This window comes from Aeribacillus sp. FSL K6-1305, from assembly GCF_038050115.1.
GTDB classification, from domain to species: domain Bacteria; phylum Bacillota; class Bacilli; order Bacillales; family Aeribacillaceae; genus Aeribacillus; species Aeribacillus composti.
Map to the genome: position 1 here is coordinate 230,685 of NZ_JBBOQV010000002.1, position 57,671 is coordinate 288,355.

Below are 57,671 nucleotides of genomic sequence, written 5' to 3' on the forward strand. Positions count from 1 at the left end.
ACGTTTCAGTGGATGATCCCATCGCAAACTCATCCATGTTTAATTTGCCGATCGTAATCGCTTCAGCTTCTTCCAGCTTGCGCATAACCGTTGCATCATAAATTGGGTCAAAGTTTTCAAGAATTTTGCTTGCACAGGTTGTGCGTAAATCCTTTGTCACAATGTTATCTTTAATCCCTATCGGCATGCCAAACAATAAACCGTATGTATCTTTTTTTCCTATTTCATTATCCAGTTGTTTTGCTTTTTCCCGGGCTCGTTCTTCATCGAGGGTTAAGAAAGCTTCTACCTTTCCGTCGACTTCTTGAATGCGCTTGTAAGACTCGTCGACAAGATCGGAGACGGAAATTTCTTTTCGGTGCAGCATTTGTTTTAATTCAGATATTTTATGATCAAACAGAGCCATGTTCGCTTCGTCCTCCTTACTCAAGAATGGCTGGTACGCGGAATTGTCCGTCTTTTTGGTCAGGAGCATTTTTCAACGCAACTTCCCGTGGAAGACCCGGCTCAGGTTGATCTTCGCGCATGACATTTTTCATATCCAAAACGTGGGAAGTTGGTTGAACGTTCTCCGTATCCAATTCATTTAACTGCTCAGCAAACGTTATAATCGCGTCAAGCTGATTGGTAAACATCTCTGCTTCCTCTTCCGTAATTGCCAAGCGGGCAAGATGCGCAACATGTTTTACTTGTTCTTTCGAAATGCGTGACATTCCAATTCACCTCCACTTTTTCGAACACACTGCAATACTCTGATAATATCAAATTTTAGCCAGATAAAGCAACACCCCCGAAATGTTGAAACAATATTGCACGAAGGCAGGCTGAAAAAAGCCCCTCTTACAGATGATTTTCTTTTCATATGTAATTTTCAAAACGTCGAAGGACTTCAACCAAAAATTCAAATATAGGTACATTCGTCCAAACGTTTTATTCATTCGTGAATATAAAAATATTGTACGGTACATTATTCGGAGGTGAAAAACATGAGTTTTGGATTCGGTTCTTGTCAAGGCTACGGTTACGGAGGATATGACGGCGGATTCGGGTACGGTGGTGGATTCGGACACGGCGGCGGATTTGCCCTTATAGTAGTATTGTTCATTTTGTTGATCATTGTCGGTACTGCTTTTGTAAAGTGGTAAACACCGTTTAACCAAATGCCCGCCAAAAAACGATCAATATAAAGGTGATTTCAAAATCCCCCCTTTTTGAAATCACCTGTTTTTTTTATTGAAAAACATGAACTGTTGGTTTTTCCTGTCCTGGCTCTCTAACGATGAGCGCTTCCGGGCCTCTTGAAGAGTTGATGGTCACTTCCAGAGAAATATAATCTTTGTAATATTCCACAACTTTCCCAGTTAAAAATTGTGTAAAGGCGATGACTTCTGTTTTACCGTAAAACTGAACCGGTATTTCTATTTTCATTTGCTTCATTTCACCGTCTTGATAAAAAGCTTTCCCAATGATACCTGTGTAGTTAGGGAAAAAGTCTTCAATATCACCTTTCAAACGTTTAAATGTGTTGGCATCGTCCGGTTTTTTCTTTGTTCCCTCTTCAGATGGGAAAAAGTAATACTCTTCGTTAATATTTTCCCACTTTCCGATATTTTCGCTTCCGCCATCAACGATTGTTCTTGCAAAAAAGTGCCCTGGAACAATCGAAGATTTAGGCGCTTGTTCGTAAAGGGAAACGACAATCGGCACTTTTTCTAATCCTTCTATATCTCGAAGCCTCTTCACAACCACTTGTGCGATTTCCTTCCCTTTCTTTTCAATGGTGGCCTTGTCTATTTTATTTTCTTTTTGGATGCCGTCTTCCGTGCGGTAATAATAAACAGAATTCAAGGCCAAACCGATTGACACTCCGCCAAGCTCAAGTGTTTTTTCATCTTTTTTTACAAGGTAATTATGTTCAAGTATATGCGTTACATAAATGGGGCTTTTTTCGGAGCTTTCTGGCGGATTTAAACCTTCATTTTTGAAAGATTTATCCTTTTTTTTCGCTTCTTCTAAATCTTTTCCTTCCAGCTTGCGGCTAAGCCAGTTTTGGACAGTTTTTTTGTCTAAATATTGTCCTTCTTGAAACACATATTTATCCGTTGGAAACTTGTCGCTGGCCATCCGCATAAGACCAGTTTCAAATTCATCAACATCAAATCTTGTATTGAGATTGCTTGCCACAAGCCCTCGCGCTTCACTCGTTTTAAAAGGCACGAGCATCTTATAATAATCTTCCGAAATTCTGTATTTCGGTATAATTGCTTTTTCTTCCGTTGATTCTTCCGTCTCTTGTACAATTTGCTCCGGTTCTCCAATGTCCTGCGAGCATGCACTGAGCACAGCCATGCACGCTGCCGCTATGATCAAAAGTTTTTTCAAGGTACCTTCCCTCTCCTATTTCCTTAGTTCTTCAAGCAAACGAGACTCATCCCAAACCTCTATGTTTAATTCGCGAGCTTTTGCAAGCTTGCTGCCGGCATCTTCACCAGCGATTACAAGATCTGTTTTTTTGCTCACACTGCCAGTAACTTTTCCGCCTCTTGCTTCAATTTGTTCTTTTGCTTCATTGCGGGACATTTCAGCAAGCTTCCCTGTTAAAACGATTGTCTTACCGGCAAAATACGAATCCCCTTCATCTGAAATTGTCCGTTTCGGACCTTTATACGTCATATTGACGCCGAACGACTTTAATTCTTCAATCAATTCTTTTACTTCAGGCTGTTCAAAAAAAGTAGCGATGGAATCAGCCATTTTTTCTCCGATTTCCGGTATGTTGATTAATTGTTCTCTTGTCGCGCTTTGCAGCCGCTCCATTGTTTCAAAATGCTCTGCTAAAATCTTGGCGGCTTTTTCGCCGACATAGCGAATGCCTAAACCGAATAAAAGGCGCTCCAGCGAATTTTCCTTCGACCGTTCAATCGCGTGCAACAAATTATCCGTTGATTTTTCACCCATCCGTTCAAGCTGAAGCAATTGGGGTTTTGTTAATTTGTATAAATCCGCTACATCTTGAATCAAGCCTTCTTTAAACAATTGGGTGATGACGCGCTCCCCTAGTCCTTCAATATTCATCGCATTTCGGGAAACAAAATGGATGAGACCTTCGCGAATTTGCGCCGGACATTTTGGATTAATGCATCTAAGCGCAACTTCTCCTTCCAACCGGACCAGCTCGCTATTGCATTCAGGACAGTGCGAAGGCATCCGAAAATCCTGTTCATTGCCTGTTCTTCTGTCAACAAGAACATTTACAATTTCAGGAATGATGTCCCCGGCTTTTTTCACGACGACGAAGTCCCCAAGCTTAATATCTTTTTCCCGAATCAAATCTTCATTATGAAGGGAAGCTCGTTTGACGGTTGTCCCGGCAACCTTTACAGGCTCTAAGATCGCTGTTGGGGTAATGACGCCGGTGCGTCCGACAGCGAGTTCAATATCCAGCAGCTTCGTCACCACCTCTTCTGCCGGAAACTTATAGGCAATCGCCCATCTCGGGCTTTTCGCAGTTGCCCCGAGCGCTTCCTGCTGACGCAAACTATCAACCTTAATTACAACTCCGTCAATATCATACGGAAGCTGAGAGCGCTTTTCCAACAATTGATCAAGCAGCTCGATCACTTCGTCGATGTTTTTGCATTTTCTGCGTTCACGATTTGTTTTAAAGCCGAGTTCATCAAGCAAGTCCAATGCTTCACTATGAGAAGACACTCCGGTATCGCCAAGCTCTGCTATGTTATAGACGAAAATATCTAAATTTCGTTTCGCGGCAATTTTTGGGTCTAGCTGGCGCAAGGAACCAGCCGCAGCGTTTCTCGGATTGGCAAACGGAACTTCCCCTTTTGCAATGCGCTCCTCATTTAATTTCTCAAATGATGCTTTCGGCATAAATGCTTCCCCGCGCACTTCCATCGATAAATTTTTCTTTAGTCTCAAAGGGATCGAGCGGATCGTTTTTAAATTTTCCGTGATATCTTCCCCCGTCGTGCCGTCTCCTCGTGTTGATCCTTGTACAAACAGGCCGTTTTCATATCGAAGGGAAACCGCAAGCCCGTCAATTTTCAGCTCCACTACATATTCGACATCCCCAACTGCTTGGCGGACTCGCCTGTCAAAGTCACGCAAGTCCTGCTCATTAAAAGCGTTTGCCAAACTTAGCATCGGCACGCGGTGCGCCACTTTTCGGAAAGCATCTAAAACAGCGCCCCCCACCCGCTGGGAGGGAGAATCAGGGGTTTTCAGCTCTGGATATTTTTCTTCAAGTTCTATTAGTTCTCTCATGAGGCGGTCATACTCTGCGTCAGGAACAGACGGATTGTCAAGAACGTGATATTCATAATTATATTGATTCAAAAGCTTGTGCAATTCTTTTACACGGTTTTCTGCCGTACGTTTGTCCATATGTGTCAATTCCTTCCTTCAAATAGTTACTGTACTTTTTCAATTGGTGCAAATTTAGCAAGCAACCGTTTTATGCCGACAGGACTTGGAAATGCCACGTCAAGTTCTTGATCCTCCCCATCGCCTTTCACTCGGACGACAACACCGACACCCCATTTTCCGTGCACGGCTTTATCACCTACTGACCAAGCCTTTACATCTCCTCCCGTTGATTTCGCTCCGATTGTTCTATTTAGTTTCGGCTTTGGAGATTTCTTTTCATTTAAGTCTTCTAAAACCTCTTTCGGCATCTCTTCAATAAAACGAGATTCCGGGTTCATGTTTGTTCTTCCAAAAAGGGTCCTCATTTTCGCATTTGTTACATACAATTCTTCCTCTGCCCGCGTTATCCCGACGTATGCCAGCCGGCGCTCTTCCTCCATTTCCGCCTCTTCCATCAAGGCTCGGCTGTGGGGAAATACACCTTCTTCCATCCCGATCATAAATACAACCGGAAACTCTAAACCTTTTGCCGAATGGATCGTCATCAATAACACGGAATCTTTCTGCTCCGATTGCTCTTCATCAATGCGGTCAATGTCCGCAATCAAGGCCAAATCCGTTAAAAAGGCGACGAGGCTTTTGTCCTCATTTTGTTTTTCAAAGTTTTGAGTTACAGATAAAAATTCATCAATGTTCTCTAAACGACCTTGGGCTTCCAATGTTTTTTCCTGCTTAAGCATCTCCCTGTAGCCGGTTCTGTCAAGAATCTCTTCCACAAGCTCAGTAACGGACACATAGTCTTGCATTTGTGACAGCTGCTGGATCAATTCACGGAATTCCGTCAACACTTTCATAGCACGAGTGCTGACCCCGATATGTTCCATTTCTTCTAAAGCAGCAAACATCGAGATGCCTTGCTGGGCTGCATAATTCATTATTTTTTCAACGGTTGATGCACCGATGCCCCGTTTCGGAACATTGATGATTCGCACCAAACTAATATCATCATTCTGGTTTGCCACTAGACGCATGTATGCAAGAATATCCTTGATTTCTTTCCGGTCATAGAACTTTATGCCGCCGACAATTTTATAATCAATATTCGATTTTAACAGCACTTCCTCTATGACACGGGACTGTGCATTTGTACGGTACAATACAGCAATATCGGAAAGTTTTCTTTTGCCTGATTGGACGAGCTCTTGAATTTGCTTGGCGACAAACTGGGCCTCCCCAATTTCGTGATCAGCCCGGTAGTAAATAATTTTTTTCCCCTCAGGGTTTTCCGTCCATAAATTTTTCGGCTTTCTGTTCATATTATTTTTAATGACTTCATTGGCCGCATGCAAAATACGCTTGGTAGAACGATAATTTTGTTCAAGCAAAATCACTTTAGCGTTCGGATAATCTTTTTCAAACGATAAAATGTTTCCGATGTCCGCTCCTCGCCAGCGATAAATCGATTGATCCGAATCGCCGACAACACAAATATTTTGAAAACGGGATGCCAGCATCTTTACAAGCGTGTATTGTGCGCGGTTTGTATCTTGATATTCATCAACATGAATGTATTGAAATTTCCGCTGATAATATTCGAGTACTTCTGGAACACGCTGAAAAAGCAGTATCGTTGACATAATGAGGTCATCAAAATCAAGAGCTTGGTTTTTCAACAATTTTTTTTGGTAGTCGATATAGATATCGCTGACAATTTGCTCCCACACATCTCCTGCTTGACGAGCAAATTCCTCCGGGGAAATGAGATCGTTTTTCGCGCTGCTGATAGTGCCGAGAATAGCTCGAGGATCATATTTTTTAGGATCAATGTTTCGTTCTTTTAAAATCCCTTTGATGACAGACAATTGGTCTGATGTATCCAATATCGTAAAATTGCGATTGACGCCGATCCGGTCAATATCTCGGCGAAGGATTCGCACGCACATCGAGTGAAAAGTGGAAATCCATATTTCCTCAGCGCCAGGGCCAAGCAGTTGTTCAATCCGGTCTTTCATTTCCCTCGCTGCTTTATTTGTGAAGGTAATAGCAAGAATATTCCAAGGTGCTACCCCTTTTTCTGCCATTAAATAAGCGATCCGGTGGGTGAGAACCCTTGTCTTGCCGCTGCCTGCACCCGCCATGATTAAAAGAGGACCTTCCGTATGCTTCGTCGCTTTTTGCTGCTGTTCATTCAAACCTGAGAGGAGCTGCTCAGTCAAAAAATGCATTCAACACTCACCTCATTTTCACTTTCTTTACCCTTTGACAGCGCGGACAGTTTCAAGCGCTGATTGTAAATTTTCATAAATGGCATTCCCGACAACGATGATGTCAGCGTGCTCGGCCATTTCTTTTGCTTGCGCAGCATTTTGAATGCCGCCCCCATAAATAAGCCTAGTATTCGTTAAAACCGATTTCGCTGCTTTTACTGCTTCAACATTGCCGTACGTTCCGCTATATTCTAAATAAAAGAGCGGAAGATGAAACATGTTCTCCGCCATTCTCGCATACGCTTTAATATCATCCAAATTAAGCTCCGTCTTTGCTTCGGTCAATTTTGCCGCTTTGCACTCTCCATTTAAAATGCAATAACCTTCCATTAAAATATCATTCCAGTTCATAATGTCACCAAACTCTTTCATTGCTTGGTGATGCAGCTCCGTAATCCATGTAGTATTACGGCTGTTTAAAACCGTCGGAATAAAATACAAATCAAATCCTGGAACAATCGATTCTAAATTCGATACTTCCAGCACGCATGGAACGAGAAAACGCCGCACCCGCGAAAGCAAAGAAAGAACATTATCTTCCGTTACATTGTCGCTTCCTCCAATGATAACAGCGTCCGTTTTCGATTCGCAAATTTTTTCAAGCTGTTCATCGGAAATGGCTTTATCCGGATCGAGCTTAAACACATGTCTCCACTCGTTCACATCATACATACATAATCCTCCATTTCATATACCATTTCATTATTATATCAAATTATAATAGGACAAAAAAATGGTGAATCAATGAAAGTCTGTAGATGTATTAGAAAGAGTTTTTTTAATATGAGAGGGGGTTTTTTTTAAGCTATGTTGAAGAAGCCTTTCAGAGTTTTAAAAGTTCTAAACTAAAAAAGAGCTGCTGATTTCATCCAGCAGCCCAATTTATGACGAAGCCTTGTCATCTTTAATTCTTTCAAGCGCCATTGCATAAGCATCATTTCCGTAATTCAAGCACCGTTTTACCCGGGAGATAGTCGCTGTCGATGCACCTGTTTCTGTTTCAATTTTATGATACGTATAGCCTTCCTGTAGCATTCTTGCAACTTCAAACCGTTGGGCAAGCGATTGGATTTCATTGACGGTGCAAAGATCATCAAAAAAACGGTAGCATTCTTCCAAATCTCTTAAAGAAAGGATGGCCCGGAACAATTGGTCTAACTCTCTCCCCCGCAGCTTGTCAATTTGCATGCATCATTCTCCTTTCTCAGCTGAATTTTGAAAAGCCTTATCCAAATCTGGCACGATATTGATCCAAGTATGGCCGGGAACAAATTTTACTTGTTCTCCATTTTCATAAGGAAGGATGCGTCCGTTCACATTTTTCCAATCGACCCTTTTCATCATACCTTTTTGCAAAAGAATCCCTTCGCCCCCAGAGTTTAAATCAATTGTTCTGCGGCCGTAATCATCAAGGAAACGATGATCCATTTGGACAATAAAAATGTTGTCTAAAAGAACAGGTTCTTCCGTTTCCCGATCGACTGTCAGTTCGTCCCCGGAATACCGCTTATAGCGGCCTAGCTGCTGATCGAAAGCATATTTAATGCGCCATTCCGGTTTAGAACCATAAGAAACAACGGCTTCTAACATTTCTTCTCCAGAAATGCCGCTTATTTCTTCATCTGAAAGAAAAGGCAGCGGGGCAACTTCCTTTGTCATTGAATACCCGTTTTCTTTTGCTCCTTTTACGACATTTTCAAAAGAAATATACGAGTTATGAGGAGCTTTCCGGGTGGAATCCCGCCAAAACAGCGTACCATCATAAAACAGACCGTTTAAATAGTCTAGGTGCTCTGACTCCAGCATTTCTTTAGCAGTGGGACTCCAGCCGTGGCTGATATAAATTGCTTCATACCCTTTACTCAAATCGACAAAATATTCCCGCGCACTTCTCACTGGACCGATAATTTCCGGCTTCTCGCTTTGATAAATGGCTAAAAAGCGCGTGATCGTGCCTTCAGCTAAAGCCTCGTAAACAATATCCGCTTTATTTAATCCTGATTGAGGCCTCGCTTTCGGATGGTTGTTAATCGTGACAGCAATTGGGCGGCTGTCAATGCTTTCGGTCGCAGCATTTCCTGTCAAAGGGCTTACGGCTGCTTCTTTTTCAATTGGCTGATTTTCAGATGATGACGGTTCGTCATTTGTTTTCTCTTTTTCTTTTTCATTCGTGCAAGCTGTTATAAAGACAAAGAAAAGCATCGTAAATAAAATCAATGTCCTTTTCATTCATTCACAACCTTAACTAATTTATCCCTTTTATATTTTAACGTATTATTGTCGGAAAGAGTATTGTTTTTTTCATAACATCATAAATTCCTTCCTGTGTAATCCGAATATATGGTAAATGTGTGGAAGATAAAAAGAGCAGGCTGTGAATCGGGTCTAAAAATTTATAGCCCTTTTCTCTCATAATCTGGACCAAACCATTTTCTTCCTTAATGACCTCTTTAAAATCTTTCGATGACGCAGCGCCGTTAATGTTAAGAGGCATTTCATAAATCACTTGGCCATTTTCCGTTAATACTATTCCACCGCCGATTTCTTTCAATCTGGAAAATGCGTGCATCATATCTTGTTTATCTTTTCCAATCAATACGACGTCTCCAGTCGTTGAATAAGTGCTTGCAAAGCCTTTTATCCCCTTTGCGAAGCCTTTTAACATTGTGTTGATCCGCCATTTCCCTTTTTTATCGATGACAGCGAGGAAGCTTTCATCATGATCTAGCGGAAGTTCATCAACAAAGTTGTCAATGGTGATGGAATACGGCTCAATGATAACCGTGTTCCTCATTTTTAATCCCATCGGCATAGAAAATTGAAGATCATCCATTGTCAAATCCCAATCAATTTCAAGCGGCGCAACTTCGTATTTGTTCCAGTCTGCTTGAGGAAAATGATCAAACACCTGACCTTCTTTTTGAATCCATTTCCCTTTCGCCAAAACAGCCACTGGGTTCGGGTTATTTTTCGCTTCCAGGAAATTGATGGAGGCTAACCTGCCAGGTCCGATTACTCCCAATTTTGAATCAAGCATATAATATCTAGCAACATTGTACGTTGCCATTTTATAAGCCTCAAACTCTGGAATTCCGGCCTCCAGCGCTATTTGAATGGTCTGATTAATCATTCCATTTTCATAAAAAGCAGGCGTTGAACCATCCGTTGTAAAAAACATTTCGTCAAAACGATTAACTCCAAATGCAAGCAGCTCTTCCAACAATTTCGGCAAATCCGGCCGTATTGAAGAATAGCGGAGCGGCACGCTGTATCCGCATAACAATCGATTATATACTTCTTCTCCGCTAATAGATTCGTGATCGGAATCGACACCAAATAATTTCATTTTTGTCAATGTTTTTCGAGAAGCCCCTGGAAAATGGCCTTCTACACGCTTCCCGACCTTTTTTGTCTCATGAATCCAGTGTAAAAACAAGTCATCCCCTAAAAGAAGCTTTGGCCAGCCTGTCAATTCTCCTCCTTGAATAACGGCTGGATGCTCGATCCATTGTTTCACGACATCTGGCGGAATGAGTTGATCTTCTTCTCTGCATTCCGTTTGCAAGTCATAGCGGGCCCACCAAAAAAACTGAACTGGAGAAGATTGCATATCTTCAACAAAAGAAAACGCTTTCTTTTTTGGGAATTGTAATAGCAAAAATAGGTTATCGCATATTAGTGTTGTAGTTCCCGTTTGCGATACATGTTGTGCAAGCGAATGAGGATTATATAATTGAAACGGATGGGCGTGCGGTTCAATATAGCCAGGAACTAAATAAAGTCCTTTGCAATCAAATATTTCCGTATTTGCTGTTTTTTCCGGCTCTTCATTGCCGACATAAATAATGCGGTCTTTATAAATCCAAATATTTGACTTCACCCACTGGTTTAAATATGGATGTAAAAATACTGCATTTTTCAACCACAAGGTTGGTGCTAATCTATTTGAAACGACATCTATATGTTCACGAATTTCATGGGCTTTCCAAAAAGCACCAGATCGCATGATCTGCTCAGTCCTCCTCAATTAAAAGTAATTACTCAAAATAGTGACTCTGTTACTTTATATATTAACATATGAAAAATATTAAAGCACTAAAGTTTCTTACAAAATTTTGAACTTGGGATAACGGTGCAGAGGCTTTCTTGATTGATCGTTTCCTAATAGAAGAAACGCTGGTTTATTTTTAATAATGAGCGGTCAAAATAGGAAGTTGTTTAAGAAGAAGCTATGTCAAAAATGCCGATTACATTCCTTTATAAAATGAAAAGGACAGGAACATCCTCCTGTCCCATTGGAAAGGTTTATAAAATATGTGGTAGATATGTCTTTTATTTATTAGTATTCATCGGTTCGGAATATTGAAAGCCAAATTCGTTATAATGCGCGATAGCCGATGTCTTTACGATAAAACAAACCTTCCGTCTCAAGCTCTTTTAATTGCTTGTACACTTTTTCTTGCGCATTTTTTAAATTATCTCCAAATGACGCCACAAGGTATACACGACCCCCGTCTGTTACAAATTGGCCGCCTTCCTCTTTTGTTCCGGCATGGAATAAAAGGGCATCCGCACCAACCTTTAACAAACCGATCGGTGTTCCTTTCTTATAGCTGCCCGGATAGCCTTCCGCCGCCACAACGACTCCCAACACCGCCTGATCTGTCCATTCAAGTTCAACCGGTTCTCCTTTTAACACTTTCAACATCACATCGATAAGGTCTGATTTTAGCCGAGGAAGAACTACCTGTGTTTCTGGATCTCCAAATCGCGCATTGAATTCAATCACCTTCGGGCCGTCTTTTGTCAGCATGAGGCCGGCATAAAGAATACCGGTAAATGCCGCTCCTTCATTTTTCAAAGCTTTCGCTACCGGCTTTAAAATTTTCTCTACAGACTCTTGAACAACATCATCAGAAATCTGCGGGACAGGAGAATAAGCCCCCATTCCACCTGTATTCGGTCCTTTGTCTCCGTCAAAGGCCCGCTTATGATCCTGCGCAATCACCATCGGGTAAATGTTTTCCCCGTTTACGAAAGCCATAAGGGAAAACTCTTCACCTGTCAAAAATTCTTCAATTACAACGGATTTTCCTGCTTCTCCCAGCTTATTTTCCTTTAAATAGCCGGACAGCGTGTCAATTGCTTCTTCATTTGTCATCGCAACAACGACACCTTTTCCCGCCGCAAGCCCATCCGCTTTAATCACAATCGGGGCGCCTTTTTCTTCTACATATTGCTTCGCTTTGGCAAAATCAGAGAACGTTTCATAATTGGCAGTCGGAATGTTATATTTTTTCATTAAATTTTTTGCAAATGATTTGCTTCCTTCAATAATTGCCGCTTCTTTCCTCGGTCCGAATACAGTTAATCCAGCGTCTTCAAATTCGTTGACAATACCGTTCATTAAAGGAATTTCAGGACCGACAATGGTTAAATCAATGTTGTTTGTTTTGGCAAATTGGATCAATTCGTCTGTTTGTTCTTCTGAAATCGGAACTCTTATTGCAACGTCTTTCATACCATCATTGCCAGGCGCGACATACACTTTTTCAACGAGAGGGCTTTTGGCCGCCTTCCAAGCGATCGCATGCTCTCGGCCCCCTTTTCCAATAACAAGTACTTTCATCATCAGTCATCCCCTTTCTTAATGTTTGAAATGACGGACTCCAGTAAAGACCATTGCAATTCCGTATTCATCCGCTTTTTTTATCGAATCTTCATCGCGAATGGATCCGCCTGGTTGTATGATTGCTGTAACTCCTGCTTTCGCTGCTTCTTCAACGGTGTCAGGCATTGGGAAGAACGCATCTGATGCAAGTGCACTGCCTTTCGCTTTCTCGCCAGCCTGTGCAATCGCGATTTTGGCAGCACCAACCCGGTTCATTTGGCCTGCACCAACACCAACGGTCATTTCATCTTTTGCCAAAACAATCGCATTTGACTTGACGTGCTTCACGACTTTCCAGCCAAGCTTTAAGTCCTTCCATTCTTGTTCAGTCGGCTGTCTTTTTGTTGGGATTGAAATGTTCGCGTCATCGAGCGTATAAATATCTTGATCTTGAACAAGAAGGCCGCCGTAAACAGATGTCAGCTGCTTCTCCGGTTGGAATTTTTTCGAAAAGTCGATCGTTAACAATCGAATATTTTTCTTTTTCGTTAATATTTCAAGAGCTTCTTGGCTAAACGAAGGGGCAATGATAATTTCCAAAAAAATTTCGCTCATTTTTTCAGCCGTTTTCTGATCAACTTCACGATTCAGTGCAACAATGCCGCCGAAAATTGAAGTCGGGTCCGCCTCATATGCCCGATTATAAGCTTCAAAAATGGTTTCACCTGCGCCGACGCCGCACGGATTCATATGCTTAACAGCGACCGCTGCCGGTCCATCAAATTCTTTGACAATGCTAAGTGCCGCATCCGCATCTTTAATGTTGTTATACGACAATTCCTTTCCATGGAGCTGGACGGCTTCGGCAATAGATGATGGAGGCGTGATCGGCTTTTTATAGAACGTTGCCTGTTGGTGAGGATTTTCCCCATAACGAAGGGATTGCTTCCTTTCAAATGTCACAGTAATCGATTCAGGCTCTTCTTCCCCTGCCTGCTCTGTTAAATATTCCGCAATCAGTGCATCGTATGCAGCAGTATGACGGAATACTTTGGCAGCCAACTTCCGTTTTGTTTCTATGCTTACTTCTCCGTTCTCTTTCAGTTCGGCTAAAATGACGGGATAATCTTCAGGATCAACGACAACTACTACATCTTGGTGATTTTTTGCAGCAGCCCGAAGCATCGTCGGCCCGCCGATGTCAATGTTCTCGATCGCTTCCTCAAAAGTCACGCCATCTTTGGCAATTGTCTCTTTAAACGGATATAAATTCACAACGACTAAGTCAATCGGTTGAATACCGTTTTCCTCCATCTGCTTCATATGGATATCATTGCTGCGAACCGCTAGCAGCCCCCCGTGAATAACAGGATGCAGCGTTTTAACTCTTCCGTCCATAATTTCCGGAAAACCGGTTACTTCCTGAATTCCAATGACATCTATTCCATTTTCCTCAAGAAGCTTTTTCGTTCCGCCAGTGGAGATTACTTCGATCCCAAGATTGACAAGCTCTTGCACAAACGGAATGATGTTTGCTTTATTAGATACACTGACAATTGCCCGTCTGATTGTCATGCTTTCACCTCTAATTTTTCTAAAATTTTTCCTATTGTTTCAGGATAAAATGAATGCTCGATTTTATGGATTTTCTCTGCAAGTGTATTAGCATCATCATCTTCGCTGATTTCAACCGCACGCTGAGCGATGATCGGGCCTGTATCCATTCCTTCATCAACATAATGGATGGTGACACCCGTAATTTTTACGCCGGCACGGAGCGCTTGTTCAATTGCATGTTTTCCCGGAAATGCAGGAAGCAAGGAAGGATGTATATTCACAATTCTCCCCGCAAAAGCGTCAAGAAGAGTGTGGCCGATTAAACGCATGTAGCCGGCCAGCACGATAAAGTCCACTTGATAGTGCCTCAATTGCTGTAAAATATCTTCTTCAAACTGTTCCTTCGACTCATATTGCTTCGGATCAAAAACAAAAGCAGGAATCTGCTCCTTTTCTGCCCGCTCCACCACTTTAGCACCGGGTTTATCACAAACTAAAAGCATCACATTTGCTTTTAGCTTCCCGCTCTTTACATGGTCTACAATCGCTTGGAAATTAGAGCCGCTCCCGGATGCAAACACCGCGATCCGCTTCATGAAAAAGGCCCTCCTTTCAGCCGAATTCCGCTTCCTTCTTTTACCCGGCCGATGAGAAAAGCCTTTTCTCCCAGCTTTTCAAGCTCATTAAGGCACTGCTGAACAACATCTTCTTCGACCGCCAGAACAAAGCCGATTCCCATATTGAACACTTCAAACATTTCAGACAAATCGATATTTCCTTGCTGTTGAATAAAGGTAAAAATCGGATGAATCGGCCATGAACCGAAATCGATTTCTGCTCCAAGCCCTTCCGGAAGCATTCTCGGGATGTTTTCAATAAACCCTCCTCCGGTAATATGGGCCATGCCGTCAACTTTATATGCTTTCACAAGCGGCAGGACGGAAGAAACATAAATTTTTGTCGGCTTTAGCAATTCTTCTCCGAGCGTTTCGGTTAGAGGCTCGTATATTTCATGTAAATCAAGCTTATTTTCTTCCAAAAGCACTTTGCGAACGAGTGAATAACCGTTTGAATGGATGCCGTTTGATGAAAGGCCGATGAGAAAGTGCCCAGGCTTGATCCGTTCGCCTGTGACAATGTTTTCTTTCTCGACAACACCGACAGCAAAGCCGGCAATGTCGTATTCATCTTCATCATATACGCCGGGCATTTCCGCTGTTTCTCCACCGATGAGCGCACAACCCGCCTGCAGGCAGCCATCGGCAACACCTTTAACAATTTTTTCAATTTTTTCAGGGTCTGCTTTCCCGAGCCCCAAATAGTCCAGGAAAAAAAGCGGCTCCGCACCTTGTGCCAAAATGTCGTTTACACACATAGCCACAGCGTCTATTCCAATCGTATCGTGTTTATTCGCCATAAAGGCAAGCTTCAGCTTCGTTCCCACTCCGTCTGTTCCGGAAACAAGCACCGGCTCCTTATATCCTAAGCTTGCCAGATCAAACATTCCGCCAAAACTGCCGATCCCTCCTAAAACACCGGGACGCTTCGTTTTTTCCACATGCTTTTTCATGCGGCGAACTGCTTCATAGCCCGCATGAATGTCCACACCTGCTTCTCTATACGCTTTGGACATGAATTATCCTCCTTTGGTCTGTCATATTAGCCTTTCTCATGAGGAAGAATCGTATCTTCATAAATGTCTGTCGGATATTTTCCTGTAAAACATGCCATACATTGCCCGCGAAATTCACCTTCATATTTCCTTCCGATCGCATCCAGCATCCCTTCTGTGCTTAAGAAAGCAAGACTATCGGCGCCAATGATGCTGCGAATTTCTTCTACAGTATGAGAAGAAGCGATCAGCTCCTCATGAGTGGAGGTGTCAATACCGTAATAGCAAGGGTTGGCAATCGGCGGTGAACTGATGCGGACATGCACTTCCGTTGCCCCTGCTTCCCGCAGCATCTTGACAATACGCTTCGATGTCGTTCCTCTTACGATTGAGTCATCCACCATGACAACCCGTTTGCCTTCCACTACCCCGCGGACAGGGGAAAGTTTCATTTTCACTCCTTGCTCCCGCAATGATTGGGACGGCTGAATAAACGTACGGCCGACATATCGGTTTTTAATTAAACCGAGCTCGTACGGTATACCGGATGCCTCGGCATAGCCGATCGCCGCAGATATGCTGGAATCCGGAACTCCAGTCACTACGTCCGCCTCTACAGGCGCTTCTATCGCAAGCCGTTTGCCAAGATTTTTTCTTGCAGTATGAACATTTATTCCTTCCACATTACTGTCAGGGCGTGAAAAATAAACGTATTCCATCGTACAAATCGCACGGTTAATCGTTTTGGAAAAACGTTCGCTTTTCAGTCCTTCACCATTGATGATGATAAGCTCGCCAGGCTCAACGTCCCTTTCTAGCTGAGCTCCAACAGCATCAAAAGCGCAGGTTTCCGAAGCGACAACATATGCATCACCTAGACGTCCAATAGATAAAGGACGGAGTCCGTTCGGATCAAGGGCAATCATCAGCTCTGTTTCCGTCATGATTAAAAAGGCGTATGCCCCTTTAATCATCGTAAGCGCGTTTTTCACTTTATCTTTTAGCTCTAAATAGCCGCTTCTTTTAATTAAATGAGCAAGAACTTCTGTATCTGACGTTGTTTGAAAGATGCTTCCTTGATTTTCAAGCTGATGCTTCAATCCGGAAGCATTCACTAAATTTCCATTGTGAGCTAATGCGAGACCGCCTTGCTCCGATCGAAAAAGGAACGGCTGGACGTTTTCATAACCGCCTCCTCCAGCCGTCGCATAGCGAACATGGCCAATAGCTCCTGTTCCTTTTAAATTGTCTACCCCATTGGCAAACACTTCTGTGACAAGTCCTTCCCCTTTAAACCCTGTCAGTTTTTCGCCGTCTGTTACGACAATCCCTGCCCCCTCTTGTCCGCGATGCTGAAGGCTGTGCAGACCGTAATAAGTGATTTGAGCAGCGTCCTTATGACCCCATATGCCGAATACACCGCATTCTTCATTTAGCCCCTTTATTTCAGCAAGCATGGGATAGCTCCTTTCCAAGCTTGTTCTAACTCTTCCACTGATGCTTGAATCAATGTTTCTCCATTGCCGTTGACAATTTTAAGAATTCCGCTGTTTGTGACCGTTCCGATAGCTTCAGCTTGAACAATCTTTTCAAACGCCTCTTTGTTTTCCGGTTTTACGGAAACGACGATGCGGGACTGGGATTCGCTGAACAGCCCTGCCAATGCATCACCGTTGATCGTAATTTCCGCTCCAAGACCCGTTCCGATTAAGCATTCACTTAGCGCAACGGCCAGGCCTCCTTCGGCAACGTCATGAGCCGACTGGACAAGCCCTTCGCGAATTGCAGCTAACAGCTGATCTAAACGTTGCTTCTCTTCTTCCAGATCAATTTCCGGCGCTTTGCCAAAGATCTTGCCTTCAAGCATTTTTTGCAATTCACTTCCGGAAAATTCTAGTTTTGTCTCACCAAGCAAATAAACGATGCTGCCCGCCTCTTTAAATGATTGCGTTGTAATATGATCTGTATCTTCAATAAGTCCGACCATCCCGACAACCGGAGTTGGATAAATAGCTGTTCCGTTCGTTTCATTGTACAAGGAAACATTTCCGCCAATGACAGGTGTATTTAAAGCTAAGCACGCTTCGCTCATGCCGTCCACCGCTTTTTCAAGCTGCCAAAAAATCTCCGGTTTTTCCGGACTGCCGAAGTTTAAACAGTCTGTAATAGCGAGCGGCACCGCTCCTGAACATACGATGTTTCTTGCTGCTTCACTAACTGCAATTTTTCCGCCGACTTCTGGATCTAAATATAAATAGCGTGAGTTGCAATCGGTTGTCATCGCCAAAGCTTTTTTCGTCCCTCTGATTCTTAGGACAGCCGCATCAGAACCGGGCGCCACGACAGTGTTCGTCCGCACCATATAATCGTATTGGTCATATACCCACTCCTTGCTGGCTATCGTTGGCTGTTTCAGCAATGCAAGAAGCGTTTCTTTGTAATCGTCAACTTTTGGAACATAGGGCGGCATGCTTTGAAACTGGCGATAATATTCTGGTTCTTTAGACGGTTTATAGTAAACAGGCGCATCTTCCGCAAGCGCATCAACAGGAATTTCCGCAACGATTTCTCCTTTATGAATAAGGCGCAGCATCTTGTCATCTGTAACTTTACCAATCGGTGCAGCCTCCAGATCATATTTTTTAAACAGATCAATGATTTCCTGCTCCCGCCCTTTTTTAATTACGAGAAGCATTCTTTCCTGTGATTCGGATAACATCATCTCATAAGGAGTCATTCCTGCTTCCCGCTGAGGAACAAGATCCAAGTTCATTTCAATTCCTGATCCCGCCTTGCTCGCCATTTCTGCCGATGAGCTTGTAAGCCCCGCTGCTCCCATATCTTGAATGCCGACAAGTGCATCAGATTTGATTACTTCAAGGCAAGCTTCCAAAAGCAGTTTTTCCATGAAAGGATCTCCAACTTGAACAGCCGGACGCTTTTCTTCGGAAGCTTCCGACAATTCTTCGGAAGCAAATGTAGCTCCGTGAATGCCGTCTCTTCCGGTTTTGGCTCCGACGTACATCACTGTATTGCCGACACCAGTTGCTTGCCCTTTTTTGATATCTTCATGGTTTATGAGTCCGACACACATCGCATTGACCAGCGGATTTCCTTCATAGGAAGCGTCAAACTGCACTTCTCCTCCAACGGTTGGAATTCCGATACAGTTACCGTATCCGGCAATGCCAGCGACAACTTCTTCAAACAAATATTTGACACGCGGGCTTGTAAGTTCCCCAAAGCGAAGAGAGTTAAGGAGAGCGATTGGTCTGGCTCCCATCGAGAAAACATCGCGAATAATGCCTCCGACTCCTGTTGCTGCACCTTGATACGGTTCAATTGCAGAAGGGTGGTTATGGCTTTCTATTTTAAAGACGACGGCTTGATTGTCGCCGATATCAACAATCCCTGCTCCTTCACCAGGTCCTTGCAGCACACGTTCTCCTTTTGTTGGAAACTTTTTTAATACTGGTTTTGAATTTTTGTAGCTGCAATGCTCTGACCACATAACAGAAAAAATTCCAATTTCCGTGTAATTCGGCAATCGTCCTAAAATTTTTTCAATGAGGGCAAACTCCTCATCACTAACTCCCATTTGCTTATAAATTTTGTCGTTTTTTATCATTTCTGGACTTGGTTCAAGAATTTGTGACATGAGCTTCCCTCCAACTTCTTACAATCGATTGAAACAATTTCAACCCGTCTGTGTTTCCTAAAAGTTCGCTGACTGCCCGTTCCGGATGCGGCATCATTCCAAGGACATTGCCGCGTTTATTTACGATGCCTGCAATGTTATTTAAGCTTCCGTTCGGATTATCTTGATACGTAAAAACAATTTGCTTGTTTGCGATTAACTCTTCAAGAGTTTTTTCATCACAATAATAATTTCCTTCCCCATGTGCGATCGGAATGGTGATAATCTCGCCCTTATCATATTTGTTCGAAAACATCGTTTCGTTGTTTTCCACCTTTAAATTCACTGGGCGGCAAATAAATTTCAGCTTCTCGTTCCGTCTCATGGCACCCGGAAGAAGACCAGCCTCAAGCAAAATCTGAAACCCGTTGCAAACGCCAAGTACAGGCTTCCCTTCATCTGCAGCTTTCACAACTTCCTTCATGACATTGGCAAAACGGGCAATGGCTCCACTGCGCAAATAATCGCCGTATGAGAAGCCGCCGGGAAGGAGAATGCCATCGAAGCCACTTAAATCTTGAGCGTCATGCCAAACGTATTCGACTTCCTCTCCCAGTTCGTCTTTAATGGCATGGTACATGTCAACGTCACAATTGGAACCCGGAAAAACGATCACGGCAAATTTCACTTGACGGCTACCTCCTCTATTTCATAACGGTAGTCTTCAATCACAGGATTTGCTAAAAGCTTTTTACACATTTCGTCGACAATCTCTTCGACATTTCGATCCGTTTTTCCGATTGCTAGCTCCATGTACTTCCCGATCCGAACATCTTCCACTTCGTTGAAATTCATTGAATGTAAAGCATTTTTCACCGCATTTCCTTGAGGATCAAGCACACTTTCACGCAATGTAACATATACTTTTACTCTGTACATGGAACTGTACCTCCTAAACGTTTTAAAATTTCTTTATAAGCATCCGTCAAATTGCCGATATCCCGGCGGAACACATCTTTATCAAGCTTTTCATTTGTATGTTTGTCCCAAAGTCGGCACGTATCAGGGGAAATTTCATCTGCAACAACAAGCGTTCCGTCGTTTAGCAAGCCAAATTCAAGCTTAAAATCTACTAGTCTCACGTTTCTTTCATGAAAATGCTTCAATAAAATATCGTTTACTTTGAAAGCTAATGTTTTTATTTCATCCAGCTGCTCTTTATCCGCAAGCTCTAGTAGTTCAATATGGAAACTGTTAATTAAAGGGTCTCCCAGGTCATCATTTTTATAGTAGAACTCAATGATCGGCTTTTTAATCTCAGTTCCTTCGGCAATGCCCAATCTTTTGGATAAGCTTCCTGCCACAATATTTCGTACAACTACTTCAATCGGAATGATTGTCACCCGTTTGACAAGCTGTTCATTTGACGAAATTTTTTGAACAAAGTGGGTCGGAATGCCGTGTTCATTTAACTTTTCAAACAGCAAACTTGAAATTTCATTGTTTAGCTGTCCTTTGCCTACAATCTCAGCTTTTTTCTCCCCATTAAACGCGGTAGCGGAATCTTTATAATAAACAAGAAAAATGTTGGGATCGTCTGTTTCATAAATTTTTTTCGCTTTTCCTTCGTACAGCAATGAGCCCTTTTGAACGGTCATGATCATGCCTCCTAATGCGGAATATTGGCCTTTCATTTTATGTCAAGGGGCAGGGCAGTTTTTGCGATTTGCCGAGCCCCATTTGGACATCTATTGTTCTAACCCGCAGCGTTTAAAAATGTAATCCACATTTTTCAAATGGTAATTGTAATCGAAGCAGTCATCGATTTCTTCTTTCGAAAGCTTTGTTGTAATTTGTTTTTCCGCTTCGATCAGCTCTCTAAACGGAACTTGGCGCTCCCACGCTTCCATCGCTTTCGGCTGAACTAAATCGTATGCTTCTTCACGTGTCATACCTTTATTGATCAGCGCAAGCAAAACCCGCTGTGAGTAGATCAATCCCAGCGTTTTCTCCATATTGCGCTTCATATTTTCAGGGAAGACCGTCAAGTTTTTCACAATATTGCCAAATCGATTTAACATGTAGTTCAACGCGATCGTAGCATCTGGCAAAATGATGCGCTCTGCCGAAGAATGAGAGATGTCGCGCTCATGCCACAATGGAACATTTTCGTAAGCCGTCAGCATCATTCCGCGAATGACCCTTGCCATTCCTGTCATGTTTTCCGATCCGATCGGATTGCGCTTATGCGGCATCGCAGATGAACCTTTCTGTCCTTTGGCAAAAAACTCCTCCACCTCGCGAGTTTCGCTCTTTTGCAAGCCGCGAATCTCAACTGCAAACTTTTCAATCGATGTAGCAATTAAAGCAAGCGTAGCCATGTACTCGGCATGTCGATCACGCTGCAATGTTTGCGTCGAAATCGGCGCCGGCTTTAAACCGAGTTTTTCACACACATACTGCTCCACAAACGGATCAATGTTGGCATAAGTGCCGACTGCTCCGGAAATTTTGCCGACTTCAATCTCTTCTCTTGCGCGTTTAAACCGCTCTAAATTGCGCTTCATTTCTTCATACCATAGCGCCAATTTCAAACCAAACGTTGTCGGTTCTGCATGCACCCCGTGCGTACGCCCCATCATGACGGTGTATTTATGCTCCAACGCTTTATCTCTTAAAATAGCGATGAAATTTTCCAAGTCTTTTTGTAAAATTTCGTTCGCTTGCTTTAGCAAATAAGATAAAGCGGTATCCACGACATCAGTGGAGGTCAATCCGTAATGCACCCATTTTCGTTCGTCGCCAAGCGTTTCTGATACAGCACGGGTAAACGCCACTACGTCGTGCCTTGTTTCCTCTTCAATTTGCTTAATTCGGTTCACATCAAATGAAGCACGTTCACGCAGTTTTTTTACATCTTCCTTCGGGATCACACCAAGCTCCGCCCACGCTTCACATGCTAAAATCTCCACTTCAAGCCAAGCTTTAAAGCGGTTTTCTTCCGTCCAAATCGCGCCCATTTCAGGACGTGTGTATCGTTCAATCATTCCTGCAACCTCCTATTGATCTCTCCGTCTTGTTTATGAATAGCTTGTCAAACATTCCAAATTTGAGTGGATTCGATATATGTCAATAGTTCCTCAATTTCATCACTGAAGAACGTAATATGTCCCATTTTTCTGTTGATTTTTGCCCCCGCTTTTCCATATAAAAATAATTTCCCTTTTTTCAGCAGCTCTTCGTTTTTCAACACAGGCTCTAGATGCTGGCCCAGTATATTCACCATAATTCCTTGATGAATGAGCTTCGTGTTTCCGAGAGGCAATCCGCAAATCGCGCGAATATGCTGTTCAAACTGCGATGTTTCACATAAATTTAATGAATAATGACCTGAATTATGAGGCCGTGGGGCGAGCTCATTTATATAAATTTCATCGTTCGCTACAAACATTTCAACTGCCAGCGTTCCAATCAGCCCAAGCTTCGCCGCCAATGTTTTTGCTGTTTCCTCCGCCTGTTCCTTCAACGAATCAGAAATTCTTGCAGGTACAATGCTTTCGTGCAAAATATTGTTAACATGAATGTTTTCGGCAACAGGCAATGTGCTGACTTCACCTGTCACGCTTCTAGTGACAATAACCGAAATTTCTTTGTCGAATGCGATCCATTTTTCCAATACACAGCGTCCGTTCTTCAACAAAGCTTTTGCTTCTTCTATATCTTCTTCTTGCTTTAGTACAAATTGGCCTTTCCCATCATATCCTCCGCGGCATGTCTTTAAAACACTCGGGATGCCTATGTTGGATACGGCTTGATAAAAATCATCTTCTGATTCAACGACTTCATACGGCGCAACTTTCACACCAGCGTTCGCCACAGCTTCCTTTTCCGTCTGGCGATCTTGTGTAATGGCGAGCAGTCTGCTTCCTTGAGGCAAGTAGGCGTTTTGCTCAAGCCAAGTTAACGCCTCGTAATCAATATTTTCAAATTCATACGTTATACAATCGCTCACCTTCGCAAGCTCTTTGATTGCATCCAAATCATCGTAACGGGCTGTGATTTCCATGTCGCTCACTTGGCCGCATGGAGAATTCGGTGTTGGATCAAGCACCGCCACACGATATCCCATATTTTTGGCAGCGATAGCCATAAATTTGCCTAGTTGACCGCCTCCAATGATTCCAATTGTACTTTGAGGCAAAAGTTTTTTATACAAGCTGATCACTGCTTTCCATGACGTTTTTTCTTATATATTCTCGCCGTTGTTCAAGCTTTTGCTGAACATCAGCATCATTGATTGACAAAATTTGCGCCGCTAACAGACCAGCGTTCACCGCGCCCGCTTTTCCTATCGCCACTGTTGCAACAGGCACGCCGCCGGGCATTTGCACGATCGAGAGCAGCGAATCCAGTCCGTTTAACGCGTTTGTTTTAACCGGAACTCCGATGACAGGGAGAGTTGTTTTCGCTGCAACCATTCCCGGCAAGTGTGCTGCTCCGCCTGCGCCTGCAATGATCACTTGAATTCCGCGATCCCTGGCAGTGCTTGCATATTGAAACATCCAATCAGGTGTGCGATGGGCAGAAACAACCTTTTTTTCATAAGGAATATTCAGCTCATCTAATATTTCACAGGCATGCTTCATCGTTTCCCAATCTGAAGTGCTTCCCATTATCACTCCAACGACAGGATTCATGGCGATGCTCCCCTCTTTATTTTTAATAATAGGTTGCCACCTTCGTTAAAAATCTTGACAATAATTGAAAGGCATAAAAAAAGCCCGCTTCTGCATTTTCCCTATCAATAAGGGAAAGTAACACAAACCGGGCATAAGCAATATGTATGCTCAGTTGAAAAATCTTGCCGATTACTTTCCCTCATAGTCCAACAATTTACGGTTGTTGGGTAGAAACTTTTGGGCCATATTCCCAAGATTATATGAGGTTTTAGTTTTCATATGCTGTTTTCGACTCCATCTTAACAATGAAAAATCATTATGTCAACGATAAAATCGAACATTATTTTTCTTTAAACACCGAATGTTCGGGTTTTGATGAACCTTGATCATGATCTGTGACGTTTTCACTTCCTTCTAAAACAAAAGAAAAGGATCAGACAGCATTTCAGTCTGACCCTTCGACTTCTTATTAATTGACAAGAAAGATGAAATAAAGCAGAAATACAATCGATAAACCATACAAAATCGGATGAATCTCTTTTCCTCTTCCTTTTAGAATCATCGTGATCGGGTAGAAAATAAAGCCGATAGCAATACCGGTTGCGATGCTGTACGTTAATGGCATTGTAATCAAGATTAAAAACGCCGGAACAGCAATTTCAAACTGATCCCATTTTATATGCCCTAAAGATGATACCATTAAAACTCCGACAATAATGAGCGCTGGAGCCGTAACAGAAGATGTAATAACGCTCAATAGCGGCGAGAAAAATAAAGCTAATAGGAAACATCCTGCCGTTATAATGGAAGCAAAACCTGTCCGCGCGCCTGCCGCAACCCCTGCTGATGATTCTACATAAGAAGTGGTTGAAGATGTTCCTAAAATCGCTCCGACAACTGTTCCCATTGAATCAGATACTAAAGCTCTGCCGATTCGCGGAAGTTTATTGTTTTTCAATAACCCTGCTTGATTGGCAACCGCAACCAGCGTTCCTGCCGTATCAAAAAAGTCAACAAACATAAACGTTAAGATTACGACAAGCATTTGTAAAGAAAAAATATCTCCTAAATGTCCTAAAGCTACTCCAAACGTCGGAGCCAAGCTCGGAATTTCCCCAATAATTTTATCCGGTTTTGGAACAAGGCCAAAAATCATTCCGACAACGGCCGTAATCACCATGCCGTAAAACACGCCGCCTTTCACTTGCCGAACCATTAAAATAATCGTAATAGTTAATCCAAAAATAGATAGAAGAGTATTTCCATTCCGCAAGTCTCCCAATCCGACAAGAACAGCGTCATCATTAACAATTATGCCTGCATTTTGAAAACCGATAAATGTGATAAACAATCCGATTCCCGCACCGACTGCATGCTTCAGCTCCGGCGGAATGGAATCAATAATTTTTTCCCGCAATCCGCTAAGCGTCAGCAAGACAAGAAAGAGACCTGAAACAAGAACACCTGAAAGGGCTGTTTGCCAAGGGATGCCGTACGTCAAAACGACAGTAAAAGCAAAGAACGCGTTCAATCCCATACCGGGAGCAAGAGCTACCGGATACCGTGCCACAATACCCATGATGAGCGTCCCGATGGCTGCAGCCAACGCGGTCGCAGTGAAGACAGCTCCTTGATCCATTCTCAATTCATTGGGAAAATCAGCAACAGAGCTTAATGAAAGCGTTGCTGGATTGACAAACAAAATATAGGCCATTGAAAGAAAAGTTGTAATTCCGCCAATAATTTCCCTGCGGTAATTAGTGCCAAGTTCATCAAATTGAAAATATTTTTTCATTATAAAGTCCTCCTACAATTGGCTGTATAAAAAACTTTAAGCAAAAAAATAAGCGCTCCATTCCAAGGATGCGCTTGACCATGAGGTTGCTGAAAGCCCAATGTGAGAAAGGAAAAGGATCCTCTCCTCCTTCAGCCATCGAACCGTCAACACCTCGTAGTCAAGCTATTTACGGTAGCTTGGTAGAAACTTTCGGGCCATATTCCCGAAATTATACGAGAATGTTTATATTTATTATATAAAAATGATAATTCCGATTTATACAAGTTGGTCAGATTTATTCCCATTCAATTGTTGCCGGCGGCTTGCTTGTAATATCGTAGACAACTCGGTTCACGTGCGGCACTTCATTGACAATCCGCGTAGAGATCACTTCCAGCACTTCCCACGGAATACGAGCCCAATCTGAAGTCATGCCGTCAATTGAAGTGACAGCACGGATTCCAATTGTATGATCGTACGTGCGGGCATCGCCCATCACACCTACGCTGCGGATGTTAGGCAAAACGGTGAAATATTGCCAAATGTCCCGCTCTAATCCGGCTTTTTTAATTTCTTCTCGTAAAATAGCATCGGATTCCCGAACAATCTCTAGCTTTTCTTCCGTTACTTCTCCTAAAACCCGAATGGCTAATCCTGGTCCCGGGAACGGCTGCCGCCAAACGATTTCATCTGGAATACCAAGCTCTGTTCCAAGTGCGCGAACTTCGTCTTTAAAGAGTGTATTCAATGGTTCAATCAGTTGAAATTTCATATCCTCCGGAAGTCCGCCGACATTGTGATGCGATTTGATCGTTTGCGCCGTCTGCGTACCGCTTTCGATAATGTCTGTATAAAGTGTTCCTTGAGCAAGAAACTCAATGCCCTCCAATTTTGCCGCTTCATCATCAAAAACATAGATAAACTCGTTGCCGATGATTTTTCTTTTCTTTTCCGGGTCAGTAACACCCTTCAATTTTTCTAAAAAGCGGTCTTTTGCATCTACTTTAATGACATTCATGTTAAACCCTTCGCTAAACGTCTTCATGACGCTTTCCGCTTCCCCTTTGCGAAGGAGTCCGTGGTCAACAAAAATGCACGTTAATTGATTGCCGATCGCTTTATGGATTAAAACGGCTACAACAGATGAGTCCACCCCGCCGCTTAGCGCGCACAGCACTTTCTTATTTCCGACAGTTTTGCGGATGTTCTCTATTTGCATTTCAATAAAGTTTTCCATCGTCCACGAATTTGTGCACCCGCAAATGCGGAAAACGAAATTTTTCAATAGGCCGTTTCCAAATTCTGTATGGCGCACTTCGGGATGAAATTGAACCCCGTACATGTTCCGCTCATCATTGCTGATTGCGGCAAATGGACATGATGGGCTAACGGCGTCTACTTTAAAGCCGTTCGGAATATCGGCCACAAGATCCCCGTGACTCATCCAAACGATTTGATCATCAGGCAGGCCTTCAAACAACGGCGATTTTTCCTTTACTTGTAAAGCTGCTTTCCCATATTCCCGGTGCTTCGCCTTCTCCACTTTTCCCCCGAGCAAATAGGTCATTAATTGCATGCCATAGCAAATTCCGAGCACTGGAACCCCGAGTTCAAAAATCCGCTCGTCGCAGCGAAAAGACTTTTCGTCATATACGCTGTTTGGACCCCCTGACAAAATAATTCCTTTCGGATTCATTTTTTTGATATCTTCTATCGACAGCGTATGCGGATGAAGCTCGCTGTAAACACCAAATTCGCGAATTCTGCGCGTAATTAATTGATTGTATTGGCTGCCGAAATCTAACACTAAGATCATGTCTTGGATGTTCTCCAACGTGTTCACCTCATTATTTTGATGGATCAATATATTGTTTCACATCTGACTTCAAAAAAATAGAATTCTACCGAAAAAAAGGCAGAATTCTAGTACATCTACTAACTTCTGCCTTCATAGTCGGGTTATTTACGGTAACCCGGTAGAGACTCTCGAACCATATTATCGAGGATATACGAAGGAGCTTCCCGCTATGAATTTTTTCTTATCATACCAAGTGATCAAGACTCGGTCAAGAAGTTGTTTTTTTGATTAAATCTTCCCATAATTCTTTCGATTGCTCCCATTCCTTGCTTGGATCATCGCCCCGATACAGCGCCCGCTCATAAATGTAAGTTAATTGCGACATACTATTTGTTCCAAACATTTGATCAATCTGTTTTGCATATTCTCTTAACGTTTGCCCGTTTTCCCGTTTGTAGCCGCATCTTTCCAGAGATTTAAGCAAAAGCCTGTATGCTTTCAAAAAATCTTTCTCATCATGATTCCGTTTATAGAAGCTAGTCATCCAACTGGTCATCCATTTATTTCTCGTTTTGGAAAGTATTAACACACATGCCGCTATAAACAAGATGAAACCGATGGAGACAATAACAGCTGGTGATAGCGAAAAAGGGAATTTCTTTGGCTGCTTAGCATCATCCGTATCGATTTGTTCTTGACTTTCTTCCTCAAGCGGCTGACTTTGTTCTTGTTCGGCAGCGGATGAATCTTGTTGATTTTCATTTGATTGATGTGCAAATTCCTGCGGATTGGAAAAACCGATCGTCGGTTCAAAAGGGACCCAGCCAATTCCAGAAAAATAAACCTCTACCCACGAATGGGCATTGTTGCTAGTTATTTCATACACTTCCAATCCTTCGCTTGTCGTTTCTACAAACTGCCCAGGGGTATATCCCTTTACCCAGCGCGCCGGAATTCCGACAGACCGAAGAAGAACAACCATAGATGTTGAAAAATTGTCGCAATATCCTTTCTTCGTTTCAAATAAAAACTGATCGACATAATCTTCATCCAATTCCGGGACAGCCACATCATTCGTTTCATATACAAACGGTTCTTTCAAAAAATACTGTTCAACCGCCTTGGCTTTATCATAAAAGTTGTTTTTATCTTTTGTAATCTCCACAGCGAGATTTTTCACGCGTTCCGGAAGGCTTGCAGGAAGCTGCGTATATCGTTCAACCAATTCTTTTGGAGCACCTTCATTCGAGTGAACAGCCTGCAATTTTTCAATTTCAAACAAGGGATAAGAATATTTCAAAGAATAGCTGGAAAGCCGTTCCCCCGATTCATTAAACATTGGGAATATATTCTCCGTAACATGATCGATGCGGTATTGATCAGCATCACTGGAAATTTCCTGCAATCCAAGCGGATAAATAATATGCTGATATGGATATTCGCGCTCAATTTCTACAGTCGAAACAAGCTGTTCCGTTTGAACCTGACTACTCGTCAAGTTTAAATACGGACCGATAAATCCATTTGCAATGGAAAATTGTCTGTCGCTTGTCATCCAGCCTTTTCCTGTATAAACATCTTTTGTTTCAACTCGCCAATAATGCTGTCTTTCTACATACGCCCGAAAAGCAGGTGCATCGTTTGGAATGAACGGACCGCCCAATTGCTCATCATTGGTACCATAACCGATTTTTTTGACAACCGAATTTGACAAATGCTCCCCTTCTCCGTCCTGTTTATACTTCGAAAAATACGGTAAAGGGTCTGGCCATTGGGGGGCCGCTTTCGGAGCGAGCCACCCGATCGCAGCGGAAACGACAATCATTGCCAAAAGCGGCACAATCCATTTCCAATACAAAATAGACCTAAACGGAATTTTCTCCGAAAAAATCATCCTTTCAAAATAAAGAAGACCTAAAAGGAAAAATCCAACCACCGCTAACCGTATAATCGCATAAGTTGCATCATATGGCGAAAACGTATCTAATACTGCCACATACGTAATAGTTAAAATTAAAAATAATAAAATTCTTTTTCTCTGAATAATCCAATAGTTTAATAAATAGACAAGCAGCCACAATAATACAAAGAAAAGAAACGTCCGGAATGGAGGAGTCATTCCGCCGAAATACCTTTCGGTGATCAAGTTTAAGTTATAGCGAAGATCATGAATAAATTCTAATATCCATCCTATTTCAAAAACAGAGCCGTTGTAAAACAGCTGATGAATAAAAAAGAAAATATAACATAATTTAACCGGATACGAGATATACCATTTTAGCTGCATAAATGTAAAAAAGAGAGAAATTCCGATAAATATAACGAAAATAACGGTATAGATAGAATCAGTCGAATATTCAAGCGGCCGCAGCCATTCCCACAGCAAAATAAACGATAGCAAATATAAACAAAAGTTAACGATTTGCTGTTTCATTATCGGCTTCCCACCCTTTGCGCTGCATCTCGGAACATGCCGGCGTCAACAGTGCGGACAGTTATCGAATGCCGCCGCAATTTATCTATTAGTTCTTGATCTCTTCTCGGCTTTTCAACCGCTTTTGTCACATGCCAAATGGTGACATGACGCGGCTTCGGAAACGCTAGAAGCTTGTCAATCAAGGAAGGGTGTAAATGACTTGTCATAATCATGATAAATGAATGCTGTCCCCATTTGTTCAATTCCTCTAAAAGCTGGTTGATAAACTCGTCCTCACCATCGCAATCCGCCACTGCCAAATGATACAGGATATGCTTCCAATGATGCTCATGATTTGATATAGGAAAAACTTTCTTCGTTTTCCCAACCGAAACTACCCCGAGCTTGGAACCGTTTTTGAGCACTGCTTTAGAGAACGAAGCTGTAAATGAGATAAGCTCTTCAAATGACGATGACTTTGTTCGATCGATGAAACAAACAATTTGTTGGCTATTCAGCTGCTCAAATTCCTTTGTCATGATCGAATGGCGTCTCGCTGTCGCCTTCCAGTCTATCCAAGATAATTTGTCTCCCGGTTCATATTCCCTTACCCCAGCAACGATCGAAACATCTTTTATATATCGTGTTCTGGCAAAACCTGCATCCTTTTCAAGTGAAAGTTGTTGGGGACGGTACTGAAACTCAAAAAATGGCGGATAGACCACAATGTGATTTTTTGCCGAATAAATGTTTTCTCTTTCAATGATTCCAAACAAATCTCCTGTTTTAAATCGCACTGTTTCAAAATGATGGGATCCCCTCGGAAGATTAGATAACGAATATTGGAATGAAAAACGTTTTTTCCACCAAGGAAACAATACAATCTTCGCTGATCCCGAATTTTTCAGCTTTTCAGGAAGGACATCCTCAACGATTCCAAAGAAAAAAGGGAAGGGAAACGGCTGTTCAATTTCGATAGTACAAACAAGCGGTTCGCCTGCTTGGAATTCCGTTTTATTTAATTTGCGCCGAACTCGCAGCTTCTTCAGCGGATAGAGAGCCAACGCAACAGAATAAACAACAAACGGCAGCAATGAATACAATAAAAACCAGCTGACAAATCCTCCTTGAAACATGGCATATGCAAAGGAAGCCGCCACAAGCAATATTAAAAAAGCAAGGTTCCACGCCAGCCGTGTGCCTTTTAGCAAGCTTTTCATTGATTTCACAGCGACCTCACTACAGGCACAGGGATTTCGGCAAGAATATCTTCAATGATTTGTTCAGCTGTTTTCCCTTCATAACGCGCTTCAGATGTTAAAATAATGCGATGAGGCAGGACATGCATGGATAAATATTGAACATCATCGGGGATCACATAATCTCGGGCATGAATAAACGCATACGCCTGAGATGCCTTCATAAGCGCAACAGAACCACGGGGACTGACTCCTAAATAGACGGAATCATGGTTCCGCGTCTTATTTACGATGTCTACAATATAATGTTTAATCGTATCATCTACATATACTTGTTTGATTTCTTCCTGAAGTGCCGTTAGTTCGTCTTTGGTGATGACTGACGTTAGTTCATCAAGCGGCTGTCCTTTTTCAGCTCTTGTCAACACTTCTACTTCTTCTGTAACGGAAGGATAGCCCATTTTCAGTTTTAGCAAAAATCGATCCAATTGAGCCTCCGGCAACGGATAAGTTCCTTCATACTCAACCGGATTTTGTGTCGCCATAACGAAAAAAGGTTTTTCAAGCGGCATTGTCACGCCATCAATGGTGACACTCCCTTCCTCCATGCCTTCAAGCAAGGCGGATTGGGTCTTTGGCGAGCTTCGATTTATTTCATCGGCCAAAATAATATTAGCCATAATCGGTCCTGGTCGGTATTCAAATTCAATCGTTTTCGGATTATATATCGATACTCCAGTAACGTCTGAAGGCAGTAAATCAGGTGTAAACTGAATTCTTTTAAAATCAGCCCCAACAGACTTTGCCAATGCCTTCACCATCATCGTTTTTCCAACTCCGGGTACATCTTCGAGAAGCACATGCCCTCCAGCAAGCAATGCCGACAAACTTAAAATGACCAGTTCACTCTTTCCTACAATAACTTTTTCAACATTTTCGACAATTTTTTCTAATTTTGGATGCATCGTCTCCCCTTGCATTTATAGGCCTCCCAATCATCATATCTGCACTTCTAACTCTATTATACAATTGCCTAATAGCAGAAAAAAACGATTCGTTTTCAAACTGTTTAAAATTTATTGTACATTGTTCCGTTTTCTTCTGAGAAAAGAAGCAGGAATATAAATTTTAGAATTTTCACAAATTTTATGTGGAGTATTCCTAGTTTTCCTGCTTCTAAATGAATGGGATGACGTCATGCTAAATAAAGTAAATGCAAGGGAATGATCGTTAAGAACGCTTGTATAGCATTGCCCAAATTTCTTTTAAAACAGGCATTTGTTCTTTCTCTTCTTCACTTACTTGTTCCCAAATGATTCCTTCCGGCTTTGAATAAGGAGTGTTCGTTTTGATCAATTCTTTTTCTGTAGCAATCCAATCAACCGTCAAATCATACGGATCAATAGGAAAATCGTCTTCTACCAGCTGAATGCTATGAACAGTCGTGACGACAGGAACAGAAGGCTGCCCAAGCTCCCGAATAATGGCATATTCGCGATCGGCATATCCTTCGCCTTTTCCAATTCTGCGCCCGTCCCTATGGACTGCAACCGATCCAACCACGATGAAATCAATAGTTGGCAGCTGATCGAGAGAGATCTCCCTTCCGAACGTATTCATATGTTTCAAGCTGGCGGCTTTTCTCTCTTCTCCTTTTGGCACCCATTCAGGCTTCACCATGATAAAACCGGATTTTAATCTTGGAGTTGGCATAAGAAGAATCTTTCCATCAATTAGCACTTTCGTCCGAATTGGAAGCTGCGGAGCATCAGGGTTCACCTTTACGACGTTTGCCGATTTATATTCAGGCATCGAAGCAACAATTTTTGCAGCTTGTTCAGCTCCTTTGAAATTTGGAATTCTATTTTTCAGCGGAAACGGAAAGCGTCCAAGCTTCTCTTTTTCAAGCTGAGTCCATATTTTTTCCCTGACGGCCTGTTTATCCATCTTCTAAACCTTCTTCCTGCGCCGTGATTTAACCTTTACAAATAAAAAAGCAGTGGTGAAACTTTGTAAAAACAGCCAATTGACAAACGAAAAGATGATGTTTTCATATTCTATCTTGGGGCTCATAGAACAAGAACAGCGGTATACTCCGGGAATCTAAAATATGTGTCGGAAAATCAAAAGAGCTGCCATTCTTACGATTGCCCAATTTGAAAGCTGAAAGGTAGATACCATTTTGATTCAAGATGGGAGATAATTTTATCAATACTGCCAAGTTCACTTCGTTTTTTTTAAGAGCTCGATTTGGTATTGATGAATCAGCTTATCAAGTTCCTGGCTGATTTTTAACACAACCTCAGATGTATATCCATATTTCTCAGCCAATGAAATCATATATGCTCGTTCATTTTCTATTTTAATAGATAGAATATTCATTTTATTCATTTTTCAGTAACCCCATTTTTTACGAGTTTTAGTAGTATTAATAGTACCATACTCTTACGAATAATGTAAAGATTTGTAATTTATTGAAGAAATTTGCGGAAGAAGGGGGTAAATTCCCCCATTTAAAAAGTATTGGGGTTTATTTTCTCCACCATGCAGAAAAAAACGTTCCTAGCACAATAAACCCATTGTAAAATTTTTAAAATAGCGTTCACTTAAAAAATCGGATAATCATTTTTGCAAATTTACTGAATGGATTGTATTTTCTGATGAAAATCCTCTGAAGCAGCCTGAGCGTGCAAGAGGGAGTTGAGTTTATTGGACAAATTGTCATGATTATAAAACTTGCGCTTTATTTCATTTTGACTTCAATGAGCCCTAAGAAAAGATAAATATTGACCGCAGCATGAACATCAAAGAAGCCTTGGCTCGACGATAAATCAAACCCGCCAATTTCTTGCATCCTCTTCAGTCGGTAACGAACAGACCCTAATGAAACATGCATTCTTTCGGCTGTTTTATATAGATGTCCGTTATTTTCAACATACCAATAAAGCGTTTCTAATAAATCTGAGCCATGCTTGTCATCGTAGTTTTTTATTTTTTGAAGCATTGTATGTGAAAAGGCTTCCATTTCCGGTAAATTTTCAGAGCATATTAACTCCGCAACCGCTAAAAGCTCCTTAAATGCTTTGACTTTCGCATTGCTTTTAGAAAACTTCATAATCTTAATTGTTTTTTCTGCTTCTTTTAATCCTTTTTTCAAATCTGATGCTTGCTGACATAAACTGCTGATCCCCAATTTCATTTCAAAAGTTTTAATCTCGGAGAAAATCTGATCAATTAGCCATTGCCCGCATGAAACTTCAGATGAAAATTGACGGATAAAATCTTCAGGAATAACAGCAATCAGCTGATTGACTTTTGTTGTCATTATACATGCAAAACCTTGCTGCTTGATCAATTTATGTAAGTTTTCAGCTGCTGCAGTTTTATAATGATTAAGCGAATCTTCAAGCTCTTTTCGATTAAACTCTTGGCTGTGTCCAGATGAAACAAAAACACATATTGCGGTTGATTAAGATTGTATCCCATTAATTTTAATCGGTAAGTAAGCTCTTCTTCTGAAAATTCCCCCCTAAAAACGGCGTTCAGCAATTCTCCTTTAATTCGCTGTTCGTTTTCAAACGCAGAAGTTTCATTTATTATTTGCATAGCACAAATGGATGCCGCCTTTTCAATGACGATATAGTCCAATTCCGAAAAGCCTTCTGATTCACGAATTAGTGAAACATAACCAAAAATGTTGTTTCTTACAAAAACAGGAGATATTAATTTTTCAAATGTATAGCCTTTTGCTGAAGAAACTTTTACCCGATTCGTATTACATTTTTCTTTTATATCTACTGTTTCCACTTTCTCCCACACATAATCAGCGCTGTTTAAATAAATTTTTCGAAGCGAATCGCTCGCTTCAATCAACTGACGGTGAGAGTTTTCCAGCAGAAGAGCACAATTCATCTCAACCGCTAAAGTGTTCAATATCCCCTTTAGTCCACACCCGTTTAATAGCGAATTTGTCAACTTTTCATTAATCATAAGAGCTTTCTTAAACATTTCTTTCTGCTTTTCTATCCTTATAAAAGCTTTGTCTAGCTCTTGTCCTAAATTTTCCTAATAAGGCAGCTCTTTTTCGATTTCTTCTCCCCAATCCTAAAACCGGTTTGGCAATCCAATGACAATGCGGATCACCCTTTCCTTCACACTCAACTTCTTTAAAAATTACTTTTCTACCCAAATGATTGCTCACAAATCCGCCTGCAAATCCTATTAGTGTAAAACATACTGGATCAGAAGATAATCCAAAGGTTGCAATATGGTGTTCAGCTTCTTGTGAATGCTTCCAATAGCCTTCTGAATAATAATCTTTTGTTACAGGGTCGATATGCAGCTCTTTAACTGAAATGCCTAAATCAGCCGTTATGCCGTGCATATGCGAACAAGCGATAAACAGTTCTTTCAATGTCAGCGTATGATAAGCATCTTTCCTTCTTAAATGATTTGAAAAATTATTGCCGCAATCCCAGCCATACCGTAATAAAAAACCTTTAGCTCTGTCGAGACCTAAAGCTGAAATTAAATGATTTCGCAAAGTATTTAAGATTGCCCAGATTCAGGCAAAAATTTCATCATTTCGTTGGAGTCTAAAACTTCCCCCATTTCCGTTCCCCTCACCACAAACTATTAGCATTTTTTATCAAAATTATCATAATATTTAATAAATTTTCAGGAAATTTTATATAAGATATCAGTAATGAACAGAATTGATTCTGTTAAAAATGTAAGCGTTAACAAAAAAGAGGGGGAGAATAATATGAATACATTTGAAGAACAAATTTATAATTGCATGAAACCCGTTGAAGAATTGCTGGCTAAAACAACCAATCCACTGCATATTGCGATTCTTGAAAACTTCCGCCGACACGTTCATCTGGAAGGCGCCGGCATGTTCAATGAAATTGTCTCTTCCGATATGATGGTCGATCACCCCGTTTATCGTGTTACTTGGGGAAGCGAGCCTGCTGTTATTGAAGGAAAAGAAGGAGTCCTCAACTTCTATCATATTGCATCAAAATCAGTACTTTGGCATTCTGATGACTTGCTAGCTGTGGCTGATTGGGGAATTGCAGATGAACTGACTTTCCACCAATTAATTAAAGGCCAAGGATTGCTTGATTTAGGATTTGAAGTAGATGATCCGGACAAAATTTATCATTACTCAAGCCGTCAAGTATTTTTATGGCCGTATGATGAAACGGGGAGACTTAAGGGAGAGCATCTTTACGAAGATAAAAGTACAGTAAAAATTGTAGAAGTGGATCCTGCTGACATCATCACACCAGAACGAGTTGCCGAAATCCACCGGGAATGCTTGGCAAAATTAGAAGCAGAAAAACCGCCGAAATATTGGACGCTGGAAGTTATAAAACAACAGCTGGAAGGCAAATGATAAAATGAGCTTTCATGAAGACGAACACACGATCATTCATTTTTTAAGTCTAGTACATCATGAAGGAATGCCCGACGCGAGGGAGCTAATTTAACTCTCTCGCGTTTTATGCATCTAAACATGGCAAGCTGGCAAATTTATGCCTAATGTAATCAAAGCAAAAAAAGCCGTTAAACATTTCGAATCATAAACTAAACGATTGGAATATCAGCAAATCTATCATTTCCTTTAAGCTATTTCCGCCTTTACAGAAAATATAGAAGCTTCATAAATCCTTTCCAATCATTTTCTTCTGCACAGAAATCAAGCAGCAAACAGCCTAAATATGTTGATAATTCGGGAAATGGGCAAAAAAAATATATTGGCACATACACGTTTTTTATAAAAACATACTGACATTCATGACAGATAATACGGACTGATCTGGATACACAGTTCGTTTTGCTATTTTCCATTTTCCATTCACTTTCCGGATAATATCTTCTCTTTCTCCGAACAATTCCTCGGTTTTTGCTTCTGAACTTCGGCTGCGCTTAAATAGAAAATAACTTCTAACCTTATATTCATTAGAGCTAAAGCCAGGCTCAACGACCACATTGCTTATAAAATGCCTCTGCCTTGTAGGCGGGTTTTCGACCCAGGCTGATTTCGTATAAAGTCTTTCGACCTTTATCTCTATGTCCTTTTTCGAATCTGCAAAATAAGTCATTTCAGTATTCAAATTGCTTCCCATTTTGTTATCAACAGTTACCCGCAGGGGCATCGTGTATTGAATATCATCATCAAGCAATTCAAGCCATTCCCGATATTTTCGGTGGTCAAGCAAATAGGCCTCATAATATAAAAATTGAGAAATTTCATATTGAATATCACTATTCATGAGATTTCACCTCTGGCTCTTTCGTAATCAGCTCCAGCCAGTATTTATGCATACTTCTTGCAATATGATCTGTATAGCAAGTTGGGTACGCTTTTCCCGGTCCCGGAAAATTCTCATCCGGATCTAAGTGATCTAATCCCATTAAGTAGTTGAGCATATTGTTGTAGCTGAGATTTCGATCTCTTGCCATTAACCCCTGGCTGGCCTCAACAATGCGAGCCCAATTTTCCGTATCATCCTGTTCAAGAGTACCTGCCGCGCCAAACGTTGCAATAAAGCCTTTGTACGATTTTTCCTTATAATCTTCCGGCAGCGCCTTATCAATCATATACCAAACCCAAATTTCAACTTGATCGGGTCCTAACGGCCGCCATACTCTAAATTGAAGATGATTATACTTTGTTCCTTCTGTTCCGCTGCAAGAGCTTAAGAATGATAGATTTGGAAAAACTCCGCCAACAAAATTTTGAACTCTAGAAAAAATGTCCAATTGTTCTTTATTTAAATTTTTCTCAAACATCGGCCACATCGATTTAGGCATACCTTGGTATATATTATTCGATCTTCCAGTAGCAGATGTAATTACATTAATTCCATGTCCGTTTGACAAAACAACTTGATGTCCATATGATGCATACAAAGGATCGCTCGGTGTAAGCTTCAATTCCACGGCGGATCTATGAGTCGTTTGAACATGGTAAGGATCTGCCGCGAAATTTTCACTTGTCATTTTCCAATTTGCTTTTGCCACCCATCGTTGAGGGACTCCCCTCACTTCCATTCCGCCGTCGCTCCGGCCAAGCATTATATCAAAATACCATTTCATTTCGCCTAAATAATCTTCTAAAGACATAGCGTCAGGATCAAGATTTCCAAAAATCATTCCTTGATAGCTTTCAACACGAGGAACTGGGCGCAGTCCCCACTCGCTTTTATCCATCGATTCTCCAAATACTTTATTCCCTGCAACAACCCCGATCAGTTCACCGTTTAAATTATAAGTCCAGCCATGATAAGGGCATGAAAATGCTTTTTTATTCCCATAATCTTCTGTACACAAACGAACACCCCTATGAGAACAAGAGTTCAAAAATGCGTTGATTTCTCCATTTTTATTTTTCACTAAAATAATCGGGTCATCGACCATCATCCTCGTAACAAAGCTTCCTGGTTCTTTTAATTCCGATTCGTGCGCCAGAAACTGCCATGTTCTGCCGAAAATTCTTTCTTTTTCTAGTTCGTATATTTCCGGATCTGTAACTAACCATTGAGGAAATCGGCCGTTTTCTATATTCTTCTCAATTTCCTTCCAATCTATCGTTCTCATATCCGTTCCCTTCCTCCTTTGGTTATTGGAATATTCGGAATACTATGCCGCCAAACTCCCGGCTTTTGGGCAAGTTAGGTTAGTACAGACCTGTTGTTTATACTAAAGCTTTAGTCTTTCTTTTTTGCTTATACCTAAATACGTATCTTTTATTTTTTCATCTTCCAGCAAATCGCTCGCTTTTCCTTGAATGACAATTTCTCCGCGATCCAATACACAAGCGTGATCTGCAATTTGCAAAGCTGCTTTGACGTTTTGTTCAATTAACAAAATGGTCGTTCCAAATGTTTTTTTCATTTGCTTTAAAATATTCATAATGTCTTTGACAATAAGCGGAGCCAATCCTAAAGACGGTTCATCCAGCATCATTAGTTTTGGCTTCGCCATCAGCCCGCGGCCTATGGCAACCATTTGCTGCTCGCCGCCGCTCAACAATCCGCCCGGTCGATCCAACATTGTTTTTAATTTAGGGAAAAAGTCTAGAACTTGCTCGAAATCCTCCATAACACTTTTTTTGTCATTTTTATATCGGTGATAAGATCCTAACAGCAAATTATCCTTAACAGAAAGATCATCAAAAATTTGTCTTCTTTCCGGGACAAGACAAATGCCTTTTTCAACGATCTTTTCTACTTTACCATAAGAAATTTCTTCATTTTCAAATACAATGGTTCCTGATCTCGGTTTATAAATGCCTGCTATTGTTCCAAGAAGGGTGCTTTTCCCGGCGCCATTTGACCCTACCATCGCAAAGATTTCGCCTTGTTTTATTTCAAAGTGAATCCCTTTCAAAACGTGCAAATATCCGTGGTACGTATGAAGGTTGTCTACTACTAACATTAGATTGCTTCCTCCTCTCCCAAATAGGCTGCAATAACTTTAGGATTGCTGGCAATTTCTTCAGGCGTTCCTTCTGCAATTTTTTTCCCATAGTCAAGAACTACAATTTTATCTGCAATCGACATCACCGTTTCCATATCATGTTCAACAAATAAAAATGTCATCCCTTGTTTTCTCATATTTTTCAGTACATTCACTAGATTGCGGGATTCCTGCGGATTCAGCCCGGCCATCGGTTCATCCAGTAAAATAAATGAAGGCTCTGCAGCTACTGCCCTGGCAATCTCTAATAATCTTTGATTTCCATAAGGCAATGTTTCAGCTCGTTCAAAAGCTAAATCAGCAATACCGACCTGTTCAAGGCATTGCAATGCTTTTTGCATTACCTCTTTTTCTTCTTTATAAACGTTCGGCAATCGCAGGCCTGAGCTTAAAACTCCAGTTTTTAATCTTATATGACTTCCTGTCATCACATTTTCGATGACGGTCATATTATTAAATACTTGCAAATTTTGAAATGTTCTTGTCATCCCTAGACTTGCAATTTGATAAGGTCTTTTCCCGATGATGGAAACGCCTTTAAAGGTTATTTTTCCGCTTGTTGCAGGGATGACACCTGTCACTAAATTAAAAAGGGTTGTTTTGCCGGCGCCATTTGGACCTATTACAGCAACAATTTCCCCTTTTTTCACTTCAAACGAAACATTTTCAACGGCATTTACACCGCCGAATGATTTTGAAAGATTTTCGACTTTTAATAATGTTTCCTCAGTCATGAATATCACTTCCCGTTGACTTCTTTGAAAATGCTGAAACTGGTTTATTTTTAAAGCTTGAAGTGATTCTTTTGATAAAATGAAAGATCGCTTTTGAAATTCCATTTGGCATGTATATTAAAATAACTACAAGCAGCACGCCGAAAAATACAATTTCGAATTCCCCGCTAGCATTGGGAATAATTTTCGGTACAATATCTTTCAACAATTCTCCTAAAAATACATATATCGCTGCTCCGATCAATCCGCCCCAAATATTCCCTATCCCACCGATGACAACCATTATTAAAAAGTAGATAGATGTCATCATTTCAAACAATTGAGGATTTATAAAGGTGACATAGTGTGCGTATAAGCTTCCAGCAATTGAAGCATAAACGGCGCTTAATACAAAAATTTGCAATTTACCTGTGGTGCTAGATAAAGATCACAGGATATAAAAATAGCCCTTGCATGGAAAATTCCTTTAAAATGAAAGTGCTACCAAACATTTAAAAGGAGAAGTCCCATGCAAGAGCACTTTCATTTTACAACAGACGAAGCGAAAATTCAAAAACAATATGCAGCGATTTTGTTCTTTGTATCTGGACAATTGTCTTTGATTCAGATGTATTTACAACGCCGAAATCACCATTTGTTGAAGCAAGAAGATGAAGTCATCATCGCCGTCCATGTTCTTGGAAAGTTGTTAGGTTTTACATCCGAACGAGCTTGGCACCGATTTGTGATCGGAAACTTATTTTCGAAAGATTTATTTCCTGAACGTTCTCGATATAACCGCCGTTGTCGAAATCTTGGCTTTGCCGTCAAATGGATACGATATCAACTAGCCAAACGTGGGCAACATCACGCTTATGCGGTAGTGGATAGCTTACCTATTGAACTCTGCCACCACGCACGAATGTATCGCGTCAAACGGTTTCAAGGAATCGCAGATATCGGGTATTGTGCATCCAAAAAGATGGCTTACTATGGGTTTAAGCTTCATCTCCAGATCACTGACCAAGCGCTTCCGATGGGATATGTCGTCACCGAAGCATCCTGTCACGACCGGACAGCTGCGGAAACCGTGATGGCCCAACTTCCTCATCCGTATACACTTGGTGACAAAGGATATGTGAGCCAAGACTTGCAAAAGAAGCTGTATGATGAATACAAGATCACTTTTTGGACGCCCGTTCGGAAAAACCAGAAAATCCATCAATCGAAAGCATGGAAACGATGGATGAAACGAAAACGCAAAATCGTCGAAACCGCGTTCTCGGTTTTAGTGGATTCATTTCGGATCACGAAAATTCGCGCCAATTCGATCTCTGGATTTGAAACGGCGCTTGATGCCATTTTGTTGGCCTATTCGCTCGTTGTTCTTGGGCTAGTTGAGCGTTGACGCTCAACTAGCACCATGGGTTTGCAATTTATATTTATTAATATTTATACCAATTGCTTCCGAAGCAATTTCGCTGCCATGGATAGACATTAAAGCTCTTCCGACTCTTGATTGAACAATATTGCGCGCAAAGAAAATTCCTAAAAAGACAAAGATCCAAATTAAGAAGTAAAATTGAAAATCTGTTGAAAATGAAATGCCGAATAAGCTTAAAGGAGGTATGCCAAAAAACCCGTTTAATCCTCCAGTTATTGTTTTCCACTCTTTAAAAAATGTAAATATGATCACTCCAAATCCAAGAGTGGCTAAGGCTAAATAATGCCCTTTTAGTTTAAATACTGGAATACCAATGATTAAAGAAACGAGTGATGCAATAATCGCCCCAACTAAAATTCCTATCCAGGAAGGCATCTGCAATGTAGCCGTAAAATATGCAGAGGTATAGGCACCAATACCGTAAAAAGCTGCATGCCCGAGGGAAATTTGCCCTGCATATCCGATTAATAGCGTCAGTCCAGTCGTAACCAATGAGTAAAAACCGATCATAATGAAAGTACTTAAAATATAATTATTTGATTGAAAAATAAAAGGAAGAAGCATAATAACGACAAAAAAGATAAGAGGACCTTTCAAACTCCTGTTGTATATTTTCGTTAAATTGTTATCCATTTTTCCTCTCCTCTAAACACGTTTTCCTGATACTTTCGAGAACAATCCATTTGGCATGAAGAATAATACGATTAAAAGAAGAGTGAAGCTAATGGCATCTTTATATCCTGAAGATAAATATCCTTCCGTAAAAGATTCTAATATTCCGATTAAAAATGCTCCGGCAATAGCAGCAGGTGCATTTGACAACCCTCCAATTACTGCAGCAATAAATGCTTTTAAGCCAATCATGATTCCCATATCATACGAAGCACCCGAAATGGGGGCAATCACTATTCCTGCGAGCGCTCCAAGACCAGCACTAATGGATACTGCCCAAAACGACATTTTTTGGGGGCTGATTCCCATTAGCCTTGCTGCAAAACGATTGACAACACAAGCTGTTACCGCTTTTCCTAAGTAGGTTTTATTAAAAAAGTAGTAAAGGACAGCTAAACTTAATAAGGAAATGCCGATAGCCCATAAGCTTTGCGGCTGAATGGTAGCATCCAAAAAATTGATATTCTGATTTCCAGAGAAAGGACGCAGCGCCAAAGGCTGAGTTCCCCAAATTAAAATGCTAATTCCCCGAAATACAAAAGCTGCACCTATCGTAATAATAAGAAGTGTTGCGGTTGATGAATTTCTTGCAGGATAAATTGCCAACCTTTCGAACAAACCACCGATAATCGTGACTATGACAACACTTACTGCTATTGCAATAATTAATGGAAAGCCCATATTGACAAACGAAATACAAGTAAGTGCACCCAGCATGGCAAAATCGCCTTGTGCTAAATTTAAAAGGCCGGTTATGTTGTAAATAATGACAAATCCAATAGCAATCAGTGCATAGATGCTTCCAATGGTCAGTCCAGAAAAAATTAACTGGATAAATTGGCTGGTCAGTTCCATTCCCACACTTCCCTTCTATTTTTGGTCTTTAGGGATCTTCCCCGTACTTTTAATCGTTGAAGATCCCTTTACAGCATTATTCTGCAATGACAAATTTGCCGTCTTTGATTTGAACCATAACTAAGCTGCTTTCATCAAGGCCAGTATGATTATCTTTCGAAAAATTGAATATTCCGGAAATTCCAACAAAATTTTTCGTATTTTCGAGCTGTTCTCTAATTTTTTCTTTGTCAGTTCCGGCTTTTTCAATTGCATTCACTAATAAATAGAATGCGTCCCAAGTATGGCCTCCAAACGTATTTGCGTCGTAGTTGAATTTTGCTTTAAAATCCTCTTTATACTTAATAAGTGTTTCTTTTTGCGGATCATTATCCGGCAATTGTTCAGCGACAATTAAACGCCCTGCAGGAAAAATAACTCCTTCCGCTGCTTCTCCGGTTAACTCAATAAACTCTTTAGTACCAATTCCCTGACTTTCAATAATGGGAAGTTTCATTCCTAATTGATGGAGATTTTTCGTAATAACTGAAGACTCCTGAGCAGTTCCCCAAACGATAATTGCCTGTGGATTTGATTTCTTTACGCGAGTCAGCATCGCTTTCGCATCATCAACAGTTGCTTCAAATTCCTCTTCAATAACAGCTTCAATGCCGTATTCACCTTTCAGGCGATTAAATTCTTCATGAGCACTTGTGCCGTATTGGTTGGCAACATTCAGCCAGGCAATTTTCGTTAAATTTTTTTCTTTCAAATAGGCTAAAATTTTAGGAATTACTACATCATCACTTTGTGTCGTTTTGAAGATCCAGTCCCGTGAAGAATTATCATCAGGTTTTACAATTTGTTTACTTGTAGCTGATGCAATGAATGGAGTTTTTGACTTTTCTGCAAGCGGCACCATTGCTAAAGCATTTCCGCTTAGCGTACCCCCAACAACAGCCAATACTTTATCCTGCTCAATTAATTTTTTCATAGACAGCACGGCTTCATTTTGATCGGACTTATCATCATAGGCAATCAGCTCTATTTTCTTTCCATCTATTCCATCGTTTGCATTCACTTGCTCCACCAGCATTTTTACCGTTTCCATCTGTGATTTTCCTAAAGGAGCACCGCCGCCCGAAGCTGAATAAATAGCACCAATTTTAATGACATCGGAACCACCGGAATCATTATTTTTTCCACCGGCGCTTTCAGAATTTCCGCATGCTGCCAGCATAGAGAGAAATAACATCAAAATGATCAACGAAACAAATTTTTTCAACGTAACCCCCTCCTTTATTTTTGGCAAAATTCCTTAAAAGCTTTATCTTTCTTAGTGACAACGCTTTCATATTAGTGAAATCAGAGGATCACCCCTTTCCTTCGACCAACAAATCATCAATAATATTATATATGATTTAAAATATGGTTTCAAATATTTAAAAAATTCTATCTTTTCTTCCTCCTAGCATTTTCTACTCATTCAAAATCCACTTGTAGAGAAAGAAGCTTCATCTATTGATTTTCTTCACAACAAGGGTTTAGAATTTGATCTTGTTATCTATTAATATATATAAAATAATATATGATATTAGCCAAAAAAATTTCCTTGAACAAATCCAACTGAGTACGATCAGTTGAATTTGTTCGAAATTGTTTTATTATGAAAATTTTTGCCGATTTCTGAATGCTTCTGCTGTATTTAATTTGTGTTGGCGGACAAATTCCTCAATTTGGTTGGGCGGAGCCTTTTCTCGAAGCAATCGAATAATTTCTTCGTGCTCTTTAATGGACTCTTTAGAGCGCTTCGGAACGAGTGTGAAACCATAAGTCCGTATCCGCTTCATCCTCTGCCAAATTTGCTTAATCTGCTCCTCTAAAAAGTTATTGCCGCAGTTTTCATATATTAAGGTGTGGAACTGATAATTTAATTCACTGAATTGCTCTAATTCAAAATCTTGCAGCGACTGTTTCATCTTTTCGTTTAATTCTTCTAATTTTTCGATCGTCTCCTCCTTTATAATATTTGAACTTAAAACAGTCGCGTAGCCTTCTAACACCGCCAAAACCGAAATGGTTTGCAAATACTCTTTTTCGTTGATATTGCTTACAACTGCTCCGCTATACGGCTTATATTGAATTAAGCCTTCTGCTTCCAATTGGCGGATCGCTTCTCTGACAGGGATGCTGCTTAAATTCAGCTCTTTTGCAATTTGATCGATTACTATTCGGTATCCAGGCCCGTAAGTACCATTTTCAATTCGTGAAAGAATATAATCATATGCAATTTGTGTTTTATTTTTTACCTTCTGTTCCATACTTATATCATATATTAAAGAATATATACTAACAAGCAAAACGAGTTAGCTTTCCATTATTGTTGAGCTGAAATCGTTTCGGCTTTTTTTGATTTACCAAACTGAGGAATGTGATGATCTCCAATCGCCACATGAATTACTTGAATCTCTGTATAAAAATCAAAACTATAATGTCCGCCCTCTCGGCCAATACCGCTATATTTCGTTCCGCCAAACGGGATTCTTAAATCCCTGACGTTTTGCGAGTTTACCCAAGCCATTCCGCTTTCAATCGATTGGACAATTCGGTGTCCGCGCTTCAAATTGTTCGTCCATACATAAGCAGCCAGCCCATATTTTACATCATTAGCCATTTTTATGACTTCTTCTTCAGTCTCAAATGGTATGACTGCCATGACAGGTCCGAATATTTCCTCTTGAGCAACTTTCATACCGTTATGGCAATTCAGAAGAAGTGTCGGTGGAACAAAGTTGCCATTTTTCAATGATTGCGGAACGTTCCCTGAAAACACTTCTGCCCCTTCTTTTTTAGCTATTTCAATGTAATTTAAAACGGTTTCCCAATGTTTTTTGTGAATTAGCGGCCCTAGTTCTGTCGAAGAATCCAAAGGATCCCCTACCGAAATATTTTGCACACGCTCTTTCAGCCGTTCAACAAAGGAATCATAAATTGATTTTTCCAAAAACAACCGCGAATTGGCTGTACAGCGCTCTCCGTTGAGAGAAAACACTCCCCAAACGACAGCATCCAAGGCTTTTTCCAAATCAGCATCGGCAAAGATAATTGCAGGAGATTTTCCTCCTAGCTCCATAGAGGTTTTTTTCAACGTATCTGCGCTATTTTTTATTATTTCGGCACCTGTTGTCGTCTCGCCCGTAAAGGAAATAAGCCGGACATCAGAATGTCTCACGAGGGACGCGCCAGCTGTTTCCCCAAAGCCGTGAACGATATTAAAAACTCCCTCTGGCAGTCCCGCTTCATGAATAATTTCAGCCAGCTTGTTAGCAGTCAGCGGCGACCATTCAGCAGGTTTTAGGACAACCGTATTGCCTGTTGCCAACGCCGGAGCCACTTTCCATGTTTCCAGCATGAACGGAGTGTTCCATGGCGTAATTAAACCTGCCACCCCAATTGGCTTGTAAATAGTATAATTAATAAAATCTCCGTCTACTTTATACGCTTCTCCTACCATGCGGCTTTTTACCATTTGTGCATAAAATCGAAAGTTTTCAGCTGCACGGGATGCTTGCTTTTTCGTTTGACTGATTGGCAATCCTGTATCTAGAGATTCCAAATAAGCAATTTCTTCCGCATTTTCTTCAATTAATGCAGCAATTCGTAAAATATACTTCATTCTTTCATCTACCGATATTGTTCCCCAAGGGCCGTCAGCAAAAGCTTTTTTGGCAGCTTTTACTGCTAAGTCAATATCTTCTGCAAATCCTTCCGCTACCTCATTGATTACTTCATTATTAAAGGGATTAATATTCTCAAAGCTTTTCCCTGCAACTCCCTCTACAAACTTGCCATTGATATAATGAAGAACTTTCCCAACTTTATATGTGGTCATTTCGATTCCTCCAAGTATGCAATTAATTTTTGTAGCGCTGATGAATGTTATTATATTTGTACGTTCCAAATTCACTAAATTCATATAGTTCTAAAGACAATGCAAGATATCTCCTTTTGAAAAGGATCGAAAAATGATCTTTCATCACGGCAAAGATCTCATCACAAACTGCTTTTTTATCCTCTTCAGTACGCCCAGCGCCAATCTTTAGCGTACCGTGGACAAAGGCATCATCCTCAGAGCCGTCAGCCACACAATAATCTTTCAATTCAATGGCTCTAGATCTCACGCCTCCAATTGGAAATATATCGCTTTTGGAAATCAGCACATCATTAACTTTTTTCAGCAGCTCTGGAATTTTTGCCTCTTTTTTGATATTGTCGGTATATTCTAAAATAAAATGCGGCATAACGTCAGCTCTCCTTTAAAGTATTGGTGACGGAGAAAAGATTCTGAATGACAGCTTCATATAATTCGATTAATTAAACGTCCAATCCCTTCTATTTCTGTAATCACTTCATCGCCAACATTAACATTGACCGCTCCTTTAGGTGTTCCTGTGAGAATTATGTCCCCGTAATTTAAGGTCATAAAGCTAGTTAAATACTCGATTAACATAGGGATTGTAAAAATCATATCTTTTGTATTTCCTTCCTGCACTAACGCTCCATTAACGTAAGTACGAAGGACCAAGTTCATCGGATCTGGTATATCTTCTTTATCGACAAGCCAAGGGCCTATCGGGGTGAATGCATCGCGATTTTTCACGCGCAAATTAGGCCGGTAATAGTTCTCTAAATAATCTCTGACAGCGTAGTCATTTGCAACCGTATATCCTAAGACATATTCATACGCTTCACTAGCCTTGACATTACGCGCCATTTTTCCGATTACCACTGCCAGTTCACATTCATAGTGCATAAAATCTACATCAGGAGGACGTTTCGTTTCAGATCGATGCCCAACAATCGTATTCGGTCCCTTTAGAAACACAAGCGGTTCAGTTGGTGCATGAAATGACAGCTCTTTAGCATGATCTGCATAATTCAAACCTAATGCAACAACAGTCCGCGGGCTTACAGGCGGAAGCCAGACTACGTCCTTTTCTGTCACTTTACGATGATCATTCAGTTGAAGGAAGCCGTTATCTTCAATTGCTTCATAAATGGTGCCGTTCATAGCAACTCTAGCTCGTTTCATCGCACAGCCCCCTTCACATAATCCGCTTCATGAACAATTGTATTTTCTAGACTGCCTACACCTTCAATTTCAATGCGAACATGGTCTCCTGCCTTTACTAAAGGCGCTTGCTCAGGAACACCTGTCAGCAGCACATCTCCTGGATAAAGCGTCATAAATTCTGTTATATCAGCCAGCAGCCGAGCAACTGGCCGGATGAAATTTTTCGTGTTATTTTTTTGTACAAGCTTTCCATTGACAAAAACGCGAATGTCCAATGAATCAGGATCAACTATCGATTCCTTTTTGATGATCCACGGACCAACCGGATTAAATCCATCTCTTGCCCGCTCCCTAATCGCCGGACGATAAATGTTTTCGTGCGGAATTGCTACATCATTCACAACTGTATATCCAGCAACATATTGAAAGGCTTCTTCTTCCTTTACTTTAGTGGCAGTACGCCCAATGACCACGCCGAGTGCTGCCCCTACTTCTAATTCGTCTGCATCCTCAGGCAATGGTATGGGGCTCCTGTAGCCACTTAATGTGTTAATCGGTTTTATATATAAAATTGGCGCTTTCGGTGGTTCGTTATATGGTGAATGTGCCATTTGCTCACGATATCGATGAAAGGCGCCTTGATAATTCAAAAGGACACCGTAAATCGTACCTGAAACCGGAGGCTCCCAAGAAAGCTGATTGACGTGATATTGAGTTCCATTTAAAAACATTGAATTGTTTTCTGGATCCACTTCGGCTTCCGTTATATTTGGCATTCCAAAAATTTTCACTACTGCATTGCCCATCCAATTCACTCCTTAGCAGGCGCAATACATCAGCCCTTTTTAGCTTGCCTTAATTTTTTACTTTCTCTAAAAGACCATATTTTTGCAGCGTTTGCCGAATTCTTTCTTGAAGCTCCTCCGCAGGCAAATCAAGAGGCAATCTTAATTTCGGCGTGATTTTTCCCATCATTCCAAGCGCCGCCTTTACAGGTCCCGGATTTGTCTCGGCAAATAAAATATCGTTTAATTCCATTAACTCGAAATGGAGGTCCTGAGCTCTCTTTATATCGCCTTCAAACCAAGCATCATGCAATTCCGCAACTTTTGCCGGTTCCACATTAGCCGTTGCACTAATAGAACCTGCCCCCCCGATTGCTAGCATTGGATAGCATAAAAGCTCGATTCCTGAAAATAGTAAAAAATCTCTTCCGCAATGAAGCAGCACCCGATTCACATGCTCAAAATCTTTATTGGATTCTTTTGCACCGATAATGTTCGGGCAATCCTCCACTAAACGAGCCATTGTTTTGACCTCTAAATTTACAGCTGTTCTCCCTGGGATGTTGTAGATAATGATCGGAATATCTACAGAATCAGCTACTGCTTTAAAATGCTTATACAACGCATGCTGGGACGGCCTATTATAATACGGAACAATGACCATCGCAGCATCTGCGCCAATTTCTTGTGCAAATTTCGTTAGTTCAAGTGTTTCATCATGATTAGTCGATCCTGTTGCCGGAACAAACGGGACTCGGCCATTCACTGTTTTTTTCGCCAGCTCCATTACCTGCTTGCGTTCCTCCGTTGTTAATGAACTGGGTTCGCCAGAAGTTCCTGTCACTGAAATCCCATGGCTGCCGCTTTCAATTTGCCAGTTGATTAAATTTTTCATCGTTTCAAAATCAATATTGCCTTCCGCATCAAATGGAGTAACAACAGGAGCAATCGATCCTCTTAATCTTTGCTTTATTTCGTTATAAGACATATATAAGCAACCTCCTGAACAAAATGATTATTATCTGAATATTTCAAATCTCATTAATTTATTTTTATTATATATATAATCATATATGATTTCAACTATAAATTATTATATGACTGTTCGGCTAAAAAGATCATAAGCAGCAGCAACTGGTCGATCAAGCAATTGTTCTATGAACCTCAATTGGACATTATTTTTTTCTGCTATTCTATCCAATCCGTCAATAACACCCTCAAATAAGTAAGGTTTTAATGTTTTGTTCGTTATATGGCATAAACCGTTGTAAAATGTCTCATTGAATTCTATTTGGATTTTATAAATTCCCGGTTTAGGCAGGAAATAATCATGATCGATTTGCGCTTTAAAAATAAAATTGTTGTCAGCATCCCCTCGTTCCATCGATTTGACTAAACATGAAACACGATAATAATCCCCAAGATAATGAGGTATTTCATTTACAAGGCCTGACTCTAGCAGCTTCCGAATCATGGAGGAGCTTATTTTTTCTTGTTTATATTGGATTTTCGGAATAGTCGTCACATCAAAAAATCCCGTTCCAACGTTTTTCAGCTTCTCCATATTCCCTTTTCCTTTAAAACCATACGTAAAGTCGAAGCCGGCAACGACATGTTTGCACATCAAGCCTTTTAAGTATTGATTCACAAAGTCTTGATCGGATAATTCAGAAAAATTTTTATCGAATTTTACAATATACAGTTTCTCTACCCCTAATTGTGAAAAGATTTCCATTTTGGAAGGAAGCGGCGACAGATAGGAGATAACTTTTCTATCCGTTTCAATGACTTGACTTGGATGTGGAAAAAACGTCATCACGGCAAATGTTAGTTTTTTTACTTGCGCGATTTCTTTCGCTTTTTCAATGATTTTCTTATGTCCTAAATGCACTCCATCAAAGAAGCCGACTGCCATGACACACAGCTCGGGCTTGCATTCCGCTAATACTTTGGAATTGTTAATATAAACGACTTCCATCCATTCACCCCGCGTTGGCATGACTAGCCAAATTTCTATATTTTCCTTCAAAAAATAACAATGGGTCACCTTCCTTCATATAAATGTCAGTCACCTTTCCAATGTATAAAGTGTGGTCGCCGGCAACATGTGTATTGTATACGTCACATAAAATATTTGCTAACGAATTGGGCAGCACCGGTTGATCACCGACCCAATCAAAAGTAACATTTTGTTTCTCTTTTAATTGGCCGGCAAAAAGCATCGATAAATCTTGTTGTTCTTCAGACAAAATATTTACTGTAAATTTTCCTGTCTGCTTAATGATTTCATTCATTTTTGCTTTTTCTCCAATTGAAATGAGAATTAGTTTAGGATCTAAAGAGACAGACATAAATGCATTTGCCGTCATTCCGCGTACTTCCCCATTTAGGGCAGTCGTAATAACAGTGACTCCTGTCGCAAACTTCCCCATTGCATTTCGAAACGTGCGATCATCCATGTTACACACCTCTTTTTACGCTTTTTTATACTTGCCGATTTATCACGATTAATTTTAGCTCCGTCATTTCTTCAATCGCATATTTAATTCCTTCTCTCCCCATTCCGCTCTCTTTCACTCCACCGTATGGCATATGATCGACTCGGAACGTCGGGATATCATTAATCATTACACCGCCTACTTTTAGCTCTTCAGCCGCATATAAAGCATGGTGGATATTTTTTGTATAAATCCCTGCCTGCAGTCCATACCGGGAATCATTTACATACTCAACAGCCTGTTCAATCGATGAAACCTTTTCGATTAACACTACAGGGCCGAAAATTTCTTGACAGGAAACTTTCATATCAGGTTTTGTGTTGAGTAAAACCGTCGGTTCGACAATATTTCCTTTCGCATTTCCCCCTGTTGCAACTATTGCACCTGTTTTTTTAGCTTCTTCGATCCAGCTGATGACACGGATTACATCATGTTCGGAAATCAGCGCTGAAACATCTGTTTGAAAATCCAGCGGATCTCCTGTTGTCAGCTTTTCCGTTTCTTTCACAAATGCATTGACAAACTCATCATATACATGTTCATGTACGTAAATTCTTTGCAGCGAGATGCATACTTGCCCTTGGTTAGAAAAAGCCCCTTTAACACATCTTGGAATGATGCTTTTAACATCAATTCCTTCATCTACGATCAAAGCCGAGTTGGAACCTAACTCAAGCGTGACACGTTTCAAGCCTGCTTTATTTCTGATCTCTTTTCCGACTTGCGGGCTTCCTGTAAACGTAATCATTTTAACCCGCTCATCTTCTACGATTTTTTTGCCAACGATGCTGCCGCTTCCTGTTACAACATTTAATGCACCATCAGGCAGTCCTGCTTCCTGCAATAATTCAGCTATAAAGAAAGCAGATAACGGTGTTTGGGAGGCCGGCTTTAAGACAATCGTATTTCCGGAGGCAATGGCCGGTCCTACTTTATGCGCAACTAGATTCATTGGAAAATTAAACGGAGTGATAGCTCCTATTACACCGATCGGTTCACGAACCGTATAAGCAGTCCGATTTTCCCCGCCGGGCGCCGCATCTAATGATAGTGCCTCACCATGAATTCTTTTTGCCTCTTCAGCCGAAAATTTGTATGTTTGAATGGTTCTTTGCACTTCCTCTAATGCTGTTTTGATTGGCTTCGCCGCCTCTTTTGCAATAATTTCTGCCGCTTCCTCTTTCCTCTTATCTAAAAGCATCACCAGTTTTTCCAAAATATGTCCGCGTTCATGCTTTGGCATTTTCGCCATTTTCAGAAAGGCGTTATGTGCGGCTTCGATCGCTTTTTCAACGTCAGCTTCTGAAGCAATTGGAATTTCTGCAATTACTTTTTTATCATATGGAGAGGAAAGAGGAGCATAATGTTCTGCTCCTACCCAACTTCCATTAATAAACAATTTTCTTTTCATCGTTACCTCTCTTTTCTTACTTAAAATTAAATGACAAAATCAGGTTTTAGCTTTTGCACACTTGGCTCTTTTAGTTCAACTAACTCTCCGCTATGAATATCAAATACTTGTGATGCTTCATTAAACCAGCAGTCCGGTGCTTCATGCCCCCAAAATGTTTGGCGTCTTGGATCATTTATATCCCAGCGAATCGGCAGAAAATCCGGATCGCTTGTCAAGTAATCTCCATTGTATAATTCAATTCGATGTCCATCTGGATCACGCAAATAGAGGAAAAATGCGTTTGAAAGACCATGGCGTCCAGGGCCTCTTTCTATATTTTTCGCATATCCCATAGCCGCTAACACATCACAGGCATGAATGAGACTAAGTTGATCCGACAGCCAAAAGCCGATATGGTGAAGACGAGGGCCGTTTCCATTCATAAACGCCAAATCATGCACATTAGGTTTTCGATGCAGCCATGCAGCCCATAATTCATTATTCTCTGTTTCGGTATACTCAGAACACGCAAACCCCAGCTCTTTTACGTAAAAGTCATATGCTTTTTGTACATCCGGCACCATGCAATTAAAGTGGTCAATTCGCTGTATTCTTGCTCCTTTATATAAGTCATATCTTTGCAGCAGCCTTTCGACCGTGTCCATTCTGGCAAAAAACTCAACTGGAAGACCTGAAATATCCTGCACACGGAAAGCCCTTTCAACTGCATGCTGATTTTCTATCCATTTTGGATTCATATTTTTTTGTTGAAAATAGTCATATAATTTGTTTAAATCCTCATCGGAATAAACCTTGTAACTGATCGCTTCCACACCAGGCTGCTCTGCTTTTTTCAACACCAGGCTGTGATGATTATGTTCCTCATACCCTCTGAGATATAAATGGTTTTCATCAGCCTCTGTCACAACGAACCCTAAAGCGTTTTCATAAAAATCGCGTGAAGCCTCCAAATTTGTCACCAACAGTACCGCCCTTGCACAACGAATAATATTAAAATCTACCATCTTGAAAGTCCCTCCCTATTAAATTCCCCCGAGAATACAGAAAAATATAGTTTGCTAGAATCATATATGATATTATATATTGAGTCAAGTTCAACTCGCTATGCTGTCATGATCACTTTCACAATTAACGTGTGGCACCTTCATTTATTATTTGTTAAACAGTTGTTACTTTTGTAGCTCCTAAAAATTCACGAACCAAGTCTTTGAAATAATCTTTTTCGTACCCGTCAAAATAAACCATACCCATGCGGACCGGATCTCCAAAGAAATAATATTCATAATGAGTTTGACGGCTACCAAATGCACTCATTGTAATATCCCAAGCTAAACGGAACAACTGAACGCGCTCATAACCATCAATATTTGCTCCTTGCATCGCTCTTCTGACAATATCGCCGATTTCTTCATTATTAAAATCAGCTTCTGTCGGAATGGCCATTAATCCAGAAGCGCCAAGAATCCTTAAGATTTCCACTAAACGAGGGTAAATTCTTGGGTACCAATTTCGAGCAGCATCAAGCGCAGCAAAATCCGGCGTCATTGTTCCCCATTTATCAAGCTTTGCATTATGCTCTGCACGATATAAATGACTGCGCATTGTCTCAAGAGTCAGCATAATTTCTGTTCCTTTATCTTTTACATGCTGAAACTGTTCAATTCCAATAGCCTCCATAATTAAAAGGACAACTCCAAGTATAAATTCAGTTTTCACTACATTTTTGGCAACTACTTGATGCGACATGTGGACAACGGCATTCGTCTCACGGAAGGTTCGGTTGCAAATGGAAGAATTGCCGCAGACAAATACCCGTTCCCAAGGAACGAAAACGTTTTCAAATGAAACAATAGCATCTCCTTCTTCAAATCGCGACCCGAGCGGATGATCCCAATGACTTTTTCCATAGTCAAAGGCTTCGCGGCAAATAAATTTTACGCCTGGAGTATTATTTGGAATTGCAAAAGCTAATGAATACGGGTCATCCCCTTCACTTGATTTTTTAACTGTTGAAGGAAAAACTAATATTTCATCCGTTATGCCGCCTTGCGTAGCCAACAAACGAATCCCATCAACAATAATTCCATCTTTATTTTTCTCGACTAAATGCAAGGAAACATTTGCATCCTTTTGCTCATGCTGAGCTTTAGAGCGATTAATCTGCGGATGTATAAGGGTATGTGTTAAAGAAATATCGTTTTCTCTCGCATATTCATAATATTTTCTTGCGTTCTCCGCATACATTGGATCATCTTCTGCGAACAGATCATTCGCTATTCCCATTGCCATCACTTCAGCATTTAAATAATCCGGAGACCGCCCCATCATTCCGGCGGAAGTTCGAGCCCATTCCTGTATTGCTTCGCGTCTTGCAATCAGTTCTTCTTTTGTGGTAGGCTGCATAAATGTTATACCGACTTTTTCTCCTGTTGTTGGTGAAGTATACAGCATCTTATCAGCTTTTTCATATTGAAGATCGTAAAGCTTTGCCATTGATTGAATCACATTTTTCAATGCAGGATGCTCCGTGACGTCATCTACTTTCTCCCCATGAATGTAAACGCTGCTTTTCGCTTTCTTCAAACGCTCAATATACTCTTTTCCAGTTTTTGCAGGCATCTTCATTCCCCCTTAAATAGATTTTTTCATCCACAATTCGATTTACTTTTTTGAATCTTCAAAAATAATATAACATATGATATCATATACGAAAAATATGAAAAAAATTGGTTTTGTATATAAAAAAAATATGCACCTTCACATGAGGTGATCAGATTGATTGACATTAAACAGCTGAAATATTTTGCAGCGATTGTCGAGGAAGGACAAATTACACGCGCGGCGAAAAAGCTGCATATGGCGCAGCCGCCTTTAAGTCATCAGTTGAAGCAATTGGAGGAAACGCTTGGAGTCATTTTATTAGAACGGAACGGAAAAAAACTTGAATTAACGGAATCCGGGAAAATTTTCTACAAAAAAACAAAACAGCTCCTTCATCAATTGAATGATATGATTTTGGAAGTCCAAGAAATAAACGATGGAACGAAAGGCACATTATCAATAGGATGTGTGAAATCATGCTTTTCCTATTTACCCAAAACAATGCGGAAGCTTCTTGAGAAATTCCCCAATGTCAAATTCCATTTAAGAGAAGGAGATACATTCTTAATCAGTGAATTTTTAAAAAGCAGAGAAATAGAGGTAGGGATTATACGATTGCCCATTGATACCGATGAATATCAAACAATAAAACTGCCAAGCGATCCATATGTGGCCGTCATCCCGCAGCATTGGAATTATAAACATCATTCTATTCAAATGAAAGATATAAAAGAAATGCCTTTGCTTCTATTACACCGAATCAGCGGGAAAGGCCAGTATGAAATGGTTGTGAATGAATGCGCGCGGCATGGATTTGAACCAAAAATTTTATGCGAGTGTCCTGATGTAACGATTCTTTTATCATTAGTTGCAGAAGGTGTAGGTGCAACGATTGTCCCAAAATCTGCCGTTTCCAATTTTCAAATTCCAAACATTCAAATGCTGGAAATTGAGGATTCATCCATTACAGCTGAAGCATCGATAATTTTCGAAAAAAATCGGTACCTGTCTAAAAGTGCAGCGAATTTTATTAAGATACTAAAAACTGAATATCCGATTGATGATCAGCTTGGCAGACCGCAGCCAAATAAATAAATAAATAAATGCACACCGAAGAGAATTTTTGTTTGGAATTCATGTCTATTATAGTGGCACAAGGACTTAAAATTGAAATCGAGAGAAGACCTCGACTTAACTAGATTAAAAGGCTGGCTTCTTTTCTCAATATTCTACGGTTGTGTTCGCAAAATATTGGGCGGCGGATAGTTTTCATCAACTAAAAAGTGATGAAGAAATATTTCCTCATCACTTCTTAGATCCTGTTGTTGCCCATGTCAATTTATACGTAACTTTCTTTTTGGTTCCTTCGTTAACGAGCTTGAATCTGTAACGATCTTTTGGTGAAAATTTCGGTGAATCGAAACGGGTTGTGCCGTTTTTGTTGGCATTGATCGTTTTGATCGTTTTCCAGCTTCCTTTATTATTTTGTTTAATTTGTATATACAGCTTAAATGTTCCTTTTGCTGCACTTGAAGCTTCAATGCGTCCGTATGAGATGGAGACATTTTTTGTGCTGCTCGTCCACTTTTCTTGATAGCTTGGCGTTTCGACATAATTGGTAAAATAGCCGCTTTTGTATTGAAAAAGAGAAAGACCTGCTGCTTTTTTCGGAGCTGCTCCAAAACTAGCAAAACCAAAAAGTATTAAGACAACAGCTATTGCACCTATTATGAAGTTCTTTTTCATTATGAATATTCCTCCTATCCCATCATTATCCAGATTGATTATAATATGGGTGGATCATAAATGCATCCTCCGAATGAACTAACATAATTTAGTAGAAAGAACCGATTTTTGAAAAATAGTATCTTTCAATCTATGAATGACAAATTGCTGCTTCTCAATCAGCACACAGAGGAAAAATTGAAGGTCATGAAATTGCCGAAAACGTATTGAAAAAAACGCATGAAATAGTGCTAAATGTCCAGAAGTCCTGATTACGGAGAAGAGCGCTTTTAGGTTTTAAGTTGTTTTCAGCTGACAGGGACACTACCTAGTGAGAAAATCATCCTTTCAGCAAACAGACAAACTCGTCCAAGACGTTTGAATCGCTGCGCCCATTTATAACTGTGCTCCGACAAACTTGTATTAGATGTTATGAAACTGATCCAAAAGCGGGAAAGCTCGCAGCCTGTATTGTTAACGCTCCG

General features: G+C 40.8%; 54 protein-coding genes, 2 pseudogenes and 3 riboswitches (1 of these 59 only partly in view). Of the genes and pseudogenes, 4 read left to right on the top strand and 52 right to left on the bottom strand.

Annotated elements, in window-relative coordinates; genetic code table 11:
* Both gatA and gatC read right to left on the bottom strand, forming a co-directional pair.
* Nucleotides 1–406, bottom strand: partial view of an Asp-tRNA(Asn)/Glu-tRNA(Gln) amidotransferase subunit GatA gene (gene gatA / locus NST97_RS10900; protein ID WP_094244375.1) — the 5' end (the start) only. Its footprint begins 1,052 nt before the window's first position; the window shows 406 of its 1,458 coding nt (coding positions 1–406); the start codon lies at nucleotides 404–406; its stop codon lies beyond the left edge, outside the window.
* A 16-nt stretch (nucleotides 407–422) separates the two neighbouring features.
* Nucleotides 423–713, bottom strand: coding sequence for an Asp-tRNA(Asn)/Glu-tRNA(Gln) amidotransferase subunit GatC (gene gatC, locus NST97_RS10905; protein WP_063388808.1), 291 nt, complete (start codon nucleotides 711–713; stop codon nucleotides 423–425).
* A 273-nt stretch (nucleotides 714–986) separates the two neighbouring features.
* Here gatC and NST97_RS10910 point away from each other — a divergent pair, with 273 nt between their 5' ends.
* Nucleotides 987–1,145 (top strand): YjcZ family sporulation protein, encoded by a 159-nt coding sequence (locus NST97_RS10910; RefSeq protein ID WP_082829587.1) that lies wholly within the window; start codon nucleotides 987–989, stop codon nucleotides 1,143–1,145.
* A gap of 85 nt (nucleotides 1,146–1,230) precedes the next feature.
* On the opposite strand, the gene NST97_RS10915 is transcribed toward NST97_RS10910, so the two are convergent.
* The 30 genes from NST97_RS10915 to NST97_RS11060 form a co-directional block, all read right to left on the bottom strand.
* A complete protein-coding gene (locus NST97_RS10915; RefSeq protein ID WP_340882213.1) occupies nucleotides 1,231–2,382 on the bottom strand; it encodes a CamS family sex pheromone protein in 1,152 nt (383 codons plus the stop codon).
* 15 nt (nucleotides 2,383–2,397) lie between these two features.
* Nucleotides 2,398–4,401 carry an NAD-dependent DNA ligase LigA gene (gene ligA, locus NST97_RS10920; protein ID WP_341343219.1) on the bottom strand — a complete coding sequence of 668 codons (2,004 nt, stop codon included), beginning with the start codon at nucleotides 4,399–4,401 and terminating at the stop codon, nucleotides 2,398–2,400.
* Between the two features lie 26 nt (nucleotides 4,402–4,427).
* Nucleotides 4,428–6,608, bottom strand: a complete 2,181-nt coding sequence (pcrA, locus tag NST97_RS10925; RefSeq protein WP_341343220.1) for a DNA helicase PcrA — start codon at nucleotides 6,606–6,608, stop codon at nucleotides 4,428–4,430.
* A gap of 27 nt (nucleotides 6,609–6,635) precedes the next feature.
* Nucleotides 6,636–7,322 carry a heptaprenylglyceryl phosphate synthase gene (locus tag NST97_RS10930; protein WP_066250770.1) on the bottom strand — a complete coding sequence of 229 codons (687 nt, stop codon included), beginning with the start codon at nucleotides 7,320–7,322 and terminating at the stop codon, nucleotides 6,636–6,638.
* Between the two features lie 210 nt (nucleotides 7,323–7,532).
* Nucleotides 7,533–7,838 (bottom strand): YerC/YecD family TrpR-related protein, encoded by a 306-nt coding sequence (locus NST97_RS10935; protein ID WP_341343221.1) that lies wholly within the window; start codon nucleotides 7,836–7,838, stop codon nucleotides 7,533–7,535.
* 3 nt (nucleotides 7,839–7,841) lie between these two features.
* Nucleotides 7,842–8,879 (bottom strand): DUF3048 domain-containing protein, encoded by a 1,038-nt coding sequence (locus NST97_RS10940; RefSeq protein WP_341343222.1) that lies wholly within the window; start codon nucleotides 8,877–8,879, stop codon nucleotides 7,842–7,844.
* Nucleotides 8,880–8,916: 37 nt separating this feature from the next.
* Nucleotides 8,917–10,656 carry an adenine deaminase C-terminal domain-containing protein gene (locus tag NST97_RS10945; protein ID WP_341343223.1) on the bottom strand — a complete coding sequence of 580 codons (1,740 nt, stop codon included), beginning with the start codon at nucleotides 10,654–10,656 and terminating at the stop codon, nucleotides 8,917–8,919.
* A 372-nt stretch (nucleotides 10,657–11,028) separates the two neighbouring features.
* Nucleotides 11,029–12,279, bottom strand: a complete 1,251-nt coding sequence (gene purD, locus NST97_RS10950; RefSeq protein WP_094246367.1) for a phosphoribosylamine--glycine ligase — start codon at nucleotides 12,277–12,279, stop codon at nucleotides 11,029–11,031.
* Between the two features lie 18 nt (nucleotides 12,280–12,297).
* Nucleotides 12,298–13,836: a bifunctional phosphoribosylaminoimidazolecarboxamide formyltransferase/IMP cyclohydrolase gene (purH, locus tag NST97_RS10955; RefSeq protein ID WP_311066579.1), complete on the bottom strand. Its 1,539-nt coding sequence runs from the start codon at nucleotides 13,834–13,836 to the stop codon at nucleotides 12,298–12,300.
* Nucleotides 13,833–14,414, bottom strand: a complete 582-nt coding sequence (gene purN, locus NST97_RS10960) for a phosphoribosylglycinamide formyltransferase (protein WP_066252087.1) — start codon at nucleotides 14,412–14,414, stop codon at nucleotides 13,833–13,835. Before purN ends, purH begins: the two co-directional genes overlap by 4 nt.
* The gene (purM, locus tag NST97_RS10965) at nucleotides 14,411–15,451 is read right to left on the bottom strand and encodes a phosphoribosylformylglycinamidine cyclo-ligase (protein WP_311066580.1); all 1,041 of its coding nucleotides are present in this window, start codon (nucleotides 15,449–15,451) and stop codon (nucleotides 14,411–14,413) included. Before purM ends, purN begins: the two co-directional genes overlap by 4 nt.
* Before the next feature lie 26 nt (nucleotides 15,452–15,477).
* A complete protein-coding gene (gene purF / locus NST97_RS10970; protein ID WP_063388823.1) occupies nucleotides 15,478–16,887 on the bottom strand; it encodes an amidophosphoribosyltransferase in 1,410 nt (469 codons plus the stop codon).
* Nucleotides 16,872–19,088, bottom strand: a complete 2,217-nt coding sequence (purL, locus tag NST97_RS10975; RefSeq protein ID WP_066252092.1) for a phosphoribosylformylglycinamidine synthase subunit PurL — start codon at nucleotides 19,086–19,088, stop codon at nucleotides 16,872–16,874. The genes purF and purL overlap by 16 nt, the downstream gene beginning before the upstream one ends.
* Nucleotides 19,072–19,755, bottom strand: a complete 684-nt coding sequence (purQ, locus tag NST97_RS10980) for a phosphoribosylformylglycinamidine synthase subunit PurQ (RefSeq protein ID WP_130156646.1) — start codon at nucleotides 19,753–19,755, stop codon at nucleotides 19,072–19,074. Before purQ ends, purL begins: the two co-directional genes overlap by 17 nt.
* Entirely contained in the window at nucleotides 19,752–20,006 is a 255-nt protein-coding gene (gene purS / locus NST97_RS10985) for a phosphoribosylformylglycinamidine synthase subunit PurS (protein WP_063388826.1), read from the bottom strand. Before purS ends, purQ begins: the two co-directional genes overlap by 4 nt.
* Nucleotides 19,994–20,725 (bottom strand): phosphoribosylaminoimidazolesuccinocarboxamide synthase, encoded by a 732-nt coding sequence (gene purC, locus NST97_RS10990; protein WP_063388827.1) that lies wholly within the window; start codon nucleotides 20,723–20,725, stop codon nucleotides 19,994–19,996. Before purC ends, purS begins: the two co-directional genes overlap by 13 nt.
* A 90-nt stretch (nucleotides 20,726–20,815) precedes the next feature.
* Nucleotides 20,816–22,114: an adenylosuccinate lyase gene (gene purB, locus NST97_RS10995; protein ID WP_063388828.1), complete on the bottom strand. Its 1,299-nt coding sequence runs from the start codon at nucleotides 22,112–22,114 to the stop codon at nucleotides 20,816–20,818.
* Between the two features lie 47 nt (nucleotides 22,115–22,161).
* Entirely contained in the window at nucleotides 22,162–23,283 is a 1,122-nt protein-coding gene (gene purK / locus NST97_RS11000; protein ID WP_341343224.1) for a 5-(carboxyamino)imidazole ribonucleotide synthase, read from the bottom strand.
* Entirely contained in the window at nucleotides 23,276–23,764 is a 489-nt protein-coding gene (gene purE, locus NST97_RS11005; RefSeq protein WP_066252098.1) for a 5-(carboxyamino)imidazole ribonucleotide mutase, read from the bottom strand. Before purE ends, purK begins: the two co-directional genes overlap by 8 nt.
* A 164-nt stretch (nucleotides 23,765–23,928) precedes the next feature.
* Nucleotides 23,929–24,030, bottom strand: a riboswitch (purine riboswitch).
* Nucleotides 24,031–24,215: 185 nt separating this feature from the next.
* Nucleotides 24,216–25,541, bottom strand: a complete 1,326-nt coding sequence (locus tag NST97_RS11010; protein WP_339197745.1) for an NCS2 family permease — start codon at nucleotides 25,539–25,541, stop codon at nucleotides 24,216–24,218.
* Entirely contained in the window at nucleotides 25,519–25,680 is a 162-nt protein-coding gene (locus tag NST97_RS11015; protein ID WP_157727845.1) for a hypothetical protein, read from the bottom strand. Before NST97_RS11015 ends, NST97_RS11010 begins: the two co-directional genes overlap by 23 nt.
* Nucleotides 25,679–25,780: riboswitch (purine riboswitch) on the bottom strand. It overlaps the preceding gene by 2 nt.
* A 38-nt stretch (nucleotides 25,781–25,818) precedes the next feature.
* Entirely contained in the window at nucleotides 25,819–27,339 is a 1,521-nt protein-coding gene (gene guaA / locus NST97_RS11020) for a glutamine-hydrolyzing GMP synthase (RefSeq protein ID WP_341343552.1), read from the bottom strand.
* Nucleotides 27,340–27,454: 115 nt separating this feature from the next.
* Nucleotides 27,455–27,556: riboswitch (purine riboswitch) on the bottom strand.
* Between the two features lie 33 nt (nucleotides 27,557–27,589).
* Nucleotides 27,590–29,755, bottom strand: coding sequence for a DUF4129 domain-containing transglutaminase family protein (locus tag NST97_RS11025; protein WP_341343225.1), 2,166 nt, complete (start codon nucleotides 29,753–29,755; stop codon nucleotides 27,590–27,592).
* Nucleotides 29,755–30,957 (bottom strand): DUF58 domain-containing protein, encoded by a 1,203-nt coding sequence (locus NST97_RS11030; RefSeq protein WP_341343553.1) that lies wholly within the window; start codon nucleotides 30,955–30,957, stop codon nucleotides 29,755–29,757. The genes NST97_RS11025 and NST97_RS11030 overlap by 1 nt, the downstream gene beginning before the upstream one ends.
* A 5-nt stretch (nucleotides 30,958–30,962) precedes the next feature.
* Nucleotides 30,963–31,916 (bottom strand): AAA family ATPase, encoded by a 954-nt coding sequence (locus tag NST97_RS11035; RefSeq protein ID WP_094244358.1) that lies wholly within the window; start codon nucleotides 31,914–31,916, stop codon nucleotides 30,963–30,965.
* Between the two features lie 250 nt (nucleotides 31,917–32,166).
* Complete coding sequence (locus NST97_RS11040) at nucleotides 32,167–32,883, bottom strand: 5-formyltetrahydrofolate cyclo-ligase (RefSeq protein WP_341343226.1); 717 nt, start codon at nucleotides 32,881–32,883, stop codon at nucleotides 32,167–32,169.
* 276 nt (nucleotides 32,884–33,159) lie between these two features.
* Nucleotides 33,160–33,327, bottom strand: coding sequence for an aspartyl-phosphate phosphatase Spo0E family protein (locus NST97_RS11045; RefSeq protein ID WP_082829641.1), 168 nt, complete (start codon nucleotides 33,325–33,327; stop codon nucleotides 33,160–33,162).
* Between the two features lie 352 nt (nucleotides 33,328–33,679).
* Nucleotides 33,680–34,261: a PucR family transcriptional regulator gene (locus NST97_RS11050; RefSeq protein ID WP_341343227.1), complete on the bottom strand. Its 582-nt coding sequence runs from the start codon at nucleotides 34,259–34,261 to the stop codon at nucleotides 33,680–33,682.
* Between the two features lie 26 nt (nucleotides 34,262–34,287).
* The gene (locus tag NST97_RS11055) at nucleotides 34,288–34,944 is read right to left on the bottom strand and encodes a hypothetical protein (protein ID WP_341343228.1); all 657 of its coding nucleotides are present in this window, start codon (nucleotides 34,942–34,944) and stop codon (nucleotides 34,288–34,290) included.
* Nucleotides 34,937–35,479: a V4R domain-containing protein gene (locus NST97_RS11060; RefSeq protein WP_341343229.1), complete on the bottom strand. Its 543-nt coding sequence runs from the start codon at nucleotides 35,477–35,479 to the stop codon at nucleotides 34,937–34,939. The genes NST97_RS11055 and NST97_RS11060 overlap by 8 nt, the downstream gene beginning before the upstream one ends.
* 222 nt (nucleotides 35,480–35,701) lie before the next feature.
* On the opposite strand from NST97_RS11060, the gene NST97_RS11065 reads away from it, so the two are divergent.
* Nucleotides 35,702–36,337 carry a hypothetical protein gene (locus NST97_RS11065; protein WP_066252118.1) on the top strand — a complete coding sequence of 212 codons (636 nt, stop codon included), beginning with the start codon at nucleotides 35,702–35,704 and terminating at the stop codon, nucleotides 36,335–36,337.
* 379 nt (nucleotides 36,338–36,716) lie between these two features.
* Here the strand turns inward: NST97_RS11065 and NST97_RS11070 are convergent, their stop codons facing one another.
* The 5 genes and pseudogenes from NST97_RS11070 to NST97_RS11090 all read right to left on the bottom strand — a co-directional run.
* Nucleotides 36,717–37,217, bottom strand: a complete 501-nt coding sequence (locus tag NST97_RS11070; protein ID WP_063388839.1) for a 3-phenylpropionate/cinnamic acid dioxygenase subunit beta — start codon at nucleotides 37,215–37,217, stop codon at nucleotides 36,717–36,719.
* Nucleotides 37,210–38,544 (bottom strand): aromatic ring-hydroxylating oxygenase subunit alpha, encoded by a 1,335-nt coding sequence (locus NST97_RS11075; protein WP_341343230.1) that lies wholly within the window; start codon nucleotides 38,542–38,544, stop codon nucleotides 37,210–37,212. Before NST97_RS11075 ends, NST97_RS11070 begins: the two co-directional genes overlap by 8 nt.
* Before the next feature lie 102 nt (nucleotides 38,545–38,646).
* Nucleotides 38,647–39,384 carry an ABC transporter ATP-binding protein gene (locus NST97_RS11080; RefSeq protein WP_066252126.1) on the bottom strand — a complete coding sequence of 246 codons (738 nt, stop codon included), beginning with the start codon at nucleotides 39,382–39,384 and terminating at the stop codon, nucleotides 38,647–38,649.
* Complete coding sequence (locus NST97_RS11085) at nucleotides 39,384–40,160, bottom strand: ABC transporter ATP-binding protein (protein WP_066252129.1); 777 nt, start codon at nucleotides 40,158–40,160, stop codon at nucleotides 39,384–39,386. The genes NST97_RS11080 and NST97_RS11085 overlap by 1 nt, the downstream gene beginning before the upstream one ends.
* Nucleotides 40,153–40,566: pseudogene (locus NST97_RS11090) on the bottom strand (ABC transporter permease subunit); the annotation flags it as partial. The pseudogene NST97_RS11090 and the gene NST97_RS11085, both read right to left, overlap by 8 nt.
* Before the next feature lie 102 nt (nucleotides 40,567–40,668).
* On the opposite strand from NST97_RS11090, the gene NST97_RS11095 reads away from it, so the two are divergent.
* Entirely contained in the window at nucleotides 40,669–41,547 is an 879-nt protein-coding gene (locus NST97_RS11095) for an IS982 family transposase (protein ID WP_339196453.1), read from the top strand.
* 21 nt (nucleotides 41,548–41,568) lie between these two features.
* On the opposite strand, the pseudogene NST97_RS11100 reads toward NST97_RS11095, so the two are convergent.
* The 14 genes and pseudogenes from NST97_RS11100 to hpaB form a co-directional block, all read right to left on the bottom strand.
* Nucleotides 41,569–42,216 (bottom strand): annotated as a pseudogene (locus NST97_RS11100) (branched-chain amino acid ABC transporter permease); the annotation flags it as partial.
* Between the two features lie 12 nt (nucleotides 42,217–42,228).
* A complete protein-coding gene (locus NST97_RS11105; RefSeq protein ID WP_063388844.1) occupies nucleotides 42,229–43,110 on the bottom strand; it encodes a branched-chain amino acid ABC transporter permease in 882 nt (293 codons plus the stop codon).
* Between the two features lie 76 nt (nucleotides 43,111–43,186).
* Nucleotides 43,187–44,374 carry an ABC transporter substrate-binding protein gene (locus tag NST97_RS11110; RefSeq protein ID WP_341343231.1) on the bottom strand — a complete coding sequence of 396 codons (1,188 nt, stop codon included), beginning with the start codon at nucleotides 44,372–44,374 and terminating at the stop codon, nucleotides 43,187–43,189.
* A 379-nt stretch (nucleotides 44,375–44,753) separates the two neighbouring features.
* A complete protein-coding gene (locus NST97_RS11115; RefSeq protein ID WP_341343232.1) occupies nucleotides 44,754–45,410 on the bottom strand; it encodes a GntR family transcriptional regulator in 657 nt (218 codons plus the stop codon).
* Nucleotides 45,411–45,466: 56 nt separating this feature from the next.
* Nucleotides 45,467–46,981, bottom strand: a complete 1,515-nt coding sequence (gene hpaE, locus NST97_RS11120) for a 5-carboxymethyl-2-hydroxymuconate semialdehyde dehydrogenase (RefSeq protein ID WP_341343233.1) — start codon at nucleotides 46,979–46,981, stop codon at nucleotides 45,467–45,469.
* Between the two features lie 22 nt (nucleotides 46,982–47,003).
* Complete coding sequence (locus tag NST97_RS11125) at nucleotides 47,004–47,390, bottom strand: 5-carboxymethyl-2-hydroxymuconate Delta-isomerase (protein WP_063388848.1); 387 nt, start codon at nucleotides 47,388–47,390, stop codon at nucleotides 47,004–47,006.
* A 56-nt stretch (nucleotides 47,391–47,446) separates the two neighbouring features.
* Nucleotides 47,447–48,181, bottom strand: coding sequence for a fumarylacetoacetate hydrolase family protein (locus tag NST97_RS11130; RefSeq protein WP_327856613.1), 735 nt, complete (start codon nucleotides 48,179–48,181; stop codon nucleotides 47,447–47,449).
* A complete protein-coding gene (locus NST97_RS11135) occupies nucleotides 48,178–48,969 on the bottom strand; it encodes a fumarylacetoacetate hydrolase family protein (RefSeq protein WP_341343234.1) in 792 nt (263 codons plus the stop codon). The genes NST97_RS11130 and NST97_RS11135 overlap by 4 nt, the downstream gene beginning before the upstream one ends.
* Before the next feature lie 49 nt (nucleotides 48,970–49,018).
* Complete coding sequence (hpaI, locus tag NST97_RS11140; RefSeq protein WP_130156668.1) at nucleotides 49,019–49,936, bottom strand: 2,4-dihydroxyhept-2-ene-1,7-dioic acid aldolase; 918 nt, start codon at nucleotides 49,934–49,936, stop codon at nucleotides 49,019–49,021.
* Nucleotides 49,937–50,041: 105 nt separating this feature from the next.
* Complete coding sequence (locus NST97_RS11145; protein WP_341343235.1) at nucleotides 50,042–50,926, bottom strand: FAD synthetase family protein; 885 nt, start codon at nucleotides 50,924–50,926, stop codon at nucleotides 50,042–50,044.
* Nucleotides 50,927–50,930: 4 nt separating this feature from the next.
* Nucleotides 50,931–51,407 (bottom strand): flavin reductase family protein, encoded by a 477-nt coding sequence (locus NST97_RS11150; protein ID WP_144597410.1) that lies wholly within the window; start codon nucleotides 51,405–51,407, stop codon nucleotides 50,931–50,933.
* A 25-nt stretch (nucleotides 51,408–51,432) separates the two neighbouring features.
* On the bottom strand, nucleotides 51,433–52,857 hold the full coding sequence (locus NST97_RS11155) for an aldehyde dehydrogenase family protein (RefSeq protein ID WP_144597408.1): 1,425 nt from the start codon (nucleotides 52,855–52,857) through the stop codon (nucleotides 51,433–51,435).
* Between the two features lie 26 nt (nucleotides 52,858–52,883).
* Nucleotides 52,884–53,864 (bottom strand): 3,4-dihydroxyphenylacetate 2,3-dioxygenase, encoded by a 981-nt coding sequence (hpaD, locus tag NST97_RS11160; protein WP_063388855.1) that lies wholly within the window; start codon nucleotides 53,862–53,864, stop codon nucleotides 52,884–52,886.
* A 154-nt stretch (nucleotides 53,865–54,018) separates the two neighbouring features.
* Nucleotides 54,019–55,479 (bottom strand): 4-hydroxyphenylacetate 3-monooxygenase, oxygenase component, encoded by a 1,461-nt coding sequence (gene hpaB / locus NST97_RS11165; RefSeq protein WP_063388856.1) that lies wholly within the window; start codon nucleotides 55,477–55,479, stop codon nucleotides 54,019–54,021.
* 156 nt (nucleotides 55,480–55,635) lie between these two features.
* Between hpaB and NST97_RS11170 the strand changes: the two genes are divergently transcribed.
* A complete protein-coding gene (locus NST97_RS11170) occupies nucleotides 55,636–56,556 on the top strand; it encodes a LysR family transcriptional regulator (protein ID WP_063388857.1) in 921 nt (306 codons plus the stop codon).
* Nucleotides 56,557–56,766: 210 nt separating this feature from the next.
* On the opposite strand, the gene NST97_RS11175 is transcribed toward NST97_RS11170, so the two are convergent.
* Nucleotides 56,767–57,207, bottom strand: coding sequence for a hypothetical protein (locus NST97_RS11175; RefSeq protein WP_144597406.1), 441 nt, complete (start codon nucleotides 57,205–57,207; stop codon nucleotides 56,767–56,769).
* Nucleotides 57,208–57,671 lie beyond the last annotated feature (464 nt).

What these genes read in the sequence shown, in the direction of transcription:
- gatC (WP_063388808.1), bottom strand. Translation starts at nt 713, where the DNA reads ATGTCACGCATTTCGAAAGAACAAGTAAAACATGTTGCGCATCTTGCC.
- NST97_RS10910 (WP_082829587.1), top strand. Translation starts at nt 987, where the DNA reads ATGAGTTTTGGATTCGGTTCTTGTCAAGGCTACGGTTACGGAGGATAT.
- ligA (WP_341343219.1), bottom strand. Translation starts at nt 4,401, where the DNA reads ATGGACAAACGTACGGCAGAAAACCGTGTAAAAGAATTGCACAAGCTT.
- pcrA (WP_341343220.1), bottom strand. Translation starts at nt 6,608, where the DNA reads ATGCATTTTTTGACTGAGCAGCTCCTCTCAGGTTTGAATGAACAGCAG.
- NST97_RS10930 (WP_066250770.1), bottom strand. Translation starts at nt 7,322, where the DNA reads ATGTATGATGTGAACGAGTGGAGACATGTGTTTAAGCTCGATCCGGAT.
- NST97_RS10935 (WP_341343221.1), bottom strand. Translation starts at nt 7,838, where the DNA reads ATGCAAATTGACAAGCTGCGGGGGAGAGAGTTAGACCAATTGTTCCGG.
- NST97_RS10940 (WP_341343222.1), bottom strand. Translation starts at nt 8,879, where the DNA reads ATGAAAAGGACATTGATTTTATTTACGATGCTTTTCTTTGTCTTTATA.
- NST97_RS10945 (WP_341343223.1), bottom strand. Translation starts at nt 10,656, where the DNA reads ATGCGATCTGGTGCTTTTTGGAAAGCCCATGAAATTCGTGAACATATA.
- purD (WP_094246367.1), bottom strand. Translation starts at nt 12,279, where the DNA reads ATGAAAGTACTTGTTATTGGAAAAGGGGGCCGAGAGCATGCGATCGCT.
- purH (WP_311066579.1), bottom strand. Translation starts at nt 13,836, where the DNA reads ATGACAATCAGACGGGCAATTGTCAGTGTATCTAATAAAGCAAACATC.
- purN (WP_066252087.1), bottom strand. Translation starts at nt 14,414, where the DNA reads ATGAAGCGGATCGCGGTGTTTGCATCCGGGAGCGGCTCTAATTTCCAA.
- purM (WP_311066580.1), bottom strand. Translation starts at nt 15,451, where the DNA reads ATGTCCAAAGCGTATAGAGAAGCAGGTGTGGACATTCATGCGGGCTAT.
- purF (WP_063388823.1), bottom strand. Translation starts at nt 16,887, where the DNA reads ATGCTTGCTGAAATAAAGGGGCTAAATGAAGAATGCGGTGTATTCGGC.
- purL (WP_066252092.1), bottom strand. Translation starts at nt 19,088, where the DNA reads ATGTCACAAATTCTTGAACCAAGTCCAGAAATGATAAAAAACGACAAA.
- purS (WP_063388826.1), bottom strand. Translation starts at nt 20,006, where the DNA reads ATGTACAGAGTAAAAGTATATGTTACATTGCGTGAAAGTGTGCTTGAT.
- purC (WP_063388827.1), bottom strand. Translation starts at nt 20,725, where the DNA reads ATGACCGTTCAAAAGGGCTCATTGCTGTACGAAGGAAAAGCGAAAAAA.
- purB (WP_063388828.1), bottom strand. Translation starts at nt 22,114, where the DNA reads ATGATTGAACGATACACACGTCCTGAAATGGGCGCGATTTGGACGGAA.
- purE (WP_066252098.1), bottom strand. Translation starts at nt 23,764, where the DNA reads ATGAATCCTGTCGTTGGAGTGATAATGGGAAGCACTTCAGATTGGGAA.
- NST97_RS11010 (WP_339197745.1), bottom strand. Translation starts at nt 25,541, where the DNA reads ATGAAAAAATATTTTCAATTTGATGAACTTGGCACTAATTACCGCAGG.
- NST97_RS11015 (WP_157727845.1), bottom strand. Translation starts at nt 25,680, where the DNA reads ATGGCTGAAGGAGGAGAGGATCCTTTTCCTTTCTCACATTGGGCTTTC.
- guaA (WP_341343552.1), bottom strand. Translation starts at nt 27,339, where the DNA reads ATGATCTTAGTGTTAGATTTCGGCAGCCAATACAATCAATTAATTACG.
- NST97_RS11025 (WP_341343225.1), bottom strand. Translation starts at nt 29,755, where the DNA reads ATGAAACAGCAAATCGTTAACTTTTGTTTATATTTGCTATCGTTTATT.
- NST97_RS11030 (WP_341343553.1), bottom strand. Translation starts at nt 30,957, where the DNA reads ATGAAAAGCTTGCTAAAAGGCACACGGCTGGCGTGGAACCTTGCTTTT.
- NST97_RS11035 (WP_094244358.1), bottom strand. Translation starts at nt 31,916, where the DNA reads ATGCAAGGGGAGACGATGCATCCAAAATTAGAAAAAATTGTCGAAAAT.
- NST97_RS11040 (WP_341343226.1), bottom strand. Translation starts at nt 32,883, where the DNA reads ATGGATAAACAGGCCGTCAGGGAAAAAATATGGACTCAGCTTGAAAAA.
- NST97_RS11045 (WP_082829641.1), bottom strand. Translation starts at nt 33,327, where the DNA reads ATGAATAAAATGAATATTCTATCTATTAAAATAGAAAATGAACGAGCA.
- NST97_RS11050 (WP_341343227.1), bottom strand. Translation starts at nt 34,261, where the DNA reads ATGACAACAAAAGTCAATCAGCTGATTGCTGTTATTCCTGAAGATTTT.
- NST97_RS11055 (WP_341343228.1), bottom strand. Translation starts at nt 34,944, where the DNA reads ATGTTTAAGAAAGCTCTTATGATTAATGAAAAGTTGACAAATTCGCTA.
- NST97_RS11065 (WP_066252118.1), top strand. Translation starts at nt 35,702, where the DNA reads ATGAATACATTTGAAGAACAAATTTATAATTGCATGAAACCCGTTGAA.
- NST97_RS11070 (WP_063388839.1), bottom strand. Translation starts at nt 37,217, where the DNA reads ATGAATAGTGATATTCAATATGAAATTTCTCAATTTTTATATTATGAG.
- NST97_RS11075 (WP_341343230.1), bottom strand. Translation starts at nt 38,544, where the DNA reads ATGAGAACGATAGATTGGAAGGAAATTGAGAAGAATATAGAAAACGGC.
- NST97_RS11080 (WP_066252126.1), bottom strand. Translation starts at nt 39,384, where the DNA reads ATGTTAGTAGTAGACAACCTTCATACGTACCACGGATATTTGCACGTT.
- NST97_RS11085 (WP_066252129.1), bottom strand. Translation starts at nt 40,160, where the DNA reads ATGACTGAGGAAACATTATTAAAAGTCGAAAATCTTTCAAAATCATTC.
- NST97_RS11095 (WP_339196453.1), top strand. Translation starts at nt 40,669, where the DNA reads ATGCAAGAGCACTTTCATTTTACAACAGACGAAGCGAAAATTCAAAAA.
- NST97_RS11105 (WP_063388844.1), bottom strand. Translation starts at nt 43,110, where the DNA reads ATGGAACTGACCAGCCAATTTATCCAGTTAATTTTTTCTGGACTGACC.
- NST97_RS11115 (WP_341343232.1), bottom strand. Translation starts at nt 45,410, where the DNA reads ATGGAACAGAAGGTAAAAAATAAAACACAAATTGCATATGATTATATT.
- hpaE (WP_341343233.1), bottom strand. Translation starts at nt 46,981, where the DNA reads ATGACCACATATAAAGTTGGGAAAGTTCTTCATTATATCAATGGCAAG.
- NST97_RS11125 (WP_063388848.1), bottom strand. Translation starts at nt 47,390, where the DNA reads ATGCCGCATTTTATTTTAGAATATACCGACAATATCAAAAAAGAGGCA.
- NST97_RS11130 (WP_327856613.1), bottom strand. Translation starts at nt 48,181, where the DNA reads ATGAAACGAGCTAGAGTTGCTATGAACGGCACCATTTATGAAGCAATT.
- NST97_RS11135 (WP_341343234.1), bottom strand. Translation starts at nt 48,969, where the DNA reads ATGGGCAATGCAGTAGTGAAAATTTTTGGAATGCCAAATATAACGGAA.
- hpaI (WP_130156668.1), bottom strand. Translation starts at nt 49,936, where the DNA reads ATGTCTTATAACGAAATAAAGCAAAGATTAAGAGGATCGATTGCTCCT.
- NST97_RS11145 (WP_341343235.1), bottom strand. Translation starts at nt 50,926, where the DNA reads ATGGAAGTCGTTTATATTAACAATTCCAAAGTATTAGCGGAATGCAAG.
- NST97_RS11150 (WP_144597410.1), bottom strand. Translation starts at nt 51,407, where the DNA reads ATGGATGATCGCACGTTTCGAAATGCAATGGGGAAGTTTGCGACAGGA.
- NST97_RS11155 (WP_144597408.1), bottom strand. Translation starts at nt 52,857, where the DNA reads ATGAAAAGAAAATTGTTTATTAATGGAAGTTGGGTAGGAGCAGAACAT.
- hpaD (WP_063388855.1), bottom strand. Translation starts at nt 53,864, where the DNA reads ATGGTAGATTTTAATATTATTCGTTGTGCAAGGGCGGTACTGTTGGTG.
- hpaB (WP_063388856.1), bottom strand. Translation starts at nt 55,479, where the DNA reads ATGCCTGCAAAAACTGGAAAAGAGTATATTGAGCGTTTGAAGAAAGCG.
- NST97_RS11175 (WP_144597406.1), bottom strand. Translation starts at nt 57,207, where the DNA reads ATGAAAAAGAACTTCATAATAGGTGCAATAGCTGTTGTCTTAATACTT.